This is a genomic window from Rhodococcus sp. PSi06, assembly GCF_054960675.1.
Genome location: NZ_JBHNYO010000022.1, coordinates 57,672 through 100,105, shown reverse-complemented (window position 1 = coordinate 100,105; position 42,434 = coordinate 57,672). Strand labels below are relative to the sequence as shown.

Below are 42,434 nucleotides of genomic sequence, written 5' to 3'. Positions count from 1 at the left end.
GAATCTGAACTCATTCTTCTGCGTTCAGCGGTGTTGTGGGATCTATGCGATGCCTGCTCAGCGAGGTGTGCTGTCCGTATCCGCGGTTGTGGTGCGCATGGATGCGGTCCTGATCGCTGGCCGGCCAGAGTTGACGTCGACCAAGCTTTGGTCCGAGCGCTCAGGCAGTGTGAGTGCGGCCCACCCGCTAGCTGCCGATACGACTACCAGAAAAAGTGCGACGGGCCATGTGTTGGTTGCTCCTCCGGCTGCGGCGAGCAAGGAGGTGGCAATCAGCGGCGAAAATCCGGAGCCGACGGTCTGAGCGAGCTGGTAGCTGGTCGACACCCCGGTGTAACGCGATTCGGTGGGGAACAACTCTGTGAGCATTACAGGCGCAACGCCTGTCACTGCGGGCATTACGAAACCGAGGTAGATCGCCAGGGCGATCACCATTGTCGTTGTGTTTCCCGAGTTGACGAAGTGAAAAATGGGAAAGGCCAAGATTGCGGTTGCGGCGATGCCAGGGATGACGACCGATCGACGTCCGATCCGATCCGAGATTGCGGCGTACACGGGGGTCATGAAGATGCTCAACAGGGTGCCCAGCAACGTTGCCGAAAGAGCCGCTGCGCGTGAGTATCCAACCGACGGGGCGTAAGAAATGACGAAGATCCCGAATGTCCCCAAGCCGCAGTAGGGACCAATTTGAAACAGAACGGACTTGAACAGCATGACAGGCTCGGAGCGAACGAGTACCAGAATCGGCGTTCCCTCGGCTGGAGTGCCCGACGTTGCCCGGCTGTTCAAGAACACAGGGCTTTCCGATATGCGTGCCCTGAAGTACATTCCGAGCGCGAGTAGGGCGAAGCTGAGCAGGAATGGCACGCGCCAGCCCCAGCCGAGCATTTGGTCCTCAGGTAACGACGCGACCCACAGCATGGCTGCTGTGGCAATCACCGCTCCGGTGGGAGCGCCCATTGCAGCTGCGCTGCTAGCTAGGCCCCGCTTTTCGGTGCTTGCGTGCTCGGACACCATAAGTACCGCCCCGCCGTACTCCCCGCCCACCGCAAAACCCTGAATCAGGCGCAATGAAACTAGTAAAAGTGGTGCCATAGAACCGATTTGGTCGTAAGTGGGCAGCAGGCCGATCAGGCCACTCGTAAGTCCCATTGCGATCATGGTTACCAGCATCACGTTCTTGCGACCCACTCGGTCCCCGAAGTGCCCGAAGACCATAGCGCCGACGAACCGTGCGGCGTATCCAGCTGCCAAGGTCGAGAGGGCGACGAGAGTGCCCACAACCGGGCTCAGATTCGCGAAGAAGACTTTGTTGAAGACGAGCGCGGCGGCGGTGCCGTAGAGAAGGAAGTCGTAGTACTCGATGGTCGTCCCGAGATAGCTCGACAACGCGACGCGACGGACGTCAGCCCGCGATCGGTTCGGCTCGATAGCGCTCACGGTGGTCCTCTCTGAGGAGGCGACGGCCTGTGTCGCGGGATCGCGAAAGCAGAGTGATGCGCCTCACATTGGGTGTGGGAAACACGTATATCACATGCAATATTGAATGCAATTGTGCGCTGTATTTTCGTGCTTTCTGAAGAACGGCCAGTTCAGGATCTATTGCATTCAATTGTGCATGAAGGCTATGGTTCAGATCACACGTCTAGGCGAGCGGCCTGACTCCAGCGAGAGCGAGATCAAATCATGGTTGCCACATCCGTCGAACGCGCGCCGTCAACTGGAGAAGCGGCCACCGAACGCTTCTCTGCTGCCACGGTGCACGAGGCCGCCGGCCGAACTGGGGCGCTTCCCGCCAGGATCCGCCCGGTCTATTCGACCGCTGAGATCTACGGGCCCGCGTTCCCGGTGTTGTGTCCAGTGGGAGACAACTTGTGGTTGCACCGCGCCGTCGCCGAAGCATCTCCGGGTGACATTCTGGTGGTCCAGACAACCGCGGCCGACGACTACGGGTACTGGGGTGAGATTCTCAGCGAGGCGGCGCGCGCTCGTGGGCTGGGTGGATTGGTTCTGGACGGCGGAGTTCGAGACGTCGGCGCTCTGGAAATAGTCGGAATGCCGGTCTTTTCTTCGACCGTCTGCCTCAACGGCACGGTGAAAGACCCCGAGGGTCCAGGTTGTCTGGGGGCCCCGATTCGTCTGGGCGAGATACGAATCGAACGTGGAGACGTCGTCGTCGGTGACATCGACGGTGTCGTGGTCGTACCTCAGGATCGATGGCCCACTGTCGCGACGGCATCACGAGAGCGCGAGGCCAAAGAGGCCTCGATCATCGGCAAGATCCGATCGGGTGCGTCCACTCTCGATCTGTATTCACTGCCCCGCTGAGCGAACTTGTTCGGCCCCTCCCATCCGGAGTCTCGAAGGCTACCGGGTACAAACACGAAAGAGGTTCACCATGAACGCATTCCGAACACGACCCACTCCGAACGGAGTCGGACGATGAGTAAGATCGTTGCCGTCGTCGGCACCTCCCACAGCCCTATGCTCGGCATGGAACCAGAGCGCATGTGGACCCTGCGAGCAGAGAACGACGCAGCGAATGATTACGAGCTGTTCGACCAGCAGGGCACTGTGCGCAGTTTCGAGGACTTGGTAGCCGCCGCGGGCGGCCGTTACGACGACGAACTTTCACTCGACTCATGGAACGCGAAGTACGAGGCAGCGTTGGGCTGCGTGGATCGACTCCGCGAAGACCTGATCCGTGTGGCCCCCGACCTGCTCATTGTCATCGGCGACGACCAAGAGGAGTTGTTCACGGCTCGCAATCAGCCTGCTATCGCGGTCTATCACGGTGAGAAGATCGAGACCCACCAGCCCGTCGAGATGGGCAATGCCCTGCTGAGCCAGGTGCAGCACAACCTGGGCATGGACGGCGAGATCTACCCCGGCCATCCGTCAGCGGCATTGCACATCATCAGGGAATTGGTCTCCCGCGATTTCGATATCGCGACCAGCTCGGAAACGGAGACCGAGGGCGGCTTCGGCCACGCCTTCGCCTGGGTCGTCGGCAAGATGCTCAGGAACATCACGATTCCGATGGTGCCGGTTCTGATCAATACTTACTACCCGCCCAACCAGCCGACACCTGGCCGCTGCTACGACCTCGGTCGTGCATTGGCTGCAGCGATCGATTCTCTGCCCGGCGATCTTCGAGTCGCCGTCGTCGCATCGGGCGGATTGAGCCATTTCGTGGTCAACGACGAACTCGATCGTCGCATCCTCGACGCCATGATCGACCACGACGAAGCTACTCTGCGCACTCTGCCTGTCGAGCAGCTCGACTCCGGAACCTCGGAGGTCCGCAATTGGATCGCCGCCGCCGGGGCCGGAAAAGATCTCGAGCATTGCTGGAGCGAATACATACCTGCATGGCGCAGTCCCGCCGGAACCGGGGTCGGACTCGCGTTCGGGTTGTGGACGTGAGCACCGTGGGTCGGCTCGCCGCACTCGACACGTGCGCGGTCTCCGACGCACTCGACTCGCTCGGTTTGCCGGGGCCCGCGCTGGGACTGCATGCGGTCTCCGGTGATCGGACGATCGCAGGTCGGGCCGTCACCGTCGATCTGGTCGAAGCAGACGGAATGAGCATCGCGCCGCGGCATCTGTGCACCGCCGCAGTCGATGCGTCCGGGCCGGAAAAGGTGATTGTGGTCGCTCATCATGGACGAACACACGTTGCGGGATGGGGCGGGGTGCTCTCTGCCGGTGCCGTCGCCCGCGGCAGCGAAGGGGTCATTGTCGACGGTGCGGTACGTGACCTCGACGAGGCCCGCCAATTCGGACTGACCTTGTACGCGTCCACGTCGGTACCAGTCACAGCGCGCAAGCGCATCATCGAACGGGCATGGGATGTGCCGGTCGACATCGCCGGCGTCCGAGTCGAGCCGGGCGACTATGTCCTCGCCGACGGCAGTGGAGTGGTGTTCGTTTCGCACGAGCGCGTCGAGGAGGTACTCGGCATAGCCGAAAGTATTGCAGACAAGGAAAGGCAGATGCTCGTCCGCGTCCGCAGCGGCGAACCGATGGCAACTGTGATGAGCGCCAACTACGAGACAATGCTCGATCGAGAGGTACTTCGATGACCGACCACACGCAGATCACCGAAGAACTGTCCACGCTCGACACAAGTCACCTCAGTGATGCGTTGGACAAGCTCGGCCTCAACGGCCAGTGCGCAGGACTGCTTCCCCTCGATCGCACTGTTCGACTCGTCGGGCGCGCGTTCACCGTTCGCTACGTACCGGTAGGGGACGACGGCGGAACGGTCGGCGATTACATCGACGACCTCGAACCAGGAACCGTAGTCGTTCTCGATAACGCAGGACGTCTCGACACCACAGTGTGGGGCGATCTACTGACTGCGACCGCATCCCACCGTGGAGTATCGGGCACGGTCATCGATGGAGTCTGCCGCGACTCCGATTGCGCACTGGAGCTGAGCTATCCGGTCTTCAGTCGGTCGCGGTGGATGCGCACAGGCAAGGACCGGGTGCGGGTCGACGGGTACAACCTGCCGGTGACTGTCGGCGGGGTCCGGGTCGAACAAGGGGACTGGCTCGTCGGCGACGCCGACGGAGTGGTGTCCATCCCGGTCGGTCGGGTCGGTGAAGTCATCGATCTCGCGTCCGGTATTCGCGATACCGAAGACACCATTCGAAGCGCCGTCCGATCGGGACAGTCGCTGACCGACGCCCGCCGCGCGCACGGATACCACACCCTGCAAACACGACAGAGAGGCTGACTGTAATGGTTCTCGAAGACATCGTCGACGTAGCAATTGTGGGTGGTGGACCTGCGGGACTGTCGGCCGCTATCCAGCTTGCCCAACTCGGCATAGACGCCGTTGTGTACGAAAGACGCGTCACCACTTCGCATCTTCCGCGCGCACACCTGCTCAATCAGCGAACAATGGAAATTTTCGAGGCGATGGGCGTCGCGGACGACGTGTATGAACTGTCACCGCCCGACGACCGCTGGCACCGCGTCGGTTGGTACACCTCGCTCGCCGGTGACCGCCCCGCGCAAGGCAAGGAAATCGGTCATATCGACGCGTGGGGCGGGGGGCTCGACCGTGAGCGTTACGCCGCAGCCAGCCCCAACCGATACGCCAATGTTCCGCAGATGCGACTGGATCCGCTTCTGCGCAAACACGCTGACCTACACTGCCCCGGCAAGGTTCACTACGGATACGAAGTTCGCGACCTCCGCCAATTCGACGGATACGTCGAACTCGACGTGCACGAGGTAGCCACCGACACCACCAGCACCGTCCGGGCTCGCTACGTCATCGGCGCCGACGGTGGACGAGTGTGTTCGACGCTGCTGAATGTTGCCATGGAAGGACCGACACAGCTTCTCGACATGGTCAGCATGCATGTCACTGCGGATTTGTCCTCATGGACTGTGGACGATCAGGTACTGCTTTACTACTTCATCGACCCGCACGGTAGGGGCTCGTTCCGAGGAAGCATGTGCGCGATGGGACCCGACACCTGGGGGACCGATTCACGTGAGTGGGCATTTCATCAAGCATTTGCATGGGGCGACCCGGCCGCGAAGGACACCGACACCCTCACCGCGCGTGCCCGGGACATGCTCGGCATCCCCGACCTGAAGTTCGATGTCCACGCCATCAGCCACTGGGAACTCGAAGGAGTGACCGCAGAGCGTTACCGCGTCGGCAACGTTTTTCTGGTGGGTAACGCAGCCCACCGCCATCCGCCCACCGGTGGACTTGGACTCAATACAGCCGTGCAAGACGTCGACAACCTGACCTGGAAGATCTACCAGGTACTTCGCGAAGAAGCCGGCGACGAACTCCTCGACTCCTATGACGCTGAGCGTCGCCCCGTCGGCTTGTTCAACGTCCGCCATTCGCTCGAGAACGTCGGCGGCCATCGACGTGTCGCGGCAGCTATGGGTTTGGGCGCGGATACTTCGATCGAGGACGGATGGGCCGCCATCGACGCATGGTTGGCATTGGACGCTGAAGGAGACCGACTCCGTGCTGGAGTAGCCGACGCAGTGGCCTCGAACGCCGACGACTACGGACAGCTGAACGTCGAACTGGGATTCTTCTACGGCGAGGGTGCCGTGGTTCCCGACGGCAGCCCGCCACCGGTCTCGAACAACCCGCTGCGGGACTACGTCCCGACCACCAGACCAGGCCACCATCTTCCGCACGCGTGGATCAGTAAGGGCACCTTGCGCGCGTCGACTCTCGAACTGATCGATCGGCGCAAATTCACGCTGTTGGTGGATCCTCGGTATCTACCCACCTGGGCAGATGCGGTCGCCGAATACGATCTGCCGGTCGAGGTCATCGCCGTCGCAAGCGATCCCGACGGTGGGCAGCCAGGCAGTTGGGCGAGTGTGCGCGAAATCGACGCCAGCGGTGCAATCCTCGTTCGTCCGGATCGACATGTCGCGTGGCGAACGATGACGCTGCCGGCCGAACCTGGAGCTGAGCTGGCCGCGGCGCTGCGCACACTCTCACGCAGGCAGGGAGCACTCGCATGACCACCTCGATTTCGGTAACCGACACCGTGGCGTCCGCGCGCCGGCACTCGGTGGCAGACATCCTGCACCGCACAGCTCAGCGGGTACCTACCAAGACCGCGCTCATCGACGGCGATCGAACGATCGATTACCGGGAACTCGATAGAGTAGTCGATGCCGTGGCCGGGGCACTCCATGTTCGCGGCGTACAGCGAGGTGACCGACTCGCGGTCCTCTCACGCAACAACTGGCAGTTCGTGGTTCTGAATTACGCCACCGCACGGCTGGGAGTAATCCTCGTACCCATCAACTTCATGCTCACGGCAAGCGAAATCGCGTACATCTTCGGCAACAGCGAGATCACTGCCCTGGTCACCGAACGTGAGTTCGTTGCTACGGCTGATACAGCACTTGCAATCGTGGGTCGACCGCTGACGGCGAAGGCCGTCGTCGGAGCCATCGGCGACGACACCGACTGGGAACAATTCTCGTCCTGGCTCAGCGGCGAAGACGCGGCTCCCGAAACCCTTGTAGGCGACGACGATCCGATCCGGATCATGTACACATCGGGCACCGAGTCACGGCCCAAAGGCGCGTTGTTGTCCAACCGCGCGCTGATAGCCGAGTACACCAGCTGCATCGTCGACGGCGGGATGGCGAGCGGGGACATCGACTTGCACACCTTGCCCTTCTACCACTGCGCGCAGCTCGACTGTTTTCTCGGCCCCGACATCTATCTCGGAGCGACGAGCATCATCCTTCCCGGTCCTGATCCTGACAAGATCCTCGCGGCAATCGCGACTCACGGCGTCACCAAGTTCTTCGCTCCACCGACGGTCTGGATTTCGCTGCTGCAATCTCCGAACTTCGATCGGACGGACCTGTCGTCGCTGTGCAAGGGCTACTACGGCGCATCTCCGATGCCCGTCGAAGTGCTGCGCGAGATCCGCGAGCGCTTACCCCGGGTGCGGCTGTGGAATTTCTACGGGCAGACCGAACTAGCTCCGGTCGCAACGATCCTTGCACCGGAAGATCAAGAGAGTCACCCCGGTTCGGCCGGCCGGCCGGTACTCAACGTAGAGACCGTCGTCGTGGACGCGGACGACACCATCCTTCCGGTCGGAGAGGTCGGCGAGGTCGCTCACCGCAGCCCACAAGCAACCCTTGGTTACTGGCGAGATCCGGTACGTACTGCAGAAGCGTTCCGCGGCGGGTGGTTTCACTCGGGCGATCTGGGCTACTTCGACACCGACGGCCGATTGACCATCGTCGACCGCAAGAAAGACATGATCAAGACCGGCGGGGAAAACGTCGCCAGCCGCGAAGTAGAAGAAGCAATCTACCTGCTCCCCGGTGTAGCAGAAGTTGCCGTCTTTGCCATCCCACACCCGAAATGGGTCGAAGCCGTCTGCGCGGTGGTCGTGGCCAAACCGGGAACCATCCTCGACGAGGTGGCGGTGCGCTCGCACTGCTCGAACCGATTGGCGGGCTACAAGATTCCCAAGAAAGTCGTTGTCGTCGACTCGTTGCCGAAGAACCCGAGCGGGAAAATTCTGAAACGCGACCTGCGTACTTTATTCGCCGACCTCGCAACCAACACCGTTCTCGCAACCAAGGAGCCTTAACCGATGTCACGACGTTCTATCGAAATTCCGGGACTTCACCACGGCAAGGCTCCCATCCCACAGGCCTCACTGGTAGGCCCTTTGTTGGTCTCGAGTGGAATCAATGGACTCGACCCCGACAGCGGTACCGTTCCCGAGACCGTGGACGGTCAAGTGTCCGTGATCTTTTCGAATATCAGCCGCATTCTGGTGGCCGCCGGCGGTACGGTAGCCGATATCGCGAAACTCACGTTCTTCGTTCGAGACCGAGCGGCTCGTGCGGTCATCGACCCGCACTGGGTGGCCATGTTCCCCGATGCCGCCAGTCGCCCGGCACGTCACACACTCGAACAACCGCTGGCCGACCCACTGCTCATCCAGTGCGAACTGATCGCATACGTCGCTGCGCTATGACGTGTGCACGACAGACCACCGAACCCCTATCTCGAAGGATTGAAAGAACATCATGATCATCGACTCACATGCCCACATCGTGGCACCCGACGGTCTGTACGCGTTCCGCGCGAACTTGATGGCCGACGGCGGTTACTACATCGGCCAGCCCAAGATCAGTGACGACTCGCTCGCCGCATGCGCTTCGAGCAACGTCGAAACCATGGACGCAGTCGGTACCGATGTCCAATTGCTCTCCCCGCGACCGTACTACCAGGGGCATTCTATGAAGCCCGCGCGGCTGGTGGACGCATGGATCCGTGCCAACAACGATGTCATCGCTCGGACCGTCGATCTGCATCCCACCCGGTTCGCGGGCGTTGCCGGGCTGCCCATCACACCGGACGAGCCGGTCGAACGTGCATTCCCGGAATTGCTCCGTACTGTCCAGGAACTCGGCTTCGTCGGCGTGACCGTCAATCCGGATCCACACGAGGGAACCGGTAACGCGCCGGCGCTCGGCGACCCGTACTGGTACCCGCTGTTCGAGCAGCTCGTCGAACTCGATGTGCCGATGCAGGTGCACTCTGCAGGCTGTTACAACGGGCGTGAGACGTACAGCGAGCACTTCATCACCGAGGAATCGATTGCGATCCTGTCGATGATCAGAGGAAAGGTCTTCGAGCGCTTCCCAACGCTCAACGTGATGATCTCCCACGGCGGCGGCTCGGTGCCCTACCAGCTCGGACGGTGGCAGGCCGAACACCTGCACCCCGGACTCGGAGGCGATCCTGCGGCACCGCGGTTCGAGGACCACCTCAAGCATTTCCACTTCGACACCGTTCTGCACTACTCGCCAGCGCTCGAATTACTGCTCAAGACAGTCGGATCGGACAGAGTGTTGTTCGGAACCGAACGCCCCGGCAGCGGCTCTACCGAGAATCCCGAAACCGGCCGTCCTTTCGACGACCTCAAACCGGTTATCGAGGGCTTCGACTTCCTCGACGAGTCCGACCGTACAGCGATTTTCGAGGAGAACGCCCGACGGATGTTTCCTCGGCTGAAGCTCTGAGCAGCGGCAAATATGATCGTTGCCGAGCCATCCGCCAATTGATGCGCGGGCCTCGGCGCGCTTGCGGCGAGCTGAAATTCTCCGTCACGTTGGCATTCGATGCCCAGCTCATCAGCGATCGGCAACCAGTAACAGACATGGACACCGCGCGGCCGAACAACCCACTCCGTTGGTATCGAGTGAGTTGAACGTGGCCTGTACGCGAGCCAGAGCGAAGAATCAAAACAATCAAGCTGTGGTTCGCGATCCAGCCAATATCTCGATTTTTCTCGAACAGCAGGAAGGTGTGAAATGCAATCGATCGCGAACGCCGACGCTACCGCAATTTTGCCCTACGTTATTACGACTAAGGTGGAGGTTGCGCTCGGTGTCGTTGAACTGACACTTCGGCATGAGCTGGGGTACCGGCTGCCGGAATGGACGCCTGGCTCGCACATCGATCTCATTTTACCCAACGGCCTCACCCGTCAGTATTCGTTGTGCGGCGACCGATGGGACGCTTACAGCTATCGCGTTGCAGTCTTGCGCGAGAATAATGGGCGCGGCGGATCAGCAATGATTCACGACCAATTGAGTATCGGTGACCATGTCGGAATCGGCGGCCCCCGGAACAATTTCCCAATGGTGCCATCGGAGAATTATGCATTTATCGGCGGGGGAATTGGGATAACGCCGCTGTTGCCAATGATCAACCAAGCGAGAGGTCTCGGTGCGAACTGGCGACTGCTTTACGGTGGACGCACAAAAGAAGCAATGGCCTATCTGAACGAGATTGCGGAGTTCGGGGGTGATGTCATTATTGTCCCAGAAGACCGAGAAGGCCTACTTCCTTTGTCGGACTGGATATCCGAACTTTCCAAAGATGTCTCAAAGCTGTATGTCTGCGGACCGAGCCGACTCTTGGACGTAGTGGAAGCACTATGCGCCGACTGGCCCGTTGGTGGTTTGCGCACCGAGCGATTTGTCCCGAAATTACTCAGCGCCCCAGTGCGTAGTGCTCCCTTCGATGTCGAGCTTGCGCGCTCGGGCCGGACGGTGACGGTGCCCCCGGACAGCAGCATTCTCGACGTCGTGCGCGAAGTCGGCGTGAACGTTCTCTCGTCCTGTCGTGAGGGTACCTGCGGAACATGTCAAGTGACTGTCCTGTCGGGCCAGCCCGAGCATCGGGACTCCGTGTTCGATGACGACGAGCGCGAACGGAACGATGCAATGTTTGTCTGCGTCTCGAGATCGTGCTCCGACAAACTCGTTCTAGACCTCTAGCAGCAGGAAAGGTGTGACCTTATGTCGATATCTACTCGGGCTCCCGTAAGCCAGGCAGATCCCTATGATCTCGGAGTTCTAGCGGACCCTTCGAGCTTTCATCAGGGCCTGCGGGAAGCCGGCCCGGTGGTGTATCTCGAGAAGTACGACGTGTTTGCCATGGGGCGATTCAACGAGGTCAGTGCGGCACTCACAGACTGGCAGTCTTACCAATCGTCGGCGGGAGTCGGCGTATCGAATTTTCTTCGTGAGAAGCCTATTCGACCGCCCAGTCTTCTTCTCGAGGCTGATCCGCCTCGCCACGATGCCCCGCGCATGGTGTTATCGAAAATACTCGGAGCGGGCACCCTTCAGCGGCTTCGAGAAAAGTGGACAGTTGCCGCCGAAAACTTGGTCGACGGAATCCTGTCCGCGTCGACAGAGTTCGATGCAGTCGGTGCTCTGACAGATGCCCTACCGCTGAAGATTTTCGGCGATGAGATCGGTCTTCCCGCGGCTGGGCGCGAGCATCTACTGCCCATGGGTGAATTTATCTTCAATTCAGGTGGGCCGCTGGACAGCCCGCTGATGCAGGCGAGTGCGCAAAAAGTTCAGCGGGAAGGGACTGTCGAATGGGCGATGGCACACTGCGAACGCGAAAACTTGACGGAGGATGGTTTTGGTGCGCAGGTGTGGTCCGCGGCCGACCGGGGGGATATAACTAAGCAGCAGGCACCGATGATCGTGCGGTCACTGCTGTCGGCGGGGTTCGATACAACGGCGAGTGGGCTGGCGGCATTACTGTATGCACTGGCGCTTCATCCTGAGCAATGGATGCTTTTGAGCGAGAACCCCACATTGGTGCGGAACGCATTCGACGAGGCCATAAGATGGGAATCTCCGGTTCAAACGTTTTATCGAACAACTACGGGAGATATGTCTATCGACGGAGTGTGTATACCGGACGGATCGAAGGTGCTTTTGTCGCTCGGTTCGGCGAACCACGATCCTCGCCGGTGGGAGTTGCCCGATGCATACGATGTGACACGGGATCCATCCGGGCACGTCGGGTTCGGCATGGGAATTCATCAATGCGTTGGCCAACACATTGCCCGGTTGGAAGCCGAAGTGCTACTGACGGCGTTAGCCGCACGAGTGTCCACGATCGCTCTTGCGGGCAAGGCGCGTCGACGCCTGAACAATACATTGCGGTCGTGGGAATCCATTCCACTTCGAGTTGCATTGAAGTAGTACCGCTTCCGTAGTCCGGTCGAAGTTGTCGGTCTACCGGCCTGCTCGAGAAGAGAGCTTTCTACCCGCCAGCAGGTTCGTGTGCTTACAGAATTTTGCGTGTGGTGTCCTTAACGGAATTCGTCTTTTGCAGTTTCCGGTACGCAGTCCGGTCGCGATCAGTCCACCGATCCATATGTGTTCTGTGGAAGTCCGGAAGCCCAACCTGCTGTGCCGTAGCTCGCGGGCGGAAGCGTCAACGGCAGCGAGGCCCGATTCTCGTGGTCGGAGCTCAATCGCCTTTCGTCAGAAGTGCAGGTCGACCCCGAGTTTCCCCGTTTCTGGGCACCAACCCGAACGCCGTCCGACACTGAATCGAGCGCAGTCGTGCGATCTCTGCACGCGCATACCATCCGCGGCGAAACCCACGCCGTTGGGACGCTCCACCAGCCGGCCTTTGCCACCGACGATCGTCGACTGTCTCGAATTGGGAGCGGTTGGAATCAGTGTTCGAGACTTTCGGACTATGTCATCGGTCCACAACTGGTCTTCTCCAACGAGCCCGGTTCAGCTCGGCGGCTACCACTACAATCGTAAGGCCAGGCGGGGCGCACTTCGAGGCCCTGTCGCACAGGCGGATGTGAGCCCGAGGTCGACCTGACAGCGCCCGAATTTACATGAGTGCGGTGGGTCGTAAGATGAGGCCGAACGACGACGGAAGGTGGTGGCGGTGCGGACACGGGTAGGTATCGAGCGAATCATCGCCCAGCTGCGGAGGCTGATTCTCCTCGGCGAACTCCTTCCCGGGGAAGCGATGCGACAAGAAGAGCTTTCGCAGCTCCTGGGCGTGAGCCGTGTACCCATCCGTGAGGCTTTCCTCGTCCTGGCCAACCAGGGCCTGCTCGTGCATCGACCGAATCAAGGTTTCGTGGTTGCGAAGCGAACGGTCTCCGAGCTCAATCAACTGCACACTTTGCACACTCTCCTCGAAACAGAACTCAACTCCAGCATCCATTGGCCGGATGCATCCGCACTCGAACGTCTGCGCACCCTGAATTCGGAGATGACAGCGAAAGACGCCGCAGACGACGTCATCCAGTTCATAGACCTCAATCACGAGTTTCATCGATCGGTATGGAGATTGTCGCCCCTCAATCTCTTGATCACCGAAGTCGAACGCATCTGGACCCTTTCGGAGGCTTACTTTGCCAGCCACTACGCATCCTCCCCGCGACGACGGCACGCTGTAATGCATCACGCGCATATAATCGATGCCCTCGAAGCAAAGGACATGACGTTGTTTCAGAAAGTCTCGGCCGAGCATCGGGACGACACGCGTGGGGGAGCGGTCGACGTGCTGGCGCGCGCCCGCCATTGATGATTAGTAGGCCCTAACCTTCGTGGTCCTGCCCTGCCAACACCAGGCCGCCCTCGAACGCTCGGTGATCGACCCAGAGTCGATGTGGTGGCCCCGTCATGCCCCGAGCAGAGCGAATTGACACGCAGGCACCTGCTGCGCGGCCTTAGTTGTATACACAACTAGGACGTTCTTCCGATCGGAATTCGCGACGTTTGCATTGGTAGATCTTCTCGATCTATGTCACGATCCCCCAGCATGACCGTTTCTGCGAAGAATACCGCTGGCGGTCGAGGACGTCTTCGTGCAGCAGTGTGAAGAATTACTCCGTCGCGGCGTTGTCACCGCACGGCTCACGCGACTCATGACTTCCGTAAGCCTTTGTGATCCAACGCAAAAACGATACTTCGACAATGAAACTGGCTACCTCGGTGCGAGTAGAGAATAGTGACGGCTGCGTTGCGTTGAACGACAGCGTTGTTCAATGCGGACATGCACAGCGGCTTTTGAATCTTGGATTCGATCGAGTATCGGACCGTCCTCTTGGATCGCGCGTTCGTGATTGCACCCGGCGGGTCGCAGTGACGGGGACTCCATCGGCAGAAAGGTGCTTCCGGCATGGTGAAGATCATTTCGGCGTGAGGAGCGGTCCTCGCCGATCAGATGTCGACCATAGTCGGGGCGATATCGCTCATCACCCGTGCGCCGGTCGTTGTTGTACCTTCAACCCAGCTTTAGAGCAACGTCGGTTTCGTCCGGAAGGGCTCCGCTTGTTTCCTGGGCCGCGGGCTTCGATTCCCTTGTCGCAGCCGAAACACTGCCCGCAGGAACAATGTTGGGCTGTTCGGCTGGGGCAGGTTCGACGACCCTACCCTCCAGAAACTCGGCGATATCTTCTCGAATCTGCGAGGCCACAGCCGAGGGATTCGAAAGGAACGGATTGTGTCCAGTATCGAAGCTGGTGGATTTGCTCGTGTGCCGACTCATCAGGTGCTGAATCGAGGGAGCTAGTCCCGCGTCCTGCTTACACAAGATGTAGCTGGTGGGAACGTATTTCCACACCGCGTCGTCCAATGCATGTGCGGCACTATCGAGACTTTGGTGCGTCAACTTGAGAGCGAAAGCCCGAGCCAGCTCGGGATCGAGATCGTTGTAGAAAATTTCGGTGGGCCTGAGTGCGTCTATGTATCCGCCGTCCGGGTGGACTTCCCACCAATCAGGCACCCCATGGTCTCCGGCAATGTCGGCAACGGACTGCCCCACATCGAGAACCCACGCCGCGATGTAGACCACGCCGACCACGTTGTCCAAGCCGCACAAGGCTTGTGTCGTAGGAAGTCCGCCGTACGAATGCGCCACCACTACCACCGGTTTCGCAATTTTTTGGACCGTCGAGCGGATTGCGTCTACATCGTCGGCGAAAGTCCCGAGCTGCTCCGGGTCGTAGCCCGACGACGGGAGATCGACTGCCTCCGTGTTGTAGTCGATCATTACTGCCCGTAGGTCGTCCCAAACCCACGCGCCGTGCCAGGCGCCATGGACGAGGACTAACGTGACATCATTCAGACTGTTCGACATGACGATCCTTCTCGGCTGAGTTCGAGCAAACTGCTGCATTTCAGCGGTTCGTGTAGCTATACGCAATGCCCAGTTGTGCTCGACGTCGTGGTATGGGGCACCACTGTTCGGATGGTGCCTTTTTGCGCAAAGACCATGCGGTTATCTGGTTCGGGTTGCGCCGGAGCGCGGGTGCGTGAACAGGGTCACATCTATGCGTCCTCAGCAACATACATCACATTCACTATTGAATGCAATATCCTCGGTAATCGGAGACGACGCGCCGGAGTAGGTGCCGGTCATGTAGACACCATCGAGGATCCTGGACGGAGCGAAACTGCTGTCGAGTGTTCATCGACTCGACCAAGGGCCGACGGTCATGCGGATCCGGCCCATTTCGGTGCGGCAGGGGCTTCGCCTGACTTACTCAAGTCCGATCGGCCGCCTTGTCGTTGCACGAGTCCGGGAATGAGTGTTTCGTTTCGAAATTCGCCTCGGTGGTAGGGCACTGGCACGACCCTCGCTCGAACGTCGACGCGATTCGCCTCGGTGGCACCCCGCAGAATGCTGATATCCGTTCCGAGTTGGGAATGATTTGTATCGAGGAACGCGAGCGACACCATCCGATTGCTGTCGTAGTCAATGGTGCGACCTGCAGTCACACCGATGCGCACCCCATTCACTACGACGTGATCGAGGCGCATCGCCCCACTGGCAAAATCGGAGAGTGTGAAGCCTGCCGACTCGATCGGATCCGCAGCAATAGTAGGTGTCCCTCTGCGTCGCGAAGAGAATGCAGCCGATACGCTGTCGGCATCCCATTCGAGCGTCACTGCACACCGTGACGGTTTCGCTGCGATATCTTGAAGTGCTCTTTGCCTGGAAACTGGTGGTCGAAGATCACAAGAGCGCCCCATCCGACATCGAACGGCGTGACATAAGCTTTGGTCCGCTCGTCAGCTGCACTACCGACCAGACCGCGGACGAATCGAGAAGGCGTGATCAACTGCCCGACATCTGTTCAATTCGGCTTTGAATTGATCAAGACAACCGATTCGGGAACTCGAGTACCGAAACGCGCGACCAACGAGATATGAAGATTCGTTCCTCGTTGACGGCAGGGCTCGCAATCGTGTTGGTGCCGTTGCTCGTAACGGCCTGTGTACGCACAGCCGGAACAGACCGCGGCGACGTCGACGCAGTGGAGACTGCGGGTGCATCGTTTCCTGTCACGGTCCAGGACTGCGGCGGTCGGCCGACGACCTTCGAGGCTGCCCCTGAGAAGGTGGTGACGGCGAACCTTGCGGCATTGGAGCTGGTGATCAGGCTCGGCCAGTCCGATCGTGTTGTCGGAACAGGCTGGGCCGCAGGCATAGCCACGCTCCCAGACGACGTTCGCGAGATCGCACAGTCGACGCCTGTGCTTTCCGCCGGCGCAATTCCGAAAGAATTGCTACTCACTGCTGGGGCGGACGCCTACATCGACGCCTTCGGATCCATGCAAATGATGGGCGGGGACGGCATGAGCGAGCAGGACTTCGCCGATGCCGGATTGTCCCATGTGTTCTTCGCATCGAGCGCGTGCGCATCGACGCTGCCGGCCGCGCGGACGAACCTGGACGACGTGTACCGAGACATCGAGAACATCGGTGCGGTTCTCGATGTCTCGGGTGCGGCGGCGGACTTGATCCAACAGATGAGGACAACGGTGTCGGCCGTGACGGCGGGTGCTTCGGCACCGAGTGAGCGACCGTCGGTGTTCTACTACTCGCCCGACGCCACGAGTCAGGGGATGACCACCATCGGCGGTAAGCAGATAGCGAACGCCGTGTACGAATTGGCCGGTGCACGAAACGCATAGCCGTTGAGGATCTAGCCCTGCAACGGTTCGCGGAGGAATTGGTAGTCGCTGAAATCGGCCATGTGTAGCAGTTCATCACAGACTTCGTGATCCGACATCTGTATGCGCGGTCTGGGGCGAGGCGATGCGTTTTGATCCATCGGAATCAACATACAAAGATTAACTGGATAAGACCGCTATCGTCTCTGGGCTAATTCCCCAGACCCCGCATCGCTGTAAGTCCAACGACCGCGACGCGAGTTTCGCTGTCGCCGGAACTGCCATGGCCTGGCATCAACACAACTCGCGTCCAGCGTCCCTTCCCATTGTTCCGGTCAGGGCAATCATCATCGGGACGCGGACACAGTCACGGTGGTCTGCTGGCTCATGTCTTCAGAATGTCAGGCCGGGGTCTCGGCCTGTCCGATGCTCTGAGAGAACATGTAGTTGCAGATGCGCCACCCCGCGGACGTGTTGCGCAGAACGAACAGTTCGCGAAAGTAGCTGGGGACACGCGTGCCCTCGGCCTTGTTCGTGACCATCACGGGCTGCTCGCTGCGTACCACTGCGAATCCGTCGTGCACCTCAGCGGACTTCACCTGCAGAGTCGCCTCTATATTTCTCGCGGCCCACGTGTCGATGTAGAACCTGTCGATTGCCGCCGCACCGCGCAGGCTCGGACGGTTCTCGGGAATGATCTCTGCGTCCTCGGCGTAGAGGGCCACGATCGCGGCTTTGTCTTCGGCCGAGAATGCCTGCCCGTAGGCGTTGACGACAGCGACGGCGTCAGCGGTGGCGGCAGTGGGGGTGTGGTTCGTCATGTCGTGCTCCAGTCGGTTAGTCCGCCTGTCGGCGGAGACAAGAAAATGCTTCGAGAGTGATTGCGTTGCTGCGGGACGGATTCCACGGACGACTGGGCTGTCGTCGTCACGGGATGAGGACGATCTTCCCGTGTGTGTGCCGGTCTTCTAGTTGGGCGTAGGCCTCCCGTACATCGGAGATGGGGTAAACAGCGGCGATGGGGATCTGCAGTTGACCGGTGGCGACTAGGTCGGCGAGCGTGGCCAGCAGTGTCGAGGTGCTGGCCGAGCTGCTACCGACGGCCTTGACGCCGAGTTCCTCTGCCCGGTCGAACGCGATGATCGTGTTGATTCGGTCCAGGGCGACGCCGAGCTCGATGGCCAGGTCGAGGTATTGCGGCCCGAACAGATCGATGAATGCGTCCACGGGTCGTGGTGTTGCCGCCCGGATGCAGTCGACCAGGCCGGGGCCGTACTCGACCGCGGTGGCCCCGAGGCTGTGCAGCCACTCGTGGTTCGCCGCTGACGCGATTCCGATCACGTCAGCGCCCCGCATCCGCAGGAGCTGGGTGACCATCGTGCCCACACCCCCGGCCGCCGCGGACACCACGACCAGGTCGCCGTCGGCGGCACCAACGGCCTCGACTGTGGCCCACGCGGTGATCGTCACCCCATAGAGCGCCCCGGCGACTTCCCATGCCAGTGCGGCGGGTTTGTGAACCAGCTGCTCGACGGGGACGTTGGCCAGCTCGGCGTGGCTGGCACGTTCCCAACTCCACCCGAGTACGTGGTCTCCCACTTCGAAGTCCGTGACGCCGTCGCCGATGACTGTTACGACCCCAGCCAGGTCGGTGCCCTGACCGGAGGGAAACGATGCCGGAAAGCGGGCAGCCATAGCGCCGGAACGCAGGTCGATCTCACCGGCGTTAAGGCCAGCGGCCTTGATCTGCACGGTTACTCGGCGTGGACCTGGTGCGGGCACCTCGATGTTACGGATCTCGAGGACATCACGATCGCCGTACCTGTCGAATTGCACTGCTCGGGCCAAGGTCACGATTCTCTCCTCTTTCAGGGGCAAGCTATCGGCCCGCCGTCAGGTGGCGGGAACGCCGAGGGTCGGCTCGTACTGACTGGATACTGTCTGCCATCACCAAGTGCGCCGCCGTCAGCGCTGACCACAAAGTCCCGGCCCTTCGACGCCGATACCACCGACGTAGCGTCGAGCACGTCACTCACGTTGACCGTCAGATTGTCGTGGTCGGTGGTGACGCTGGTGACGCTGGTCGGATTCCGGTCGACTGCGGTGACCTCGTGGCCACGGGTCAAGGCTTCGGCCACGATGCGGCTTCCGATTGTTCCGTTGGCCCCGAACACTGCGATCGTTGATATTTCTGCTCTTTCGCTGGCTAGTACTGTAGTTTTCCGTCTCTTGAGATCTGCGGATAGGTAGAATGCGGACTAGTTATGGTGAAAAACAGACAACCGATTCCGGCGATCGGGTTCGCGCCGCCCGAAGACACGCCGCTGCCCGGGCTCGAGGTGCTGACGCTTGCCGGACTGGCGGCCCGTGCGGAGTCCACCGATCTGGGTACGCCTCAGCGGCCGCAGTTTCACCAGCTCTTCACGATCACGAGCGGCACGTTGCGACACACCGTGGACTTCACTGCCTACCGCATCGACGCGGGTTCGGTCCTCTGGGCACGACCGGGGCAGGTCCAACAGTTCGGCGACCTCACCGAGGCCGACGGCCTGATTGCGATATTCCAGGAGAGCTCGCTCGATCCGGCAACCGCGGCCGCCGCGCGACTCGACGACCCGTTCGGAAGTGCGGTCGCCCGTGCGGCCGACCCGGGCACGTCCGCGTTGCATCGCTCCGTCGCGCACCTCGCGGCGGAGTTCACCGACGCAGCAGGGCTGCCGGTCGATGCCCATCGTGCCGTCTTACGTAATCTGCTCGCCGTTGTCGCGGTGCGGGCAGCGGCATTGTGTGCCCAGCCGGTCGGTACGGTCGACACCACCTTTGTCCGGTTTGGCACGCAGGTCGAACGGGACTTTGCCCGCACACGGCGGGTTGCGGATTACGCTGTCGCACTGGGCTATTCCGCCCGCACTCTGAGCCGGGCCACCCAGTCCGCAGCCGGCGTCGGCGCTAAGGAGTTCATCGACCGTAGGGTAACGCTCGAGGCGAAGCGACTGCTCGCGCACGCCGACTTGCCCGCAGTGTCGATCGCGACCCGCCTGGGCTTCGGCGACTCGACCAATTTCGCGAAGTTTTTTCAGCACCGGACCGGGCTATCGCCGGGCGCTTTCCGTGCATCGGTCCGTTAGTCACGCGGCCGCGCCAACCTCGACGCCGGGACACCGGCGAAGCCCACCTAATTCGCTTAAAGCAACGCATGAACCGCGGCATAGTGTTTCACAGCCGATCAAGGATCTCTTTCGTGGGTCAGGACCCATCGCATCGATCCGCCGCCGAGACGTGCAGGCGACGACAAGTGTGGCGCTGCAACGATATACAGTAGTTTACCTGACATTATCCGTCTTATCTGCAGTCACTCTTGGCGGTGGTGCGGTAATCGCGTCCAGGAATTCATGACAGTGCAGAAACTGCCGTTTCCGCATTACGTGGTCAGTGGTTGATTCGACGAAGGCGTTCTGTTCAGCGATCACCTGGACGAGGTCGGGCCCGGCACGTCCAGTTTGACAGTTGCCATGTTCGCTCACCCCCACAGAGTGTTGAGGTCGGCAAGCTTTTTCGCGTTCGGGTATCGCCTCCGCTGGCCTGCGCAGCAGTAGTCTGGGTTGGAGTTGAGGAGGTGTCGATTGTCGATAGAACGACCGTCAGTGGATCGTGTGCGGGGTATCGATGCTGCTCGTATCAACAGTGCGCTCGAGCGTGCCCGCAGTACCGACGCGACCCGCGCGGACCAGGATGCGTGTGTTCGCGGCGAGATTGATATCGCCGAGCTCGGGCATCGGGTGCGTAGCCGGTACAACCTCTGCTGATTCGGGTCGCGTTCGACCGCGAGGGAGCTCATCACTTTCAATCGTGGTGGGGTCGAATGTCCATTGCGGTCCGTTTAGACGATGGGGGACCATACGGGACCCCGGTGGACCGGGAGCAGGTCGACGGAGGTCATCTTTTAATCGTCACTTTCCGGCGGATTCGGATGGATTCACGCGGACGCCGATGATCACTCGAATCGCCGAACACCCAGCACAGCGGGCCGATGATGGACGCGAGTGCATCCACCTGAATTGTCATCTCTCGTACAGCGGGTCCGGGGTTCGAATCCCTGATCGCGCACACCAAGTGCCCCTGAACAGCGTAATTGCTGGTCAGGGGCACTTTTGTTGTCTGGATAGGTCGAGGCATCCGCAAGCTGCACGAAACTGCACGAGGCGTATCCGATCGATGCCGACCTGGACATCATCGCCGACACGGCTCTCTCGGTGTGCGCGCTGCCTCGTTAACTGGGAGGTCGACGTCGGCCTCAGCTCCGGCGGCGGTTCGCGCTCGACGCGGTGGTGGCCGTGACTGTCATGAGGAGAGTGCAGTTGTCGGCCAGTGGGCCGGCTTGCTCAGCTCCCGGACGTCCCGGCTGGCCGCAAGCGGTGCGAGGCTGGCGACCAGGAGTGCCGAGCCGATGAACATCGACGCCGGTCCGCCGGCAGCGGCGACCGAAAGACCCGCTGCTGGTGGGGCCAGCGGCGCAAGTCCGAGCGAGAAGACTCCACCGGCGGCGTTGACGCGCGCTTGGAGGTGTGCGGGCGTTACCGACGCGATGAAGGCGGAGATGCCGGCGTTGTTGGCGGGGAGCAGCACGATGCCGGCGGCGAACAGCGTACCGATCAGGACCACATTTGTCGTCAATCCCATCGGGGCGACGATGACGGCCAACGCCAAGCCCGTGGACATCGTCAACCGCCCGGTGCGGAAGGTCGCGACAATGCGCCCCGCCGCAACTGCGCCGATCAGGCCTGCGGCGGCGGCTACCGTGTCGATGAGACCGATGGCCACCGGGTTCACGCCATCTCGGATCAGACGCAAGGTCACGGCGGTGAAGACGTACGCCATGGCGAAGTTGAACATTCCTCCCCACATCAGGATTGCGCGCACCGAACTGTGTCGCCACACGAAAACGAAGCCGTCGCGCGCGTCGCTCAGAAAGGACGTGCTCGATTGATCCGACGTTCTCGTCGTCGTTGGCAATCGGCTCGAGAGGAGCCCAAATGTCAGGTAGCTGATCGCGTCGACGATGAACGGCACACTGCGCGCGATCGAGTACAGCGCCCCACCCAACGGTGGGCCGATCAATGTCGCAAGGTGCTCCCGTACCTGAATGCGTGTGTACGCCAACGGAAGCTGGCCTATCGGAACCGCGTGCCGAATTGCTGCTGATACCGCAGGACCGACGAACGCGTCGGCCAACCCGATCGCCAATCCGGCGAGCACCAGATGGATCAGACTCAGTGTGTGGGTGAGCGAGGCGGCGGCGACGCTCGACATCGACACGGTTGCAGCAACATTGGCGACAGTGAGCGTCCGACGGTGGGGCCACCGGTCGACGAGCGGACCGGACACAAGGAGCCCCAGCAGCTCGCCGGTCAGGACGCCGGTGGCGGCCAGGCCTGCCAAGAACGTCGAGCCGGTCAAGGCAAAGCCGACCAGGGGGAAGACCAATGTGCTCATCGACGAACCCACACCGGAGAGCACACCGCCGGTCCACAGGATCAGGAAAGACCGGTTCCGGTGCAGTGGGGATTCGTCGACGCCCTTGCTCGAATCCACCAGGTCTGTCCTCCTGTCGCCAGTGCACCGTATACCGGTATGTCGGCCAGGGCACCGCCGATCACTCGCCCGCGGCACGAAGCCAGGATGAGACGCTACTGCGATTTGTGTCAGGTTCGAGGATTCTGCGCGGCGTGGTCGCACCGCATGCTCGCTCAGGTATCAAGAGGCTCTCAGTTACCAAGAGGCTCAGGCATGGCTCAGGATTGCTGGTTTCTCAGGAGTTGCTGGACGGTGTGGTGTGGACCGTGAATGACCCGAGCCTCGGAAGCATCACTGCCATGAGCACGGACGCGGTCCCGAGTGCGATCAGTGCTCCGGTGAGCCCGCCGAACACGGCACCGAGGGCGACGACGACGAGGGGGCATAGGAATTCACCGGTGAACATGGCGGCTGTCCAGGCTCCGGTGCCGCGGGCGCGCTGAGCGTAGTCGAGGTCGCTGACAACCCAGTGAAGCAACGTTGGAAGCAGCAGTCCACATCCGGCCGAAGCGATGATGCCACCAACCGCGACGAACAGGGGATTCGATGCCAGGCCGACGACGGCCAGGCCGATACCGGATGCACCGAATGCAATGGGCAACAACATCTTCGGACCGGCATCGGAGACTCGGCCGAAAGTGAGCGCGGCAAGTGCCGTAGCCAGCGCGACAAGCGCACTCACGATGCCGATGGTAGCTGTGTTGTTCACACCGACGGCGTCGAGTTTGATCGGAATCTGCACGATCGGTGTGTAGAACACGGCCCCGCCGAACAGTGTGACGGCCAACGGTTTGAGCAGAGGCCGCCATCGAATCGACGCAACCAGGTCTTGCATCGTGGTCGTGGAACGAGGCTGCCACAGCATGATCGGGGTGAGGATCGCGAAGACGACTCCGACGGTGTACAGCCAGAAGGGAGTTCTCCAGTCGTTCTGTGCAAGTGCGCCGCCGAGACCGATGAAGACGACGGCCGACAAACTCGTGAACACCACCTGCAACCCGAAGTAGCGAGCGCGGTCCTTGCCGGAGAAGTAATCAGCGATCAGTGTGGTGCAAGAGGTCATGATGGCGGCTTCGGCAACGCCGACACCGAGTCTCGACGCCACGATCAACGGGAGTGAGTCCAAAAAGAACGGGGCGATTCCGAACAGCGAGTAGACGACGAGCGCGACAGTCAGCAGTCGGATGCGGCCCACCTTGTCGATCACCCGCCCCGCGCCGAGCGCGAGCAAACCGATCATCAGCGCAGGCGCAGTGATGGTCAGGGGAACCAAGGCTTCGACGCCGGGTGTGTCGGCGAACTCGTCGAGCATCTGCGGTTGGATCGGGGCGAGCAACACCGCACCGAGCACCGGCAGGCAACTCATCGAGACCAACAAAATCCCCTGGGTGCGACCTGGCGTCCGCTGCTGCACGCCAGGTTCGGAACCGAGTTGAGTCATGTAGATCTCCCTGAATCGTACGAAGGACCTCGAGTGAGGTGGGTCACGCATCGCCGCTAAGTGTGTGTCGGCTTCGGTCATCAGGGAAATCGAATGTGCTGACACCGCATATCAGTCCGAATGATAAGCCTCGAGCCCCCACGTCAGCGACGTCGAGGTGGGGTGCGGCCGGTCGGGTGCACAGCTGAGCACCGTTGTTATGATGGACGACATAATCAGAGCCGACCCGAGAGGTGCCACCATGCCGAGACGGTCGACCGCACGCGAAGACATGCTGCGAAGCGCCATCGCGTTGTTCAAACAGAGGGGCGTCGAGGCAACGTCCGTCGCCGACGTCCTGGAACATGCGGGTGCTCCGCGAGGCTCGGTCTACCACCATTTTCCGCAGGGTCGACCACAGCTGGTGGAAGAGGCGACCCGAGCGGCCGGTACCTTCATGGGTTCGATGATCTCGGCAGGATTGACAACCCTCGGTCCGCTGCGGACGGTTGAAGCGATCATTTCCGGATTTCGCGGCGAGTTACTGGCCACCGATTTCGCATCGGGGTGTCCGGTGGCCTCCGTCGCTATCGAAGGGCCTCAGAGTCCGGCCGCACTCGCTGCCGCGGGGGAGTCGTTCACCTCGTGGGAGGACACGATCGCGGCGTCACTGTGGCAGCAGGGTATCGATCAGGAACGCGCCCACGGGTTGGCCACCATGGCACTCTCGGCCATCGAGGGGGCCTTGCTCCTGTGCAAGGCACAGCGGAGCACCAGGGCGCTGGACCGTGTCGAGAAAGAAATGGTGCTCCTGTTCGACGCAGTCGTCGACTCGTCGAAGTAGCCGAGCGACAGCGCCGCGATCAGCGGGTCAGTCGGTCTTGTCCGTCGCAGTGTTCGACGCCATCTCGGCGGCGAATTCCGTAGCCATGGCCCGGGAGAGTGCCTGTGCCGCCGAGAGTGGACGCACCATCACGGTGAAGTCGTCGATCAGGCCGTCGGAATCGAGGTGCAGGATGTCGCAGCCATGGACGGTCACATCGTCGATGCGGGCTTCGAAGAACAGGACGTGATCGCGACCGCCGATGTCTTCGACAGTTCGGACGTATCGCAAGTCGCGGAACACCCGCGTGACGGCCCGCAATATCGCCGCGGTCATGGGTTTGCCGTGGTATGGCTTGAACGCAACTGGCGAGCTGAAGACGACGTCGTCAGCAAGGGTGGAGGCCATGGCGTCGTGGTCGTTCGCCTCGACGGCTTGTCGGAACCGCTGCACGCGTCATCTCCTGAGTAGGGTCGGGCCTGGGTTCGGGTGTTACCCGCGAACGCTACACAACTTTGCGACTATCGATCGGGTAATGGCGTCAGCGTCGACCAGCGCGGACCTCGAGTACGTCGAGAACCCGGGCACCCCAGCGGAGCGATTCTTCCTCGAACATTCGCCCTCGCATCAGGGTGAGGTATGGGCCGATGCGATCTGCGGTCGCCAGGAAGTCGGTCTCGGTGCGTCCGTCGAGCAGGCGGTGCGCCATCCGGTCGTACCTGGCCAGTTTGTCGCGTGAGAGCTGCATCCGTTCGCGGATCGCGGCAGTCATCGGCTCGAGGTCGCCGGCCTCCAGCGCGTGCACTGCCACCAAATGCTCGTCGCGAATCGCGGGAAGCTTCGGGCGGCGGTGGCTGACCTGGCGCAGCGCCGCACGACCCCTGTCGGTCAGGCTGAACAGCTTCTTGTTGGGGCGACCGTCCTGCTCTACCAGTCTCGCGGTGATCACCTCGTCTCGATCCATTCGATCGAGCTCGCGGTAGAGCTGTTGAGGAGTGGCAGTCCAGAAGTTGGCGACCGTTGCATCGAACGCCTTGGACAAGTCGTAGCCGGACAGCTCCCCGTCGACCAGTGCGGCGAGCACGGCATCACGTAGGGACATGATCCGGCACAGTACCCGTCGCCCAGGAAAAGCGTCCTCATACACAACTTGTTGTATATTTCTGCTCGACGAAGGAGCGGTGATGGATAACCAAGAAGGTCAGTTGCGGTACGTAGCTCTCGGTGACAGTCAGACGGAGGGGCTGAACGACGGCGACGACATGGCGGGCTTTCGTGGCTGGGCCGATCGGCTCGCCGAGCACATGGCCGAGAGCGACGACACGGTCGTGTACGCGAACCTCGCGGTGCGTGGTCGCAAAGCTGCTGAGGTCAGAGCCGAGCAATTGCCCGCCGCCGTGGCGTTGCGACCCACCGTCGCGTCCGTCGCTGCCGGCGTCAACGACATCTTGCGACCCCATTTCGATGCGCGCACTGTGGCCGGTGAGCTGGGCACAATGTTCGGCGCGCTGCGAGCGGCCGACTGCACCGTGATCACCATGACGTTTCCCCGCCTCGCACACCCCGTCCCCGGTCGAGCGATCATCGCGAAGCGTATGACCGAGCTGAACGCCGAGATTCGGACGGCTGCAGAAGAATTCGGTGTCATAGTAATTGATCTCGAGAAGCATGACGTGGCGTCGGATCCGCGTCTGTGGAGCTGGGACCGCTTGCATCTGAACGAGACAGGACACGCGCGGCTCGCCGCGGCCGCCGCCTTCGCTCTCGGCCTGCCGGGTGCTACCGACGCATGGGATCGTCCTCTGGCCCCACTCGGGCGCCCACATCTGGTCTCCCGGGTTCGCGGCGACCTGAACTGGGCCGGAATGTTCCTTGCGCCGTGGTTGACTCGCCGCGTCCGTAGGCGCTCCTCGGGCGACAGTCGGACGGCAAAACGGCCCCAGCTGCTGTCGGTAGGCGGGTAGGGATGTCGACTTGCGGGCACCGTAAGGTCAGGGCGACAGTTGTCCGAGCTTCACGCTGCACAAACAGTGAGCAGATCTTCAGGTGAGCCGCCGGACCGCCGATATTCCGGCGCCACTCACAGCGAGACCGAATGCGAGCATGAGGCCGGTTTCGATCGCTTGGAAGCGCCAGAACTCGTCTTCGGCAAAGTATCGGATATCGAAGCGCGCGACGCCTTGGTCGCGTAAGCAGTCGTCGAATCGTGCTGCTCGGTCCACGGTTTCGAGTCGAGTGCGCTCCGAACGCTGTTCGTTCGTCTCCCCGGCAGGTGGATTCCCGTCCCGGTACGGCTGCGCGCACCGCGCCGTGTCGGGTCTGACCTTTGCCCCGCTGCTGTCGACGTATCCGGCGTCGACGACCCACGTTCCGTCGGTGGTGTAATACGGGTTGGGTGGATATTCCGATTCGCGATACAAGCCGCTGATCGGCTCACTCTCGATGCTGGGCGATCCGTAGTGCTCGCGCGCAATCCAGGTGAACGCCACCGGTGCAAAGAAGAGAAAGACGACAAGGGTAGCGAGCATGGAGACGATCCCGCGTCGAAACACCAGTGCCAGAGTGCTGCCGACGAGAAGCATCAGCAAGGTGTACGCACCGAGAGCGACGCCGGCCGTCTCGAAGTGAGGAAAATCGAACCACGAGAAACCGACGGACGGGCCGTGGTCGGCACTCGAAGAATCGCGCGATCGGCCCGTGGCCCAATGCAATGTCAGGCCGAGGCACGTCATGGCAGCCGAAATGGGCAGGAAGACAAGGGTTACGGGTGCGAAGTACCACTGAAGTCGACTCCTCGACTGCGTCAGCGCCAACACATGAGTACGAGAGTCCACGTCACGGGAAAAAGCGGGTACCCCGACGAACATTCCGAGCAGCAACGGCAGAAGCAGTGCACCCAGCGTCGACAGGGTCAGTGCGGTCTCCGGTCTGCACGGTCCCACATCGTTCCATCGAGAACACATTCGTGGGAACGACCACGACATCTGCGGATAACGCGGAACGTAGGCTCCCGCCGTCGACGTGGCCGTGATCAGGATTGCGATGGTGATCAGCGAGATAAGCAGAGGTGCCCGGTTCGACCGCCACGCGAGCCAGATCACGGCTGGGCGGACCGCTCGGTGTTCGCCAGCGCATCGAGATATGTCGTGCTCGCCGCGTCGGGTACCACCGGCACAACTGCCGACCCCGCGACGACTGCCGATCTCGTGAAAGCTCGTGCCGTCATGACCGGGGACACTACAGGCCCGACAATTCGGGCGGCCGAATCTTCGCGATGCCGGCCGGTGTCGGGACCGTGGTGCATGATCGCGGTACATCGGTTGCTTCGGTCGAAAGGACCTCTCATGCCAGTCGAAGCCGGCGTCACCGTCGTCGTAAGTCATAAGACTCTGCCGAATCGACGCGACGCCGTCCGAGCTCTGTGGGAAAAGCACCTGGCACCGGCCGTGCTCGCCAACCCTGGGCATCTCGCCTACTACTACTGCCTCGATTCCGACGATCCGGATGGCATCACAGCGTTTCAGCACTACAGAACCGCCGAGGACGCAGTCGGGTTTCTTCGGCATCCTGCATATCTGGCGTACGAACGCGAAGTCGCCCCACTGCTGGCCTCTGCACCACAGGTACGCAGGCTTTCCCCGGCGTGGATCAAGTCGGCAAAGTAGGGGAGAGCTCGCGCTACACCGCTACCGCACAGCCTGTGGCGGAATGCGAATTGTCACGTTGAGCCGCATACTTACTCGCGAGATGAGACTCCATTCCGTCACGTGCGCCGCGCTGGTCCTTGTCGTGTCCTGCGTTCTGTCGATTGCACCCGCTTCGGCAGCACCCGCTTCCGCAGCACCCCCGACAGCTGATTTCTACGGTGCTCCTGTCGCCGATCTCGAAGCCTTTGCGCCCGGGGCCGTCGTGCGGCGAGAAGCCGTGCCGCACCTCGATTTTCTGGGCTCACGCACCGAGCGCATCCTGTATCGATCAGTGGATCCTCGTGATCGTGCGGTGGCGGTGTCGGGGCTTCTGATCACACCTGATCGCGCATGGAAGGGTCGAGGGCCACGGCCCGTGATCGCCTATGCGCCAGGCAGTTACGGCATATCTGATCGTTGCTCGGGTTCGTCCGAGCTCGGACTGACAACTACGATGCCGGCTTTACTGCCTCTACTGGCCCAGGGATATCAGGTGGTCACCACCGATTATCAGGGGCTCGGAACCCCCGGCGAGTACGAATTCCTGGGCCGAGTCGCCGGCGCGCGTGCGCTGTTGGACTCGGCTCGTGCCGCGGCGAGCCAGACCGGTGCGCCGATCGTGCTCTACGGATACTCTGCGGGCGGCGTTGCCTCGGCCGCCGCCGCGGAACTCGCCTCTACCTACGCGCCCGACCTGTCCGTGGTCGGTGCCTTCGTCGGTGCCGCACCGACCGATCCTGTGCTGCGTGTCGAGGGCCAGGACGGAACCGAGTGGGCCGCAACAATGCTGTACACGGTCGACGGCTGGATCGGAGCGCATCCCGAGCGTGCCGGCGAGATACGTGCCCTCTTCAACGAACGCGGGCGAACGGCCCTGGATGCGGCACTGAACTTTTGCAATACCGACGCGCTCGCACATGGGTTGCTGCGGTCCGAGGATTTGACGGCCGACGGCGCATCGCTGGGCTCACTCATGAGGGGTCCCGTACTGGGGCCACTCACGGATGCGAACACCATCGGGTTCACCCCGCCCGCGCTGCCCGTCATGATCGTGCAGGGCATCAACGACCGCTCCGTCGACATCGAGCAGAGCCGGCTCCTGACACAGCGCTGGGGTGCCGTCGGTTTCACGGACATCACAGTCCGGGAGCTCGACTTCGGAACCGAGCTGGTTCCGGCAATCGACCATCCGGCTGCCAACGCCGTTGCCTACCCCGAAGTGATCGGATGGATCGATCGACTCGTCGATGGCCGGTAGCTCGTGAGCCGGGACGCGGTCCGTGACGTAGCTCACGCCTGACCGATGTGTGCTTGCTCGTTCCCGATTCGACTTATTCGGCGCAGCCAGTACGTACCCGGCGTACCGCCTGGATCGGCTGCCGACGAGAAAAGGAACCGAACCGACATGACCATCACCGAACACGAGGACACCGTATGAGCGGCCGCAGGAGTCTTTCCAGTCGACTCTTCGAGGGTCTCGGACGCATCACCTGGGGGTACGGCAAGAAAAAGCTCGACGAGCGACGCGCTCGCAAACGCGGACGGCGTTAGGGGATTCGTCGAGCGCACTACTTACGGTGCTCGTCGGGAATAGTCGGTAGATGTACTTCATGGGGGAAGAATCGAGACGCGGAGTCGAATAGTATTCGACTGCTTTCTCATCCGGAATAATTGAAGCTTCACCTACGCTGACGACTACGTCCACCACCGATCGAGAGGTCCCATCGTGCATCTGGGCGTCGACAGTTTCGTTTCTTCCGTGACCGACCCGACCGACGGTCGCGTGATCGCTCCGGAGGAGCGCATGAGTCACCTGCTCGAAGAGATCGCTCTCGCCGATCAGGTGGGGCTCTACTCGTTCGGCATCGGTGAGCATCATCGCAGCGAGTACTACGACTCGGCCCCGTCCATCATTCTGGCCGCCGCGGCTGCGCGAACCGAGAACATCAGGCTCGGTAGCGCGGTCAAGGTACTCAGTGCGGACGATCCGGTACGGGTGTTCCAAGAGTTCGCCACCCTGGATCTGATCTCGAAGGGACGGATCGACCTGGTTGTCGGTCGCGGCTCCTTCACCGAGTCGTTCCCACTCTTCGGCCTGGATCTGGCCGATTACGACTCACTCTTCGCCGAAAAGCTGGACCTGCTGCTGCAGATCCGGGACAACGAGGAGGTCACCTGGTCGGGTCGTCACCGGCCGGCGCTGAACCGGCAGGGGATCTATCCGCGTCCGCTGCAGGATCCGCTGCCCATTTGGGTCGGTGTCGGTGGAACGCCCGAATCGTTCGCTCGCGCAGGACTTCTGGGACTCCCGCTCATGATCGCGATCATCGGCGGCGAGCCACGCCAATTCGCCCCGCTCGTCGACCTGTACCGGCGTGCCGGAGCCCAAGCGGGCCACCCGCCGGAACGATTGAAGGTGGGTCTGCACGTGTTCGGCTTCGTCGCCGAGACGACGGAGATCGCCGCAGACACGATCTATCCTGGCTGGAACGAGATGTTCACCAAGATCTCTCGTGAGCGTGGATTCGCCCGCCCGAGCAGGCAGCAGTTCGACGCCACCTCCGGTCCGAACGGTGCGTTCTTCATGGGAGATCCCCAGACAGTGGCAGACAAAATTCTGCGAGTCGGCGAGCAACTGGGCGGTGTGGATCGACTCTCGCTTCAGATGACGAATCCACGCCTGGCGCACAGCGATCTGCTGCGCGGCATCGAATTGCTCGGTACCGAGGTGGCACCCCTCGTAGCGGGAAAGTAGGGCTCAGCTCAGTTCGAGGCCCATTCCATCTCGTCGACGCCGGCAACTGGGGTCAGCAGTGAACGAATCTCGGGTGCGTACATGGTTCGCTTGATTTCGCCGAGCACGTCGCCTCGCGTTCCGGCCAGTTCAGCGGCGCGAGCAATGGCGTCGTCGAGCAGCGAGTCCGCGGCCGATACGGCGTCGACCAGTCCGAGTGCCATCGCGTCGCCTCCGCCGTAGCGGCGTCCGGTAGTGAGCGCCTCGTGAAAGGCATGCGGTGCCAGCCTCGCTCCCACCATGTCGACGGTTCCCGGGCTGTAGGTCGCGCCGATGTTGACGCCGGGGAAGCAGAGGAAGCCGCGATCGGATCGCATGATCCGATAGTCGTGCGCCATCACGAAGAACGCGGCACCACCGAAAGTATGTCCCTGCATGGCCGCGACCGTCTGCATCGGAAGCGTCAGGAAGCGCACCAACATTTCTTGCACTGTGCCGATGAACCGGTTGATCTGGTCGAGGTTCTCAGCACCCCACGACAGGTCGACTCCGGTGGAGAAGTACTTGCCGGTCGCTGTCGTGACGAGCGCAGCGGAGCCAGAACTGGCCTGGACCTCGTCGAGCAGGGTGTTGATCTCGGCGACCCAATCGGGACTGATGCGGTTTTCGGTGTCGTCGATACCTCGGCTTCCGAGGTTCAGCACGAAGACATCGGCAGTGCGTTCGAGGTATGGCATTTCCCGAACGTACCCACATCTGATTGTTCTCACTCACAACGCGGACCGGTGTGTGGGAATCAGGACGGGGATGTCGCCGCCTGCCGCCGGATCAGGTGACGGTCAATGGCCCGCACATACACAGTGCGCCGGTCACAACTGTTCCCACGGTAACCCGTTGATGCTCGATGTACACCACTCGCACGCCGAGCGGAGATGGGTTTGTCGTCGTGTAGACCGGGGTAGCGCTTCAACAACAAATCTAGTCCAGTGAGAGGACGTTTCCGATGCCGGCGAAGAAGAGCGACACCGAGGGCCAGTCGCAATTGAAGGATCAAGGCCTGTACGAGAAGCTTCGCGAAGAAGGCAACTCGAAGGAGAAAGCGGCTCGCATCTCCAACGCTGCTGCGAACGAAGGCCGAAGCAAGATTGGTGAGAAGGGTGGAAAGTCCGGATCCTACGAGGATTGGACCGTGGACGAATTGACCGACAGGGCAAAAGAACTGGGTCTCGATGGGTACTCGACAATGAAGAAGCAGGAGCTTATCGACGCCCTGCGTAACCACTGAGTCACTGCGGGCGCAGCGTCGAGTAGTACTGCTGCTGCGATGGGTAATAGTCGTCGAACTTCGGAAGCGGGTTGCCGCGTGAGGCAGCCACGAACATGTCCAGGTAGTACTCCCACCCGGGCCCGATGTCGCCGACACCGTCCGTGGTTTCGCAGCTGTGTACGAGAACGAGGACCGTCGAGCCATCCTTCTCCTCGAGGCGAACGTCGAGTGGCCACTGCATCTCGCCGATCGTCCGCACGGCCAGCCGGCGCGGCGGTTCGCATGCTTCGACAGTCATGTCCGACGCGGGTGCACCGTCCTCGAAACTCATGGTGACCCTGATGGTGTCGTCCGAAAGCCGTTCCCATGGCCCGAACCACAGCGCAGTGCGGGACGATTCCGTGAGCCATGCCCACACATCTTCGCGTGGTACAGCGATCGTTCTGCTCAATTCCAGAGCGAAGCCGGAGTCAGTGGTTCTCAACGTTCCCGTGGGTGTCGGTGCCATCGAGTGATTATGCGACTCCGGGACCACTGCCGTCGAGCACCATCATCATTGCCGTTGCACGGGCACGGTGTTCGATGGAATCGACCGAATAGCCGACGGCCTCCGACATCTTGGCCAGTCGATGCGCGATGCTGCTGTGGTGTAGGTGCATCCGGTCGGCTGTTGCGCGCAGACTGCCCGACCCCAGATAGATGCGGAGGGTACTGATGAGCTCGATGCCGTGAGTGGTCGTGCGCAGTTCGACTAGGCGTATCAAATCGGGTATGTCCTTGGCTGTCAGCACATTTCCTGCCTCCAGCAAATTCAGTGCGCCGAATCGGTCGGCAATCACAACAGGCTCGAACTCGTTCGCCTGCGCCAATGCGAAACGAGCATTCCCGAGATGTCGATGGATGGCAGACGCCGGCATGGACAGCGAGACGCCCACGCGGCCGGAACTGACCCACGGACCCGATGCTTCGCCTGGCAGGAGAAACAGCACATGGTCCTCGACAGCGATCGGCGTCGATCGTCCGGCCGTCGGCACGTTGTTCGTCGGCGGTGAGTCGGCAGCAGAAACGGCAACTCGTACCCGTGCTGTCGGCTCGATGTGCAACGCGGTCAGCGAACTCAACACTGCGATGTCGTCGATCGGAAACAACACCGCTCGAGTGTGTTCGGCGGCGGACAGTGTGTGCCGGGGTACCAGAATGACGGCTGCGGTCAGGGCCATTCGATCGACGAGCATCTCGTCGAGTGCCAGTGCTGGGCCCGTCCGCTCGATCCACACCGAGCCCATCACCACGTCGTCGACGATGACGTCCTTGGTCGCAGACCGCTCGGCGACGGCCTGGGTGAGCCAGCGGCCCCTCGGATCGCACCGCGCATGCTGGCGGTGTCCGCTGGACGTGCCGTTGATATCTATTCCGACGACACAGTCGGCCAGCGCTGCGCTGGCACGCAGCATCGCGGACGTGTCCGCGCCGTGCCTGATCAGGGCATCGAAGAAGTCGATCACGCGCACCAGACCCGCGGAGTCGGCGTCGAGCTCCGCGAGCCGGTACATCAGTCCTTGCATGGAACGACGCTACGAGGCGGGTACACGAAGGCGCAAGCCCCGGCGAAGCGCGTCCAACGCCTCCGCATGTCCGCGCTGGCTTACCTCCGCGGTTGCCAGTATCGCGGAGCCGTGGAAAGTGCCGGGGAACGAATGCAGCTCGGTGCTCACTCCCGCCCGCAGCAGCCTGACCGCATAGTCGATGCCCTCGTCGCGAAGCGGATCGAGCTCCATCGTCGAGACATACGTCGGCGGAAGACCGGCAAGATCGGTGGCGCGAGCCGGGGCGGCGTAGATCGAGACGTTCGGGTCATCCGGTCCGCCGTAGGACTCGCCCAGGTAGTACCGCCACGAGAGAATTGCGTTCGGGCGGTGCCACATCGGTGTATCGACGAAGTCGGTCATCGACACGGTGGTGAGGCGGTCGTCGAGTTCTGGTATCTCGAGCAACTGGAAGGCCACCGGAACGACACCCTCGTCGCGAGCTCGGAGAACCGTTCCGGCTGCTAGGCCACCACCGGCGCTCTGTCCTCCCACAGCAATCCGAGTCGGGTCGACTCCCAATTCGTCCGCGTGCGAATGGATGTACGTAAGTGCGGCGTAGCAATCGTCGAGCGGCCCAGGAAACGGGGTCTCGGGGGCGAGCCGGTACTCGACGTTCGCTACTGCGAAACCGAGCTCCCGGACGACATCCACGCAGTAAGGGTCACTGGAAGCGGCTGTCCCGATTGCGAATCCGCCGCCATGGATCCATACCAACACGGGCAGCGGCCCGTCGGACTGCTCCGGCGTGAAGAATCGGACGACGACGTCAGGAGCACCCTCGAGCCCGGGGACGGTGAGCTCGCGCAGGGATACTCCGTCCATCGAGAGATCGGCGAGCATGGCATCGAGGAGTGAGGTGAACGTCGACCGCGCCGACGGAACGTCGCCGAAATCGATGCTCGGGAGCATCGTGACGGCTGCGGCGAGTTCGGGGTCGAGAGTGGGGAAGTTGGTCATGCATCAATCATCACCGCGGGTGTGGCCTGTGTCATGTGTCGCCTGGAGGAAGTCGATGCCAGCCCGTCCGACGGGTGTCGGACCAAGCGACGATCAACCTACGTCGTAGAGCTTCTCCACCAAGCCGAGGGTCCACAGTGCGGTGAGGGGACCACCGTCGTTGGTGAACTTGTCCGTACGCACGATCCGTTCGTTCCGTACCGCCGGCAATCCGGTCCACAGGGGGTTGGCGTTCATCGCCCGTAGATCCTCTTCGGAGGTGATTGCGGCGATCATCGCCACGGCGTCGGATGCAGCGGTGACGTTCTCGGGCCCGTATTCGATCTCCGGATTGGCGTTGTTCCAGGCGGACGCAAAGCGGGCTCCCACATCCTCGAGCGCGATAGACGTCACCCGGTCGCGTCCTATCGAGATGCCGCCTTGCTCCGATGTGCTGATCGGCAGGACGACCGTATCAGCGATCGCATCGGCGTGCTGCGTCGTGAGTTCGTCTACGCGAGCGGTGTATTCGTCGACGATCGTTCGGGCGTCGTCTTGCCGACCGAGCGCGTCGCCGATCGTTGTCACATCCTGCTGCCAGCTGACGCTGGTGCCGGTGGAGCCGACCGGCAACACCGGGGCGATCGCACTCAACTGGTCGTAGATCTCCTCGACCACTTCGTCGCGCCCGATGATCAGGTCCGGCTCGACGCCTGCGACGGCTTCGAGGTCGACGGTGTTTCGCGGATACAGCTCGGGCACACCGTCTGCGAGCAGCATCCTGGTGGGCTCGGTCAGGGGACCTGGAATTTCTGGCGGAGCCTCGGTCTCCACCGGCATCCCGACGATAGGCAGGTCGAAGGCCAGGGCGATATCGAGGTCGCGTCGTCCGTCGATCACGACGACCGACTCGATTCGATCCGGTACTTCGACGGTGCCGAACTGGGTGGAGACCGAATGGGTCCCCGAGTTCTTCGCGGCCGGCTCGGTGTTTGCACCGCAGGACGAGACCAGGGACGCGACGAGGACTGCGCCGAGGGCGACGGAAAGGCGGGGGAGTGTCTTCACAACTTAAGTAAACCAAACCTAAGTGCTTTCCGAAGCATTGGTCAAACGTCGTAGTCGACTCGCACCGAAATGGGGTCGGTCTGCAACGCGCGGAAGCCTGCCCCGATGACGCGTCCGAGCAGCGGATTGTTCGAGAAGGAACGTGCCCGGATGGCGACGTCGTCGTCTGGTACGAACGTTGCTGTGCCGGTGCGCCATTGATCGCCCACGCGAATTCGGATCCTCGGCTCGTCGGTGATGTTGGCTCCCCAGCCCGATCTGGTTCCGTGTTGGGAGATCAACCACGCACCTGAGTTGTCGAAGGACGCCGACACCGGCACGCGTCGAGCGAGCCCGGTCTTGCGGCCCACCGTCTCGATATCGGTGATCAGGGCCGTTCTGACACCGACCGCCGTGAGCGCGTCGACGATCGGATTCGCAACGTATCTGCCGATCCATCGTTCACGGCGAAATTTCGCGATCGCTGAGGATGGGTCCGTCGTAGTGGCCGTTCTGCGATTGCGAAATGCATCCCAGCCGTTGCGCTGCATCATCGTCGCGGCGGTTCTCCATGCCGGACGGCTCGAATTCGGCTGCCGACCGGCGCCGATGAGCTGAAGCTGGTCGGTGTGCCACTGCAGGTCCAGAGCTCCATTGATCTGTTTGAAGGCATTCGCCTTCGATGGGATCCGGAGGGCCACCCGCGGCGACTCGACGCGGTCCAGCGTGCCGTCGACCAGCGGACCGGCGACACCGGGGGCCAGAGCGGTCGGCCGCCCGAGACCCACCATGTCGCACTCGCCCGACCGGACCGCCGAGCTCATCACCGATCGGGTGCGGAAGCCTCCGGTGACGGCCAATGGAACCGGTCCCGCGGCGTCGCGGACCGTGCGTGCGTACTCCAGGAAGTAGGCCTCGCGCTCGCGGGTGCTCGCCGTTCCCATCATTGCGGGTGATTCGTAACTGCCACCGCTGATTTCGATGAGATCGATCGATTCCCGGACAAGATGCTCGACGGTGATCCGTGATTCCTCTTCACTGAATCCGCCGCGCTGGAAGTCTGCCGAATTGAGTTTGATTCCCACCGCGAAGCCGGGGGAGACCGCCGACCTGATGGCTCGGACCACCTCGAGAACGAATCGCATTCGCCCGTCGAGGTCGCCGCCCCAGTCGTCGTCGCGTCGGTTGGACAAGGGCGACAGGAATTGAGACACCAGGTATCCGTGCGCGCCGTGGATCTGAACACCGTCGAAGCCTGCCGTTTCGGCCACCGCCGCTGCCGTCGCAAACCGGCCGATGATGTCGCGGATCTCGTTCTCGCTCAACGCCCGCGGTGCTGGGATCCCCGGGATGTTGGGAGCAACGGCGGACGGTGCGACGGGCTTGGTGCGCGTCACGATCGGATTGGCTTGTCGGCCCGGGTGATTGAGCTGCATCCAGATGGGTGCGCCGCCGTCGGATGTCGCTTTTGCCCATCGAGCAAGTGCATCGTGGTCGCGATCGTCTTCGATGACGACGTTGCCCGGCTCGCCGAGGTGCGATCGGTCGACCATGACGTTTCCGGTCACCACGAGTCCGTAACCGCCCGCACCCCACTGGCGGTACAGCGTTTCGAGACGAGAGTCGGGTGCATGATCGACGGTCGCCAAACCCTCGCTCAACGCCGACTTCATCACGCGGTTCGGCAGGATCTGCCCACAAGCAAGTAAAAGCGGGCTGCTCAGATCGACGACGTCTGTGTCAGGGGACATGGCGTTGCTCCGATTCCGAAGAGTGGCGGCAGGGTATGCCAGACACCATAGTCTGCACGGCTGTCGCCGTCCCATCCCGGATGGATAGTGAAGTGTTCAGCCTGCTGGAGGGGCGCAACGCGCGTCGTCGTCGAGTCTGTTCCGCCCGACGCGGTTGCTATAACGGCCAGTTGCAGATACTTTCCTTTCAGGAACTATGCCGTGCGGCATATTTGAAGGGATCCTCATGTCGCTGCCCACGCTCGCCCTCCATCGACCAGGTGCGCCGCCGTTCCGTCGGCGATACCTCGCGCTGCTCGTCATCTGCATCGCCGAGTTGCTCGTCGTTCTGGACAACACGGTTGTCAACGTGGCGCTGCCGTCCATCGGGTTGCAGCTGAGAGCGGACATCAGTGGGCTTCAGTGGGTGGTCGATGCCTACACGCTGACGTTCGCGGGTCTATTGCTGGCGTTCGGTCACCTCGGCGACCGCTACGGGCGCAAGAAGGTCATGATGTTCGGTTTGGCGGGCATCGCAGTGATGTCTGTGGGCGGGGCTGTTGCAGCCGACCTCGGGCAGGTGGTGGCGGCCCGCGCTGCCATGGGAGTGTGTGCCGCCGCGGTGTTCCCGGCCACGCTGGCGCTCATCATCAACATCTTCACCGACGCCAAGGAACGGGCACTGGCCATCGCCGCATGGACGGCGATGGCAGGCTTCGCTATCGCCATTGGCCCCACAGCAGGCGGCTTTCTGCTCGAACACTTCTCGTGGCACTCGGTGTTCTGGATCAATGTTCCGGTCGCTCTGCTCGTTTTGATCGCAGCCTTTGCCTGCGTGCCGGAATCGAAGGCGGAGCACGTCGGAAAATACGATCCACTGGGGATCGTGCTGTCCTTGGCCGGTATCACCGTGCTGGTCTGGGCGATCATCGAAGCGCCGCACAACGGGTGGCTGTCGCCGTTGAGCCTCGGCGGCTACATCGTCGGATGTATGGCATTGGGCGCGTTCGTGTGGTGGGAGCTTCGCGCGCCGTCACCGGTACTCGACTTGCAGCTGTTCCGAAACCCACGTTTCTCGTTGCCCGCACTGGCTATTGCAGTGGCGTATTTCAGCATGTTCGGTTTCCTGTTCATGATCACCCAGTATTTCCAGGGCGTCATGGAGCTGACACCGTTGCAGTTCGGCATTCATTCGCTGCCGTTCGCGGTCGCGATCGCAATCGGCGCACCGTTGGCCACACTGATCGCCCAACGCATCGGTACTACCGCGGTGATCGTGTTCGGTCTGGTGGTGATGAGCGTCGGCATGTTCATCGCCGGCCGAACGGAGGTGGAGACTCCATACCTGGGACCCGTTGTGATCTCGATGATCCTGATGGGTCTGGGATTGGCAATCGTGCAGGGCCCGGCCACAGAATCCATCATGTCCTCGGTGTCGTTGGACGAAGCAGGGGCAGGGTCTGCAGTGAACGACACCACCAGGGAGATCGGGGGAACGCTGGGAGTTGCGGTCCTCGGCTCGATAGTCGCATCCATCTACACCACGAATGTGGGTCCCAGGATCGACGCCATTCCCGATGCGATCATGCAGCCGTACCAGAAGGCCTTTGCCCGCGAGACGGTCGTCAGCGTCATCGAAATCGTGAACTCACCGACCAATCCCATTTTCGCGGCGCAGAAAGCGGACCTGGTGTACGCGATGAAAGCAGCCTCCCTGCAAGGGTTCCAACTGGCTTCGTTCGTCACCGTCGGTGCCGCCGCGGCATGTGCGCTGGCTGTTGCGCTGTTCCTGCCGTGGCGGCGACCCGAAGGTGATGGGGTTCTGCTGGCCTGGCGAGCGTCCGAGGCCCCCGACAACGAGGTCAGTTGAAGGGAGTGCCGCCGGTGACCGCGATCGTTTCGCCCGTGATGTAACTCGACTCGTTGGATGCCAAGAACACGTATGCGGGTGCCAATTCGGCCGGTTGGCCGGGGCGACCCAGAGGGACGGTTTCACCGAACTGCTCGTACTTGTCGGCGGGCATCGTTGCCGGAATCAAGGGCGTCCACACCGGACCGGGGGCGACGGCATTGACGCGAATGCCGCGCCCGGCAAGATCTCCGGCCAACCCTTTGGTGAACGCGACGATGCCGGCCTTGGTCACCGCGTAGTCCATCAGCTCCGGCGACGGGTTGGACGCCTGGATGGACGTCGTGTTGACGATGGTCGAGCCCGGTTGCATCACCGCTGCTGCACGTCGCGAAATCCAGAACAGGGCATACAGGTTGGTCTTCAGGACACGATCGAACTGCTCGGTGGTGATGTCGGCGATGCCGCCCATCTGTGCCATCTGGAATGCAGCGTTGTTCACGACGATGTCGAGTCCGCCGAGCACGTCGGCCGCGGTGTCGACCAGCCGGTTGCACTGAGTCTCGTCGGTGAGGTCGCACGCAATCGCTCTACCGGATCGGCCCGAGCCTTCGATGAGGTCGACGGTCGTTTGCGCATCGGCACCTTCGGAGTCCAAGTGCGCAATGACGACGTCTGCACCTTCGCGAGCGAACGCGAGTGCCACGGCCCTACCGATTCCCGAATCACCACCGGTGATCAACGCCTTGCGGCCGAGTAGGCGATCGGAGCCGCGGTACGAATTCTCGCCGTGGTCCGGTGCAGAAACCATGTCGCTTGTCAGTCCCGGGTGCTCGAGTTCGGACTGGTCGCCGCGGTCGGGCATCGGGTAGGCGGTGGTGGGGTCGTTCTTGGTGAACTGGTCGGACATATGACGATCCTTGCCTCGTGTGAAGAGGACCCGCCGCGGCAGTACCAACGCCGCCCCAACTTCTCGAGACGAATCACGGTCGTTACCGACTGGAGTCGCTGTCCACAGAGGGTTTGCCGGTTATCTCCACGGGCAAACCTCGCGGCTCAGTCCTGGGTCGGGTAAGCGCCGATCGTCCTCGCGCCCAGTGCATCGAGGACTCTGCGCGCCGGCCGCGTCGGCGCGAATAGTTCGAGGCGTCCACCGGAACGCTCGGCCGCGTCGACGATCACGCTGGCAGCGCCCGAGTACATGAATTCGACCGCTGAGAGATCCAGCAACACAACACAATCGGCTCGCAGAGCGCCGTCGAGCGTATCCATCAGGTCTGCTCGTGCACTCATGTCCAATTCGCCGGCGGCGCGAACGACGGTCAGGTTGGGGGAGTAGGACTCCATCCCGATCGTGTAGCGCTGACCGGCACGGTCACGGGTGAAGCGAAGGTCGGTGAAATCGGAAACAGTCACGGTGCGAACCTCTCAGTCCGGATGGCCTGGCGACCGGCATGCTGTGGGTGGAACCCGAGGGCTACAGGTTCCGTCGTATGCCGTGGGCCAATCTTGACAGCGCAACGTCACCGAATCGAAGCCTCTTCATCACGGAGCGATAGCGAGTGGATAACGAGATGGTAACGGCGAATGTGACGCAGCTGAGAGCCGGTCAGGGCAAGGTGTGACCGGCGGCAACGAAGAGCCGGTACCACTCCTGCCTGGTCAAGCGCAGGTCGGAACCAGCCGCGGCCTCGACCACTCGATCGGGATTCGTGGTGCCCAAGACCACCTGGATATTTGCCGGGTGGCGTGTGATCCAGGCTGTCGCGATCGCCGACGGAGTGGTGTCGTAAGTACGAGCGAGGTCGTCCAGGGCGTCGTTGAGGGTGGGGTAGTGCGTGCGATCTCCGACGAACACGCCCGATTCTGTACCGCTCTGAAAGGGCGACCACGCCTGAAGGGTTATGCCACGTGGCCTTGCGTAGTCCAACAGGCCGTTATCGCGATCGATCGATTGATCTTCCGAGCCCATGTTGGCGGTCAAGCCGGCCCCGATCAAGGGGGAATGCACAATGCTCAGCTGGACTTGATCGAACAGAATCGGCTGCGTCACAGCAGTTTTCAGCAATTCGATCTGACCCGGGGTGTGATTGGAGACGCCGAAGCCGAGAACTTTGCCCGACGTGTGCAGGGTGTCGAACGCCGCCGCAACCTCGTCGGGCTCGACGAGGGTGTCCGGTCGATGGAGCAGCAGTGTGTCCAGATGATCGATGCCGAGGGCTGTCAACGAACGTTCGACGGTCGACACTATGTGCTCTTCGGAGAAGTCGAACCAGCCGTCGCGAATGCCCACTTTGCTCTGAATGCTTACTCGCTCGCGCTGCGACGCAGTCAGTGTTACCGCATCCCCGAATCGCTTTTCGCAGGTGTGCGGCGATCCGCCGTAGATGTCTGCGTGGTCGAAACCGCTCACGCCGACATCGAGAGCGGCGTCCACGAGTCTCTGGATCCGGTCGTCGTCCAGGTCGGTGATCCGCATGAAGCCGAGGACGATGCTGGACACCGATGTGCCGGTCTGGGGATGTGGAAACGTGCGCACGAAAGCTCCTCGGCTCGTGGTGGGGCGGTTGCCGAGAATTCTCGCCGACCGGTGTCGGTATCGGGGAAACGCTGATGGTGCGGCGTCGTGTCGCTGGCTACTACTCGAATTCCGAACGGATCGATTGGGTGGTGAGCTGCAACATCAGGACGAATCCGGTCAGTGTCACGACGATCGGGGCCCACAGAACCACCGCAACGAACGTATCCACATCGCGTTCGAGCACTATGTATACCGCGACAACGGACGTTCCCAGCAGGCACAGGAGGATGTGAGCGGCCAGTCGCCACTTGTCGAAGAAGAAACCGGCGAGCATACCCATCGGGATGAGAAAAGTGCACTTGCCGAGCGTCACCTCCGGCGCGAAGTTCGCGGTTATGGTGGCCCCGAAGATTGCCAGATCGGCAATGACGACAAAGGCGAACGCTTGCCCCAGCGTCGGCC

Annotated in this window: 42 protein-coding genes (1 of these 42 only partly in view); 21 read left to right on the top strand and 21 right to left on the bottom strand. The window is 61.8% G+C overall.

The window, feature by feature from the left end; genetic code table 11:
- Nucleotides 1-57: 57 nt before the first annotated feature.
- The gene (locus tag ACFI9K_RS23885) at nucleotides 58-1,440 is read right to left on the bottom strand and encodes an MFS transporter (protein ID WP_462665815.1); all 1,383 of its coding nucleotides are present in this window, start codon (nucleotides 1,438-1,440) and stop codon (nucleotides 58-60) included.
- Nucleotides 1,441-1,686: 246 nt separating this feature from the next.
- Here ACFI9K_RS23885 and ACFI9K_RS23880 point away from each other — a divergent pair, with 246 nt between their 5' ends.
- From ACFI9K_RS23880 to ACFI9K_RS23830, 11 genes are all read left to right on the top strand, one after another.
- Nucleotides 1,687-2,328, top strand: coding sequence for a 4-carboxy-4-hydroxy-2-oxoadipate aldolase/oxaloacetate decarboxylase (locus ACFI9K_RS23880; RefSeq protein ID WP_462665814.1), 642 nt, complete (start codon nucleotides 1,687-1,689; stop codon nucleotides 2,326-2,328).
- Between the two features lie 114 nt (nucleotides 2,329-2,442).
- Nucleotides 2,443-3,426: a DODA-type extradiol aromatic ring-opening family dioxygenase gene (locus ACFI9K_RS23875; RefSeq protein ID WP_462665813.1), complete on the top strand. Its 984-nt coding sequence runs from the start codon at nucleotides 2,443-2,445 to the stop codon at nucleotides 3,424-3,426.
- Nucleotides 3,423-4,085: an RraA family protein gene (locus ACFI9K_RS23870; RefSeq protein ID WP_462665812.1), complete on the top strand. Its 663-nt coding sequence runs from the start codon at nucleotides 3,423-3,425 to the stop codon at nucleotides 4,083-4,085. The genes ACFI9K_RS23875 and ACFI9K_RS23870 overlap by 4 nt, the downstream gene beginning before the upstream one ends.
- Complete coding sequence (locus ACFI9K_RS23865; protein ID WP_094695097.1) at nucleotides 4,082-4,744, top strand: RraA family protein; 663 nt, start codon at nucleotides 4,082-4,084, stop codon at nucleotides 4,742-4,744. Before ACFI9K_RS23870 ends, ACFI9K_RS23865 begins: the two co-directional genes overlap by 4 nt.
- Before the next feature lie 5 nt (nucleotides 4,745-4,749).
- On the top strand, nucleotides 4,750-6,522 hold the full coding sequence (locus ACFI9K_RS23860; RefSeq protein WP_462665811.1) for an FAD-dependent monooxygenase: 1,773 nt from the start codon (nucleotides 4,750-4,752) through the stop codon (nucleotides 6,520-6,522).
- Entirely contained in the window at nucleotides 6,519-8,126 is a 1,608-nt protein-coding gene (locus ACFI9K_RS23855) for a fatty acyl-CoA synthetase (protein WP_462665810.1), read from the top strand. The genes ACFI9K_RS23860 and ACFI9K_RS23855 overlap by 4 nt, the downstream gene beginning before the upstream one ends.
- 3 nt (nucleotides 8,127-8,129) lie before the next feature.
- Nucleotides 8,130-8,519, top strand: a complete 390-nt coding sequence (locus tag ACFI9K_RS23850; RefSeq protein WP_462665809.1) for a RidA family protein — start codon at nucleotides 8,130-8,132, stop codon at nucleotides 8,517-8,519.
- A gap of 52 nt (nucleotides 8,520-8,571) precedes the next feature.
- Nucleotides 8,572-9,570, top strand: coding sequence for an amidohydrolase family protein (locus ACFI9K_RS23845; RefSeq protein WP_462665808.1), 999 nt, complete (start codon nucleotides 8,572-8,574; stop codon nucleotides 9,568-9,570).
- Nucleotides 9,571-9,861: 291 nt separating this feature from the next.
- Entirely contained in the window at nucleotides 9,862-10,833 is a 972-nt protein-coding gene (locus ACFI9K_RS23840; protein WP_462665807.1) for a PDR/VanB family oxidoreductase, read from the top strand.
- A gap of 21 nt (nucleotides 10,834-10,854) precedes the next feature.
- On the top strand, nucleotides 10,855-12,063 hold the full coding sequence (locus ACFI9K_RS23835; RefSeq protein ID WP_462665806.1) for a cytochrome P450: 1,209 nt from the start codon (nucleotides 10,855-10,857) through the stop codon (nucleotides 12,061-12,063).
- A gap of 709 nt (nucleotides 12,064-12,772) precedes the next feature.
- On the top strand, nucleotides 12,773-13,420 hold the full coding sequence (locus tag ACFI9K_RS23830; protein WP_462665805.1) for a GntR family transcriptional regulator: 648 nt from the start codon (nucleotides 12,773-12,775) through the stop codon (nucleotides 13,418-13,420).
- Nucleotides 13,421-14,122: 702 nt separating this feature from the next.
- On the opposite strand, the gene ACFI9K_RS23825 is transcribed toward ACFI9K_RS23830, so the two are convergent.
- On the bottom strand, nucleotides 14,123-14,977 hold the full coding sequence (locus tag ACFI9K_RS23825) for an alpha/beta hydrolase (protein ID WP_462665804.1): 855 nt from the start codon (nucleotides 14,975-14,977) through the stop codon (nucleotides 14,123-14,125).
- A 1,072-nt stretch (nucleotides 14,978-16,049) separates the two neighbouring features.
- Between ACFI9K_RS23825 and ACFI9K_RS23820 the strand changes: the two genes are divergently transcribed.
- Nucleotides 16,050-16,817 carry a TroA family protein gene (locus ACFI9K_RS23820; protein WP_462665803.1) on the top strand — a complete coding sequence of 256 codons (768 nt, stop codon included), beginning with the start codon at nucleotides 16,050-16,052 and terminating at the stop codon, nucleotides 16,815-16,817.
- Between the two features lie 380 nt (nucleotides 16,818-17,197).
- Here ACFI9K_RS23820 and ACFI9K_RS23815 read toward each other — a convergent pair whose 3' ends face one another.
- The 3 genes from ACFI9K_RS23815 to ACFI9K_RS23805 form a co-directional block, all read right to left on the bottom strand.
- Complete coding sequence (locus ACFI9K_RS23815; RefSeq protein WP_462665802.1) at nucleotides 17,198-17,617, bottom strand: YybH family protein; 420 nt, start codon at nucleotides 17,615-17,617, stop codon at nucleotides 17,198-17,200.
- Between the two features lie 106 nt (nucleotides 17,618-17,723).
- On the bottom strand, nucleotides 17,724-18,650 hold the full coding sequence (locus ACFI9K_RS23810) for an NADP-dependent oxidoreductase (RefSeq protein WP_462665801.1): 927 nt from the start codon (nucleotides 18,648-18,650) through the stop codon (nucleotides 17,724-17,726).
- Between the two features lie 14 nt (nucleotides 18,651-18,664).
- Nucleotides 18,665-18,970, bottom strand: coding sequence for an NAD(P)H-binding protein (locus ACFI9K_RS23805; RefSeq protein ID WP_462665800.1), 306 nt, complete (start codon nucleotides 18,968-18,970; stop codon nucleotides 18,665-18,667).
- 165 nt (nucleotides 18,971-19,135) lie between these two features.
- Here ACFI9K_RS23805 and ACFI9K_RS23800 point away from each other — a divergent pair, with 165 nt between their 5' ends.
- Complete coding sequence (locus ACFI9K_RS23800) at nucleotides 19,136-19,924, top strand: helix-turn-helix domain-containing protein (protein ID WP_462665799.1); 789 nt, start codon at nucleotides 19,136-19,138, stop codon at nucleotides 19,922-19,924.
- Between the two features lie 516 nt (nucleotides 19,925-20,440).
- Complete coding sequence (locus ACFI9K_RS23795) at nucleotides 20,441-20,602, top strand: antitoxin VbhA family protein (protein ID WP_462665798.1); 162 nt, start codon at nucleotides 20,441-20,443, stop codon at nucleotides 20,600-20,602.
- 535 nt (nucleotides 20,603-21,137) lie between these two features.
- On the opposite strand, the gene ACFI9K_RS23790 is transcribed toward ACFI9K_RS23795, so the two are convergent.
- Both ACFI9K_RS23790 and ACFI9K_RS23785 read right to left on the bottom strand, forming a co-directional pair.
- Nucleotides 21,138-22,388, bottom strand: coding sequence for an MFS transporter (locus ACFI9K_RS23790; RefSeq protein ID WP_462665797.1), 1,251 nt, complete (start codon nucleotides 22,386-22,388; stop codon nucleotides 21,138-21,140).
- A 217-nt stretch (nucleotides 22,389-22,605) separates the two neighbouring features.
- Nucleotides 22,606-23,811: an MFS transporter gene (locus tag ACFI9K_RS23785; protein WP_462665796.1), complete on the bottom strand. Its 1,206-nt coding sequence runs from the start codon at nucleotides 23,809-23,811 to the stop codon at nucleotides 22,606-22,608.
- Nucleotides 23,812-24,052: 241 nt separating this feature from the next.
- On the opposite strand from ACFI9K_RS23785, the gene ACFI9K_RS23780 reads away from it, so the two are divergent.
- Nucleotides 24,053-24,634, top strand: a complete 582-nt coding sequence (locus ACFI9K_RS23780) for a TetR/AcrR family transcriptional regulator (protein ID WP_462665795.1) — start codon at nucleotides 24,053-24,055, stop codon at nucleotides 24,632-24,634.
- Between the two features lie 27 nt (nucleotides 24,635-24,661).
- Here the strand turns inward: ACFI9K_RS23780 and ACFI9K_RS23775 are convergent, their stop codons facing one another.
- Both ACFI9K_RS23775 and ACFI9K_RS23770 read right to left on the bottom strand, forming a co-directional pair.
- On the bottom strand, nucleotides 24,662-25,066 hold the full coding sequence (locus tag ACFI9K_RS23775; RefSeq protein WP_462665794.1) for a nuclear transport factor 2 family protein: 405 nt from the start codon (nucleotides 25,064-25,066) through the stop codon (nucleotides 24,662-24,664).
- A gap of 88 nt (nucleotides 25,067-25,154) precedes the next feature.
- The gene (locus ACFI9K_RS23770) at nucleotides 25,155-25,715 is read right to left on the bottom strand and encodes a PadR family transcriptional regulator (RefSeq protein WP_462665793.1); all 561 of its coding nucleotides are present in this window, start codon (nucleotides 25,713-25,715) and stop codon (nucleotides 25,155-25,157) included.
- Between the two features lie 82 nt (nucleotides 25,716-25,797).
- Between ACFI9K_RS23770 and ACFI9K_RS23765 the strand changes: the two genes are divergently transcribed.
- Nucleotides 25,798-26,577, top strand: coding sequence for an SGNH/GDSL hydrolase family protein (locus ACFI9K_RS23765; protein ID WP_462665792.1), 780 nt, complete (start codon nucleotides 25,798-25,800; stop codon nucleotides 26,575-26,577).
- 78 nt (nucleotides 26,578-26,655) lie between these two features.
- On the opposite strand, the gene ACFI9K_RS23760 is transcribed toward ACFI9K_RS23765, so the two are convergent.
- Both ACFI9K_RS23760 and ACFI9K_RS23755 read right to left on the bottom strand, forming a co-directional pair.
- On the bottom strand, nucleotides 26,656-27,714 hold the full coding sequence (locus ACFI9K_RS23760; protein WP_462665791.1) for a hypothetical protein: 1,059 nt from the start codon (nucleotides 27,712-27,714) through the stop codon (nucleotides 26,656-26,658).
- Nucleotides 27,711-27,839, bottom strand: coding sequence for a hypothetical protein (locus tag ACFI9K_RS23755; RefSeq protein ID WP_462665790.1), 129 nt, complete (start codon nucleotides 27,837-27,839; stop codon nucleotides 27,711-27,713). The genes ACFI9K_RS23760 and ACFI9K_RS23755 overlap by 4 nt, the downstream gene beginning before the upstream one ends.
- A gap of 118 nt (nucleotides 27,840-27,957) precedes the next feature.
- On the opposite strand from ACFI9K_RS23755, the gene ACFI9K_RS23750 reads away from it, so the two are divergent.
- From ACFI9K_RS23750 to ACFI9K_RS23740, 3 genes are all read left to right on the top strand, one after another.
- Nucleotides 27,958-28,278, top strand: a complete 321-nt coding sequence (locus ACFI9K_RS23750) for a putative quinol monooxygenase (RefSeq protein WP_462665789.1) — start codon at nucleotides 27,958-27,960, stop codon at nucleotides 28,276-28,278.
- 82 nt (nucleotides 28,279-28,360) lie between these two features.
- Entirely contained in the window at nucleotides 28,361-29,557 is a 1,197-nt protein-coding gene (locus ACFI9K_RS23745; protein WP_462665788.1) for an alpha/beta fold hydrolase, read from the top strand.
- 468 nt (nucleotides 29,558-30,025) lie between these two features.
- Nucleotides 30,026-31,054 (top strand): LLM class flavin-dependent oxidoreductase, encoded by a 1,029-nt coding sequence (locus ACFI9K_RS23740; RefSeq protein WP_032406789.1) that lies wholly within the window; start codon nucleotides 30,026-30,028, stop codon nucleotides 31,052-31,054.
- Nucleotides 31,055-31,062: 8 nt separating this feature from the next.
- Here ACFI9K_RS23740 and ACFI9K_RS23735 read toward each other — a convergent pair whose 3' ends face one another.
- Complete coding sequence (locus ACFI9K_RS23735; RefSeq protein ID WP_462665787.1) at nucleotides 31,063-31,770, bottom strand: enoyl-CoA hydratase-related protein; 708 nt, start codon at nucleotides 31,768-31,770, stop codon at nucleotides 31,063-31,065.
- A 266-nt stretch (nucleotides 31,771-32,036) separates the two neighbouring features.
- Between ACFI9K_RS23735 and ACFI9K_RS23730 the strand changes: the two genes are divergently transcribed.
- Nucleotides 32,037-32,318 carry a DUF7218 family protein gene (locus ACFI9K_RS23730; RefSeq protein WP_462665786.1) on the top strand — a complete coding sequence of 94 codons (282 nt, stop codon included), beginning with the start codon at nucleotides 32,037-32,039 and terminating at the stop codon, nucleotides 32,316-32,318.
- A 1-nt stretch (nucleotide 32,319) separates the two neighbouring features.
- Here the strand turns inward: ACFI9K_RS23730 and ACFI9K_RS23725 are convergent, their stop codons facing one another.
- From ACFI9K_RS23725 to ACFI9K_RS23705, 5 genes are all read right to left on the bottom strand, one after another.
- A complete protein-coding gene (locus ACFI9K_RS23725; protein ID WP_462665785.1) occupies nucleotides 32,320-32,808 on the bottom strand; it encodes an SRPBCC family protein in 489 nt (162 codons plus the stop codon).
- 7 nt (nucleotides 32,809-32,815) lie between these two features.
- Nucleotides 32,816-33,865 carry a helix-turn-helix domain-containing protein gene (locus tag ACFI9K_RS23720; protein ID WP_462665784.1) on the bottom strand — a complete coding sequence of 350 codons (1,050 nt, stop codon included), beginning with the start codon at nucleotides 33,863-33,865 and terminating at the stop codon, nucleotides 32,816-32,818.
- A gap of 9 nt (nucleotides 33,866-33,874) precedes the next feature.
- Nucleotides 33,875-34,846 carry an alpha/beta hydrolase gene (locus ACFI9K_RS23715; RefSeq protein ID WP_462665783.1) on the bottom strand — a complete coding sequence of 324 codons (972 nt, stop codon included), beginning with the start codon at nucleotides 34,844-34,846 and terminating at the stop codon, nucleotides 33,875-33,877.
- 93 nt (nucleotides 34,847-34,939) lie between these two features.
- Nucleotides 34,940-35,893 (bottom strand): ABC transporter substrate-binding protein, encoded by a 954-nt coding sequence (locus ACFI9K_RS23710; RefSeq protein ID WP_462665782.1) that lies wholly within the window; start codon nucleotides 35,891-35,893, stop codon nucleotides 34,940-34,942.
- Nucleotides 35,894-35,934: 41 nt separating this feature from the next.
- The gene (locus tag ACFI9K_RS23705) at nucleotides 35,935-37,623 is read right to left on the bottom strand and encodes a nitroreductase family deazaflavin-dependent oxidoreductase (protein WP_462665781.1); all 1,689 of its coding nucleotides are present in this window, start codon (nucleotides 37,621-37,623) and stop codon (nucleotides 35,935-35,937) included.
- Between the two features lie 226 nt (nucleotides 37,624-37,849).
- On the opposite strand from ACFI9K_RS23705, the gene ACFI9K_RS23700 reads away from it, so the two are divergent.
- Entirely contained in the window at nucleotides 37,850-39,472 is a 1,623-nt protein-coding gene (locus ACFI9K_RS23700) for an MFS transporter (RefSeq protein WP_462665780.1), read from the top strand.
- Here the strand turns inward: ACFI9K_RS23700 and ACFI9K_RS23695 are convergent.
- From ACFI9K_RS23695 to ACFI9K_RS23680, 4 genes are all read right to left on the bottom strand, one after another.
- Complete coding sequence (locus ACFI9K_RS23695; RefSeq protein ID WP_462665779.1) at nucleotides 39,465-40,361, bottom strand: SDR family oxidoreductase; 897 nt, start codon at nucleotides 40,359-40,361, stop codon at nucleotides 39,465-39,467. The two genes, ACFI9K_RS23700 and ACFI9K_RS23695, sit on opposite strands and share 8 nt — an antisense overlap.
- Before the next feature lie 146 nt (nucleotides 40,362-40,507).
- Nucleotides 40,508-40,867 carry an STAS domain-containing protein gene (locus tag ACFI9K_RS23690; protein ID WP_462665778.1) on the bottom strand — a complete coding sequence of 120 codons (360 nt, stop codon included), beginning with the start codon at nucleotides 40,865-40,867 and terminating at the stop codon, nucleotides 40,508-40,510.
- A 193-nt stretch (nucleotides 40,868-41,060) separates the two neighbouring features.
- Nucleotides 41,061-41,990 carry an aldo/keto reductase gene (locus ACFI9K_RS23685; RefSeq protein ID WP_462665777.1) on the bottom strand — a complete coding sequence of 310 codons (930 nt, stop codon included), beginning with the start codon at nucleotides 41,988-41,990 and terminating at the stop codon, nucleotides 41,061-41,063.
- 100 nt (nucleotides 41,991-42,090) lie between these two features.
- On the bottom strand, nucleotides 42,091-42,434 hold the 3' portion of the coding sequence (locus ACFI9K_RS23680) for a giguanylate cyclase (protein WP_407726614.1). Its footprint extends 241 nt past the window's final position; only the last 344 of its 585 coding nucleotides appear in the window; its start codon lies off the right edge, out of view; the stop codon is at nucleotides 42,091-42,093.

Excerpts from the sequence above, each read along its gene's own strand:
- ACFI9K_RS23865 (WP_094695097.1), top strand. The coding sequence starts at position 4,082 with ATGACCGACCACACGCAGATCACCGAAGAACTGTCCACGCTCGACACA.
- ACFI9K_RS23725 (WP_462665785.1), bottom strand. The coding sequence starts at position 32,808 with ATGGCACCGACACCCACGGGAACGTTGAGAACCACTGACTCCGGCTTC.
- ACFI9K_RS23880 (WP_462665814.1), top strand. The coding sequence starts at position 1,687 with ATGGTTGCCACATCCGTCGAACGCGCGCCGTCAACTGGAGAAGCGGCC.
- ACFI9K_RS23765 (WP_462665792.1), top strand. The coding sequence starts at position 25,798 with ATGGATAACCAAGAAGGTCAGTTGCGGTACGTAGCTCTCGGTGACAGT.
- ACFI9K_RS23845 (WP_462665808.1), top strand. The coding sequence starts at position 8,572 with ATGATCATCGACTCACATGCCCACATCGTGGCACCCGACGGTCTGTAC.
- ACFI9K_RS23755 (WP_462665790.1), bottom strand. The coding sequence starts at position 27,839 with ATGACGGCACGAGCTTTCACGAGATCGGCAGTCGTCGCGGGGTCGGCA.
- ACFI9K_RS23855 (WP_462665810.1), top strand. The coding sequence starts at position 6,519 with ATGACCACCTCGATTTCGGTAACCGACACCGTGGCGTCCGCGCGCCGG.
- ACFI9K_RS23860 (WP_462665811.1), top strand. The coding sequence starts at position 4,750 with ATGGTTCTCGAAGACATCGTCGACGTAGCAATTGTGGGTGGTGGACCT.
- ACFI9K_RS23745 (WP_462665788.1), top strand. The coding sequence starts at position 28,361 with ATGAGACTCCATTCCGTCACGTGCGCCGCGCTGGTCCTTGTCGTGTCC.
- ACFI9K_RS23785 (WP_462665796.1), bottom strand. The coding sequence starts at position 23,811 with ATGACTCAACTCGGTTCCGAACCTGGCGTGCAGCAGCGGACGCCAGGT.
- ACFI9K_RS23770 (WP_462665793.1), bottom strand. The coding sequence starts at position 25,715 with ATGTCCCTACGTGATGCCGTGCTCGCCGCACTGGTCGACGGGGAGCTG.
- ACFI9K_RS23875 (WP_462665813.1), top strand. The coding sequence starts at position 2,443 with ATGAGTAAGATCGTTGCCGTCGTCGGCACCTCCCACAGCCCTATGCTC.
- ACFI9K_RS23695 (WP_462665779.1), bottom strand. The coding sequence starts at position 40,361 with ATGTCCGACCAGTTCACCAAGAACGACCCCACCACCGCCTACCCGATG.
- ACFI9K_RS23715 (WP_462665783.1), bottom strand. The coding sequence starts at position 34,846 with ATGACCAACTTCCCCACTCTCGACCCCGAACTCGCCGCAGCCGTCACG.
- ACFI9K_RS23780 (WP_462665795.1), top strand. The coding sequence starts at position 24,053 with ATGCCGAGACGGTCGACCGCACGCGAAGACATGCTGCGAAGCGCCATC.
- ACFI9K_RS23835 (WP_462665806.1), top strand. The coding sequence starts at position 10,855 with ATGTCGATATCTACTCGGGCTCCCGTAAGCCAGGCAGATCCCTATGAT.
- ACFI9K_RS23700 (WP_462665780.1), top strand. The coding sequence starts at position 37,850 with ATGTCGCTGCCCACGCTCGCCCTCCATCGACCAGGTGCGCCGCCGTTC.
- ACFI9K_RS23825 (WP_462665804.1), bottom strand. The coding sequence starts at position 14,977 with ATGTCGAACAGTCTGAATGATGTCACGTTAGTCCTCGTCCATGGCGCC.
- ACFI9K_RS23730 (WP_462665786.1), top strand. The coding sequence starts at position 32,037 with ATGCCGGCGAAGAAGAGCGACACCGAGGGCCAGTCGCAATTGAAGGAT.
- ACFI9K_RS23820 (WP_462665803.1), top strand. The coding sequence starts at position 16,050 with ATGAAGATTCGTTCCTCGTTGACGGCAGGGCTCGCAATCGTGTTGGTG.
- ACFI9K_RS23850 (WP_462665809.1), top strand. The coding sequence starts at position 8,130 with ATGTCACGACGTTCTATCGAAATTCCGGGACTTCACCACGGCAAGGCT.
- ACFI9K_RS23815 (WP_462665802.1), bottom strand. The coding sequence starts at position 17,617 with ATGACGAACCACACCCCCACTGCCGCCACCGCTGACGCCGTCGCTGTC.
- ACFI9K_RS23735 (WP_462665787.1), bottom strand. The coding sequence starts at position 31,770 with ATGCCATACCTCGAACGCACTGCCGATGTCTTCGTGCTGAACCTCGGA.
- ACFI9K_RS23840 (WP_462665807.1), top strand. The coding sequence starts at position 9,862 with ATGCAATCGATCGCGAACGCCGACGCTACCGCAATTTTGCCCTACGTT.
- ACFI9K_RS23720 (WP_462665784.1), bottom strand. The coding sequence starts at position 33,865 with ATGCAAGGACTGATGTACCGGCTCGCGGAGCTCGACGCCGACTCCGCG.
- ACFI9K_RS23705 (WP_462665781.1), bottom strand. The coding sequence starts at position 37,623 with ATGTCCCCTGACACAGACGTCGTCGATCTGAGCAGCCCGCTTTTACTT.
- ACFI9K_RS23750 (WP_462665789.1), top strand. The coding sequence starts at position 27,958 with ATGCCAGTCGAAGCCGGCGTCACCGTCGTCGTAAGTCATAAGACTCTG.